The sequence below is a fragment of the Rickettsiales endosymbiont of Stachyamoeba lipophora genome (genome assembly GCF_003932735.1).
In the GTDB taxonomy this organism is placed as follows: domain Bacteria; phylum Pseudomonadota; class Alphaproteobacteria; order Rickettsiales; family 33-17; genus RICK01.
Genome location: NZ_CP033611.1, coordinates 1,486,542 through 1,544,212, shown reverse-complemented (window position 1 = coordinate 1,544,212; position 57,671 = coordinate 1,486,542). Strand labels below are relative to the sequence as shown.

52 protein-coding genes and 1 tRNA gene (2 of these 53 cut by a window edge) are annotated in these 57,671 nt (G+C 32.2%); 22 read left to right on the top strand and 31 right to left on the bottom strand.

Translation table 11 applies throughout. From position 1 onward, the window contains the following. A protein-coding gene (locus tag EF513_RS07065; protein ID WP_125216694.1) for a hypothetical protein crosses the window boundary here: on the top strand, nucleotides 1-9 show its 3' portion. 1,635 nt of this gene lie to the left of the window's left edge; only the last 9 of its 1,644 coding nucleotides appear in the window; its start codon lies off the left edge, out of view; the stop codon is at nucleotides 7-9. Between the two features lie 68 nt (nucleotides 10-77). Here the strand turns inward: EF513_RS07065 and EF513_RS07060 are convergent, their stop codons facing one another. The 3 genes from EF513_RS07060 to EF513_RS07050 all read right to left on the bottom strand — a co-directional run bounded on the left by EF513_RS07060 (nucleotide 78) and on the right by EF513_RS07050 (nucleotide 2,225). Further along, on the bottom strand, nucleotides 78-710 hold the full coding sequence (locus tag EF513_RS07060; RefSeq protein ID WP_125216693.1) for an FMN-dependent NADH-azoreductase: 633 nt from the start codon (nucleotides 708-710) through the stop codon (nucleotides 78-80). A gap of 11 nt (nucleotides 711-721) precedes the next feature. Continuing rightward, entirely contained in the window at nucleotides 722-1,039 is a 318-nt protein-coding gene (locus EF513_RS07055; RefSeq protein ID WP_125216692.1) for an ATPase inhibitor subunit zeta, read from the bottom strand. Between the two features lie 106 nt (nucleotides 1,040-1,145). After that, nucleotides 1,146-2,225, bottom strand: a complete 1,080-nt coding sequence (locus EF513_RS07050) for a quinone-dependent dihydroorotate dehydrogenase (RefSeq protein WP_125216691.1) — start codon at nucleotides 2,223-2,225, stop codon at nucleotides 1,146-1,148. A gap of 85 nt (nucleotides 2,226-2,310) precedes the next feature. Here EF513_RS07050 and EF513_RS07045 point away from each other — a divergent pair, with 85 nt between their 5' ends. The 4 genes from EF513_RS07045 to EF513_RS07030 all read left to right on the top strand — a co-directional run bounded on the left by EF513_RS07045 (nucleotide 2,311) and on the right by EF513_RS07030 (nucleotide 6,175). After that, nucleotides 2,311-3,234 (top strand): tetratricopeptide repeat protein, encoded by a 924-nt coding sequence (locus EF513_RS07045; RefSeq protein ID WP_125216690.1) that lies wholly within the window; start codon nucleotides 2,311-2,313, stop codon nucleotides 3,232-3,234. After that, on the top strand, nucleotides 3,224-4,318 hold the full coding sequence (locus EF513_RS07040; protein WP_125216689.1) for a type IV pilus twitching motility protein PilT: 1,095 nt from the start codon (nucleotides 3,224-3,226) through the stop codon (nucleotides 4,316-4,318). Before EF513_RS07045 ends, EF513_RS07040 begins: the two co-directional genes overlap by 11 nt. Before the next feature lie 206 nt (nucleotides 4,319-4,524). Beyond that, a complete protein-coding gene (locus EF513_RS07035) occupies nucleotides 4,525-4,962 on the top strand; it encodes a nucleoside deaminase (protein ID WP_125216870.1) in 438 nt (145 codons plus the stop codon). 148 nt (nucleotides 4,963-5,110) lie between these two features. Next, a complete protein-coding gene (locus tag EF513_RS07030; protein WP_125216688.1) occupies nucleotides 5,111-6,175 on the top strand; it encodes a M48 family metallopeptidase in 1,065 nt (354 codons plus the stop codon). A 358-nt stretch (nucleotides 6,176-6,533) separates the two neighbouring features. On the opposite strand, the gene EF513_RS07025 is transcribed toward EF513_RS07030, so the two are convergent. Both EF513_RS07025 and EF513_RS07020 read right to left on the bottom strand, forming a co-directional pair. After that, nucleotides 6,534-7,868: a hypothetical protein gene (locus EF513_RS07025; RefSeq protein ID WP_125216687.1), complete on the bottom strand. Its 1,335-nt coding sequence runs from the start codon at nucleotides 7,866-7,868 to the stop codon at nucleotides 6,534-6,536. A gap of 11 nt (nucleotides 7,869-7,879) precedes the next feature. After that, nucleotides 7,880-8,704 carry a hypothetical protein gene (locus tag EF513_RS07020; RefSeq protein WP_125216686.1) on the bottom strand — a complete coding sequence of 275 codons (825 nt, stop codon included), beginning with the start codon at nucleotides 8,702-8,704 and terminating at the stop codon, nucleotides 7,880-7,882. Nucleotides 8,705-9,044: 340 nt separating this feature from the next. On the opposite strand from EF513_RS07020, the gene carA reads away from it, so the two are divergent. The 3 genes from carA to greA are packed head-to-tail and all read left to right on the top strand — an operon-like array spanning nucleotide 9,045 to nucleotide 14,006. Continuing rightward, nucleotides 9,045-10,238, top strand: a complete 1,194-nt coding sequence (gene carA, locus EF513_RS07015; protein WP_125216685.1) for a glutamine-hydrolyzing carbamoyl-phosphate synthase small subunit — start codon at nucleotides 9,045-9,047, stop codon at nucleotides 10,236-10,238. A gap of 3 nt (nucleotides 10,239-10,241) precedes the next feature. Continuing rightward, nucleotides 10,242-13,499, top strand: a complete 3,258-nt coding sequence (gene carB, locus EF513_RS07010; protein ID WP_125216684.1) for a carbamoyl-phosphate synthase large subunit — start codon at nucleotides 10,242-10,244, stop codon at nucleotides 13,497-13,499. 33 nt (nucleotides 13,500-13,532) lie between these two features. After that, the gene (gene greA, locus EF513_RS07005; protein WP_125216683.1) at nucleotides 13,533-14,006 is read left to right on the top strand and encodes a transcription elongation factor GreA; all 474 of its coding nucleotides are present in this window, start codon (nucleotides 13,533-13,535) and stop codon (nucleotides 14,004-14,006) included. A gap of 706 nt (nucleotides 14,007-14,712) precedes the next feature. Here greA and EF513_RS07000 read toward each other — a convergent pair. The 6 genes from EF513_RS07000 to EF513_RS06975 all read right to left on the bottom strand — a co-directional run bounded on the left by EF513_RS07000 (nucleotide 14,713) and on the right by EF513_RS06975 (nucleotide 19,143). Further along, nucleotides 14,713-15,693 (bottom strand): ankyrin repeat domain-containing protein, encoded by a 981-nt coding sequence (locus EF513_RS07000; protein WP_125216682.1) that lies wholly within the window; start codon nucleotides 15,691-15,693, stop codon nucleotides 14,713-14,715. Between the two features lie 134 nt (nucleotides 15,694-15,827). Then, nucleotides 15,828-16,976, bottom strand: coding sequence for a lipid-A-disaccharide synthase (gene lpxB, locus EF513_RS06995; protein ID WP_125216681.1), 1,149 nt, complete (start codon nucleotides 16,974-16,976; stop codon nucleotides 15,828-15,830). Next, nucleotides 16,969-17,532 (bottom strand): 16S rRNA (guanine(966)-N(2))-methyltransferase RsmD, encoded by a 564-nt coding sequence (rsmD, locus tag EF513_RS06990; protein ID WP_125216680.1) that lies wholly within the window; start codon nucleotides 17,530-17,532, stop codon nucleotides 16,969-16,971. The genes lpxB and rsmD overlap by 8 nt, the downstream gene beginning before the upstream one ends. Next, nucleotides 17,501-18,337, bottom strand: a complete 837-nt coding sequence (locus EF513_RS06985; RefSeq protein WP_125216679.1) for a pseudouridine synthase — start codon at nucleotides 18,335-18,337, stop codon at nucleotides 17,501-17,503. The genes rsmD and EF513_RS06985 overlap by 32 nt, the downstream gene beginning before the upstream one ends. Next, complete coding sequence (locus EF513_RS06980; RefSeq protein ID WP_241208582.1) at nucleotides 18,307-19,044, bottom strand: gamma-glutamyl-gamma-aminobutyrate hydrolase family protein; 738 nt, start codon at nucleotides 19,042-19,044, stop codon at nucleotides 18,307-18,309. The genes EF513_RS06985 and EF513_RS06980 overlap by 31 nt, the downstream gene beginning before the upstream one ends. Nucleotides 19,045-19,066: 22 nt before the next feature. Further along, nucleotides 19,067-19,143: transfer RNA gene (locus EF513_RS06975), tRNA-Ile, on the bottom strand. Nucleotides 19,144-19,333: 190 nt separating this feature from the next. On the opposite strand from EF513_RS06975, the gene EF513_RS06970 reads away from it, so the two are divergent. Beyond that, entirely contained in the window at nucleotides 19,334-19,744 is a 411-nt protein-coding gene (locus EF513_RS06970) for a hypothetical protein (RefSeq protein ID WP_125216678.1), read from the top strand. 766 nt (nucleotides 19,745-20,510) lie between these two features. On the opposite strand, the gene EF513_RS06965 is transcribed toward EF513_RS06970, so the two are convergent. Both EF513_RS06965 and EF513_RS06960 read right to left on the bottom strand, forming a co-directional pair. Further along, nucleotides 20,511-21,176, bottom strand: a complete 666-nt coding sequence (locus EF513_RS06965) for a 3-oxoacid CoA-transferase subunit B (protein ID WP_125216677.1) — start codon at nucleotides 21,174-21,176, stop codon at nucleotides 20,511-20,513. Between the two features lie 185 nt (nucleotides 21,177-21,361). Further along, entirely contained in the window at nucleotides 21,362-22,060 is a 699-nt protein-coding gene (locus EF513_RS06960) for a CoA transferase subunit A (RefSeq protein WP_125216676.1), read from the bottom strand. 154 nt (nucleotides 22,061-22,214) lie between these two features. Here EF513_RS06960 and EF513_RS06955 point away from each other — a divergent pair, with 154 nt between their 5' ends. After that, entirely contained in the window at nucleotides 22,215-22,415 is a 201-nt protein-coding gene (locus EF513_RS06955; protein ID WP_125216675.1) for a YdcH family protein, read from the top strand. Nucleotides 22,416-22,486: 71 nt separating this feature from the next. Here the strand turns inward: EF513_RS06955 and EF513_RS06950 are convergent, their stop codons facing one another. From EF513_RS06950 to EF513_RS06930, 5 genes are all read right to left on the bottom strand, one after another. Beyond that, nucleotides 22,487-22,897 carry a hypothetical protein gene (locus EF513_RS06950; RefSeq protein ID WP_125216674.1) on the bottom strand — a complete coding sequence of 137 codons (411 nt, stop codon included), beginning with the start codon at nucleotides 22,895-22,897 and terminating at the stop codon, nucleotides 22,487-22,489. A 174-nt stretch (nucleotides 22,898-23,071) separates the two neighbouring features. Continuing rightward, complete coding sequence (locus tag EF513_RS06945) at nucleotides 23,072-23,506, bottom strand: hypothetical protein (RefSeq protein WP_125216673.1); 435 nt, start codon at nucleotides 23,504-23,506, stop codon at nucleotides 23,072-23,074. Nucleotides 23,507-23,662: 156 nt separating this feature from the next. Then, a complete protein-coding gene (locus tag EF513_RS06940; protein ID WP_125216672.1) occupies nucleotides 23,663-29,782 on the bottom strand; it encodes an autotransporter domain-containing protein in 6,120 nt (2,039 codons plus the stop codon). Nucleotides 29,783-30,084: 302 nt separating this feature from the next. After that, complete coding sequence (locus tag EF513_RS06935; protein ID WP_125216671.1) at nucleotides 30,085-32,253, bottom strand: hypothetical protein; 2,169 nt, start codon at nucleotides 32,251-32,253, stop codon at nucleotides 30,085-30,087. A gap of 186 nt (nucleotides 32,254-32,439) precedes the next feature. After that, a complete protein-coding gene (locus EF513_RS06930; RefSeq protein WP_125216670.1) occupies nucleotides 32,440-32,907 on the bottom strand; it encodes a Dps family protein in 468 nt (155 codons plus the stop codon). Nucleotides 32,908-33,173: 266 nt separating this feature from the next. Between EF513_RS06930 and EF513_RS06925 the strand changes: the two genes are divergently transcribed. Continuing rightward, entirely contained in the window at nucleotides 33,174-33,398 is a 225-nt protein-coding gene (locus EF513_RS06925; protein WP_125216669.1) for a ChaB family protein, read from the top strand. 303 nt (nucleotides 33,399-33,701) lie between these two features. Here the strand turns inward: EF513_RS06925 and EF513_RS06920 are convergent, their stop codons facing one another. From EF513_RS06920 to EF513_RS06910, 3 genes are all read right to left on the bottom strand, one after another. Further along, nucleotides 33,702-34,160 (bottom strand): YbhB/YbcL family Raf kinase inhibitor-like protein, encoded by a 459-nt coding sequence (locus EF513_RS06920; RefSeq protein WP_125216668.1) that lies wholly within the window; start codon nucleotides 34,158-34,160, stop codon nucleotides 33,702-33,704. A gap of 604 nt (nucleotides 34,161-34,764) precedes the next feature. Then, nucleotides 34,765-35,964: a hypothetical protein gene (locus EF513_RS06915; RefSeq protein WP_125216667.1), complete on the bottom strand. Its 1,200-nt coding sequence runs from the start codon at nucleotides 35,962-35,964 to the stop codon at nucleotides 34,765-34,767. A 15-nt stretch (nucleotides 35,965-35,979) separates the two neighbouring features. Continuing rightward, nucleotides 35,980-36,222 carry a hypothetical protein gene (locus EF513_RS06910; protein ID WP_125216666.1) on the bottom strand — a complete coding sequence of 81 codons (243 nt, stop codon included), beginning with the start codon at nucleotides 36,220-36,222 and terminating at the stop codon, nucleotides 35,980-35,982. A gap of 248 nt (nucleotides 36,223-36,470) precedes the next feature. Here EF513_RS06910 and EF513_RS06905 point away from each other — a divergent pair, with 248 nt between their 5' ends. The 5 genes from EF513_RS06905 (at nucleotide 36,471) to EF513_RS06885 (ending at nucleotide 42,953) form a co-directional block, all read left to right on the top strand. Then, nucleotides 36,471-37,049, top strand: a complete 579-nt coding sequence (locus EF513_RS06905; RefSeq protein WP_125216665.1) for an adenylyl-sulfate kinase — start codon at nucleotides 36,471-36,473, stop codon at nucleotides 37,047-37,049. Nucleotides 37,050-37,059: 10 nt separating this feature from the next. Next, on the top strand, nucleotides 37,060-39,390 hold the full coding sequence (locus EF513_RS06900; RefSeq protein WP_206425196.1) for a PEP/pyruvate-binding domain-containing protein: 2,331 nt from the start codon (nucleotides 37,060-37,062) through the stop codon (nucleotides 39,388-39,390). Next, entirely contained in the window at nucleotides 39,378-39,971 is a 594-nt protein-coding gene (locus tag EF513_RS06895; protein ID WP_125216663.1) for a gamma-glutamyl-gamma-aminobutyrate hydrolase family protein, read from the top strand. The genes EF513_RS06900 and EF513_RS06895 overlap by 13 nt, the downstream gene beginning before the upstream one ends. 35 nt (nucleotides 39,972-40,006) lie before the next feature. Then, complete coding sequence (locus tag EF513_RS06890) at nucleotides 40,007-40,753, top strand: phosphocholine cytidylyltransferase family protein (RefSeq protein ID WP_125216662.1); 747 nt, start codon at nucleotides 40,007-40,009, stop codon at nucleotides 40,751-40,753. 148 nt (nucleotides 40,754-40,901) lie between these two features. Next, complete coding sequence (locus tag EF513_RS06885; RefSeq protein WP_125216661.1) at nucleotides 40,902-42,953, top strand: S9 family peptidase; 2,052 nt, start codon at nucleotides 40,902-40,904, stop codon at nucleotides 42,951-42,953. 396 nt (nucleotides 42,954-43,349) lie between these two features. Here the strand turns inward: EF513_RS06885 and EF513_RS06880 are convergent, their stop codons facing one another. The 4 genes from EF513_RS06880 to EF513_RS06865 form a co-directional block, all read right to left on the bottom strand. Then, a complete protein-coding gene (locus EF513_RS06880) occupies nucleotides 43,350-43,553 on the bottom strand; it encodes a hypothetical protein (RefSeq protein ID WP_125216660.1) in 204 nt (67 codons plus the stop codon). Between the two features lie 375 nt (nucleotides 43,554-43,928). Continuing rightward, the gene (locus tag EF513_RS06875; RefSeq protein ID WP_125216659.1) at nucleotides 43,929-44,357 is read right to left on the bottom strand and encodes a ferritin-like domain-containing protein; all 429 of its coding nucleotides are present in this window, start codon (nucleotides 44,355-44,357) and stop codon (nucleotides 43,929-43,931) included. Between the two features lie 40 nt (nucleotides 44,358-44,397). After that, entirely contained in the window at nucleotides 44,398-44,844 is a 447-nt protein-coding gene (locus EF513_RS06870; protein ID WP_125216658.1) for a demethoxyubiquinone hydroxylase family protein, read from the bottom strand. Nucleotides 44,845-44,885: 41 nt separating this feature from the next. Next, on the bottom strand, nucleotides 44,886-45,668 hold the full coding sequence (locus tag EF513_RS06865; RefSeq protein WP_206425195.1) for a con-10 family general stress protein: 783 nt from the start codon (nucleotides 45,666-45,668) through the stop codon (nucleotides 44,886-44,888). 163 nt (nucleotides 45,669-45,831) lie between these two features. On the opposite strand from EF513_RS06865, the gene EF513_RS06860 reads away from it, so the two are divergent. Then, the gene (locus EF513_RS06860) at nucleotides 45,832-46,524 is read left to right on the top strand and encodes a response regulator (protein ID WP_125216657.1); all 693 of its coding nucleotides are present in this window, start codon (nucleotides 45,832-45,834) and stop codon (nucleotides 46,522-46,524) included. Nucleotides 46,525-46,686: 162 nt separating this feature from the next. On the opposite strand, the gene EF513_RS06855 is transcribed toward EF513_RS06860, so the two are convergent. Next, nucleotides 46,687-47,940 carry a PAS domain-containing sensor histidine kinase gene (locus EF513_RS06855; RefSeq protein WP_125216656.1) on the bottom strand — a complete coding sequence of 418 codons (1,254 nt, stop codon included), beginning with the start codon at nucleotides 47,938-47,940 and terminating at the stop codon, nucleotides 46,687-46,689. A 194-nt stretch (nucleotides 47,941-48,134) separates the two neighbouring features. Here EF513_RS06855 and EF513_RS06850 point away from each other — a divergent pair, with 194 nt between their 5' ends. Then, nucleotides 48,135-48,848, top strand: coding sequence for a hypothetical protein (locus tag EF513_RS06850; protein WP_125216655.1), 714 nt, complete (start codon nucleotides 48,135-48,137; stop codon nucleotides 48,846-48,848). 134 nt (nucleotides 48,849-48,982) lie between these two features. On the opposite strand, the gene EF513_RS06845 is transcribed toward EF513_RS06850, so the two are convergent. Next, nucleotides 48,983-49,777, bottom strand: a complete 795-nt coding sequence (locus tag EF513_RS06845; RefSeq protein WP_125216654.1) for a hypothetical protein — start codon at nucleotides 49,775-49,777, stop codon at nucleotides 48,983-48,985. Nucleotides 49,778-49,854: 77 nt separating this feature from the next. Further along, nucleotides 49,855-50,715 (bottom strand): MBL fold metallo-hydrolase, encoded by an 861-nt coding sequence (locus EF513_RS06840; protein ID WP_125216653.1) that lies wholly within the window; start codon nucleotides 50,713-50,715, stop codon nucleotides 49,855-49,857. Between the two features lie 155 nt (nucleotides 50,716-50,870). On the opposite strand from EF513_RS06840, the gene EF513_RS06835 reads away from it, so the two are divergent. Next, nucleotides 50,871-52,358 (top strand): protein adenylyltransferase SelO, encoded by a 1,488-nt coding sequence (locus tag EF513_RS06835; protein WP_125216652.1) that lies wholly within the window; start codon nucleotides 50,871-50,873, stop codon nucleotides 52,356-52,358. Between the two features lie 476 nt (nucleotides 52,359-52,834). On the opposite strand, the gene EF513_RS06830 is transcribed toward EF513_RS06835, so the two are convergent. Then, nucleotides 52,835-53,635: a sulfite exporter TauE/SafE family protein gene (locus EF513_RS06830; RefSeq protein ID WP_125216651.1), complete on the bottom strand. Its 801-nt coding sequence runs from the start codon at nucleotides 53,633-53,635 to the stop codon at nucleotides 52,835-52,837. 5 nt (nucleotides 53,636-53,640) lie between these two features. After that, complete coding sequence (locus EF513_RS06825; RefSeq protein ID WP_125216650.1) at nucleotides 53,641-53,874, bottom strand: DUF1653 domain-containing protein; 234 nt, start codon at nucleotides 53,872-53,874, stop codon at nucleotides 53,641-53,643. A 327-nt stretch (nucleotides 53,875-54,201) separates the two neighbouring features. Between EF513_RS06825 and EF513_RS06820 the strand changes: the two genes are divergently transcribed. Further along, entirely contained in the window at nucleotides 54,202-55,467 is a 1,266-nt protein-coding gene (locus EF513_RS06820) for an ankyrin repeat domain-containing protein (RefSeq protein ID WP_125216649.1), read from the top strand. Nucleotides 55,468-55,738: 271 nt separating this feature from the next. Here the strand turns inward: EF513_RS06820 and EF513_RS06815 are convergent, their stop codons facing one another. Then, entirely contained in the window at nucleotides 55,739-56,182 is a 444-nt protein-coding gene (locus tag EF513_RS06815) for a DUF892 family protein (protein WP_125216648.1), read from the bottom strand. 256 nt (nucleotides 56,183-56,438) lie between these two features. On the opposite strand from EF513_RS06815, the gene EF513_RS06810 reads away from it, so the two are divergent. After that, entirely contained in the window at nucleotides 56,439-57,236 is a 798-nt protein-coding gene (locus EF513_RS06810) for a hypothetical protein (RefSeq protein WP_125216647.1), read from the top strand. Beyond that, a protein-coding gene (locus EF513_RS06805) for a hypothetical protein (protein WP_125216646.1) crosses the window boundary here: on the top strand, nucleotides 57,137-57,671 show its 5' portion. The gene runs 296 nt beyond the window's last position; the window shows 535 of its 831 coding nt (coding positions 1-535); it begins with the start codon at nucleotides 57,137-57,139; its stop codon lies off the right edge, out of view. Before EF513_RS06810 ends, EF513_RS06805 begins: the two co-directional genes overlap by 100 nt.

Sequence of the window (57,671 nt, the reverse complement as noted above, 5' to 3'; positions counted from 1 at the left end):
ATTAGATAAGCTTCATAAAAATAAGGGTAGCAAGCACTACCTTTATTTTTTTATTCAGTATGGCTTATAAGTTACCTTTAATTAAGCTTCCAACTGGCTGCAATTTGCTCTAATTCTTTTTGGGCTTTTTCCATGTTATTATGTAGCGTTTCAGGATTAGCGGTGGCCGCATAAACTGTTTTAAAATCTTCAAATCCCACCATATTATAGGCAATTTTAGAAAGAGTAGCGATATTATTAAGGTAATAAAATTCGCTATCTTCCGGATAAAACCCCCCTGAAGTAAAGATTGTAAGTGCTTTTCTATTGGTTAAAAGACCTACATATTTTTTACCATTATCTTGAGGACCACCCATTCTAAAAGTTTCATTATGTAACATAACTGCATCAAAATAAGTTTTAACAATTCCTGGAAAAGAATAATTATGCATAGGGGTAGCAATAATCAATATATCGCAAGCGACTAGCTGTGCTACCAGCTTATCAAAAGGCTCAATAGCTTGTTGTTGAGCTTCAGTTAGCTTTTGCCCCATATAATTTCTAAGAGCATAGGCTTGAAGAGATAATTCATTAAATATAGGCGGTTGATTTTCTAATAAATCAAGCTCTTCAATTTGATGAGTATTTACAATAGATTTGAAATGATCAAGTAAGATTTTAGTGTTTGACTTTTCACCGTTAGGTAGATATTTAACTACGAGTATCTTCATTCATTTAACCGTTAGTTGTTTGGATAAGATAGGTTAACAGCTATTCTATTGAATTCAATAATTTTTTCTTTTATCTCTTCCCTTGTCGCTTGATAACCAAAAGTATTTAAATCATTAAATATCTTGGTAATTATATCATTATCACTAGGTTCTTCTAGATCTGCTACTATCAGCTGTTCAATATATTTTTCAATCTCTTGCTCAATAGTATACATGATTGAACCAGCCCATTTTCCAAGTAATTTATTACGAGCCGATTGAACTTGATATTCAGCTTTTTGATCATTAGCAAATTTATTTTCTTGCGCTTGTTCACTTTTGTTATGCATGATTTTTTTTTATAATTTAATTATATTATAATAAATAAATTAACTTTTTACAAATATTTTATAAAGTAAGCACAACTTATAGCTAAGTTATAATTTAACATAACTATTACGTAGCTTTCTTGCCCACAGCTTCGCTAATATCTTTAAACCCATCTCTGGTTAAGTTATCGCTAATTTGTTGGTTAATACGGTTAATTAAACCAAATCCTTTATAGATAATTCCGGTATATATTTGAATAAGGGAGGCACCATATAAGATTTTTTGATAAGCATCATCTCCATTCATTATACCACCAACTCCAATTAAAGGGATTATACCTTGAGTTAATTTATAAAACCTTGCTAGGGTAGTATTAGCCCTATTAAATAGCGGTTTGCCGCTAAGCCCACCCATTTGATTTTTATGCGACGATAATAACTTTTCTCTATCGTTAATAGTAGTGTTACTAATAATTACTCCATCAATTTGGTGTTTTAAAACTTTTGCAGCAATCGCTTCTAATTGCTTGAAATCGTTATCTGGAGAAATTTTAATAAATAATGGTACCGACTTATTAAATTTTATCTTAAGCTTATTTTTAAGTTCCATTAATTGACCCAGGAGAATTTCAAGATTCTCATTATGCTGCAAGTCACGTAAGCCTGGGGTATTGGGAGAAGAAATATTAACTGCAATATAGCTTGCATAATTGTAGAATTTATTAAGTAGAAAGAGATAATCACTTAAAAAGTCTTCTTGATCCTTGTTTTTACCGATATTAACTCCGATAATTTGCTTAGAATCACCAAATTTCTTTAAGTTTTCCTCACAATAATCTGCTCCTTTATTATTGAAACCTAAACGATTAATGATTGCCTCATCAGCTGTAAGCCGAAAAATACGAGGGAGAGGATTGCCTAATTGAGCTATCGGGGTAACGCTACCAAATTCAGCAAAACCAAAACCAAATTTATAAATGCTCTTTAAAGTCTCGGCATTTTTATCAAAACCTGCGGCCAGGCCAACAGGATTAAGAAAGGTTAAACCAGCAATGGTCTGAGATAATTTATCATCTGTATAATTAAATTTTGGAATTAGCTTAGCAATAATATTGTTTGATAAAGCTGCAATCGCTAGATTATGAGCCTTTTCAGGTTCTAATTTAAAAGCAATTGGTTTGATTAGGTAATTAAAAAGCTTGCTCATAAAGATTTCTATATTGTAAGTTGCTGTAATTTTTGATAAAATAGTTAATAAATTAATCTAAAACTTTTTACTTGGAGGTTCTGTAATGACCCATAGTACTTTAAGAATATTGTTATTGAGCACATGTTTGTCAATGTCAATCAGTACCTTTATTAATGCTGAAGATAAGGAAAATGATAAAACTAACAATCTTCAAGAAAAAGTTATTAATGACCTGGTAGAACATTATCAAGAAAAAGATCTAAATTTGGATAGAATTGAACTTAAACGCTCGGTAAGAGATAGAGAAATAAAGCCTGGTTCTAAACATGTTAAGCTAACAAAACCTTCAAAAAAGCAACAACAAAATAAGGATAATAGCCTTACAGCATCTTCAGATATTTTAGATATGAGCGTGGATTTATTTCATAATATAGAACACCCAAAAGATTTAATTAGTAAAGCTTTTACAGCTTATACTCAAGGTCATTATGAAGCAGCTTTTGCTCTTTATCAAAAAGCACACAACCAAGATAAAAAAAATATTGATGCTCAATTTGGTATGGCGGTTGTACACCAAATCCTTGGTCATATGGATGATGCCAAGCAAATCTATTTACAAATCTTAAAAAAGCATCCTGAAAACAAATATGTACTTAATAATTTTTTGAATATAATTAGTATTACCGACCCAGATGAAGCCTTAGTTACTTTATCTAAACTTGAGGAGGCTGAGCCTAACTTAGCTATTCTTCCTGCGCAAATGGCTGCAATCTATCATCGCAAAAAGGACTATAAACAGGCAATAATTTATTATAAAAAGGCAGCTAGGCTTGACTCGCAAAGAATTGAATATGTTTATAACATGGCGATAATGTTTGAAAAAATTAATCAACCATCAGATGCTATGATTCTTTATAACCGTATACTACAAGCTATTAATGCTGGTTATAAAACTACTGTGCAAGTTAGTGACGTAACCCATAGACTTAAGAAGCTAACTGATAAGGAGGCATATAATGGAGTTTAATCAACTAATTGAAAATGCTATGCAGCGCAATGCCTCTGATATCCATATAGCAGTAAATCATCCTCCTGCTATGAGAGTTTATGGGGAAATAATATATTTAAGAATCCCTGAGCTTACTAAAGAGCAAGTTACAAGAATGATTCATTCTTGTATGAATGAGGAGCAAAAAGCTATATTTGAACGGGAATGGGAAATAGATTTCTCATTCAAGCATGAAGCTGGTTTTAGAATGAGAGTCAACCTGTTTAATAATATCCATGGTCCTGCAGCAGCTATGCGCATTATTCCGTTAACAATTAAGAGTTTAGAAGAGTTAAGCGCTCCTCCTATTTTACAGAAAATTACTACTAATATTAGCAAGGGTATGATTTTAGTAACTGGTCCTACCGGTTCAGGTAAATCAACCACCATGGCTGCAATGATAGATCATATTAATAAAAATTCTCAAAAACATATATTAATTATTGAAGATCCAATCGAATTTACTCATAAATCACATATGTGTATTATTTCTCAACGTGAAATAGGTATGCATAGTAAGTCATTTGCAAGAGCGCTAAAAAGTGCCCTGCGGGAAGATCCTGATATCATCATGGTGGGAGAAATGAGAGACTTAGAAACCATCCAATTAGCCCTTACCGCAGCAGAAACTGGACATTTAGTTATTGGAACCTTACACACTAATACTGCTGCATCCACAGTTGATAGAATTGTCGATGTATTTCCTGCAGAAGATAAACCTATGGTTAGATCTATGCTTTCTAACTCGCTGGAAGCAGTAATTTCACAGCGGTTAATCAGAAAAGCTGATATGACAGGTATGGTGGCAGCGCATGAAGTGATGTTGTGTAATTCTGCAATTAGAAATTTAATCCGCGAAAGTAAAATACAACAAATTCCTTCTATTATGCAGACTAATGCTGGTATCGGTATGCAACTTATGAAAGATGCTTTGTTAAATTTAAGCAGTAAAGGTATTATCGATAACAGTGAAGCTTTACAACTATTAAATGCTAGTGAAAATAATATGATCAGTAAAGTGGGTATAGCTGGCAGTAAGGCAAGCTTAAATAGTGGGTTCTAGCTTCTGCAAATACATGCGATAAATTTATTTTAATTCTATTTATCTAGAAATTACGAAATATTTCTTGCAATAAAAAGGCTGTTACTGCAAAGTTTGGCTTAATTTTTATATGTAATAATTATCATAACATACTATATCTAGCAATGTTTACACCACCCAAAGTTAATAATTTATCTTCTAAATTATATTTTAAGCAGCATGAGCTAATGCTTGAAGCATTAAGTCTTGCTCAGAAAGCATATAGCTTGGCTGAAGTACCAGTTGGGGCTATTATATTTGATAGAAATGCTCAAAAAGTCATTGCTCGTACTTATAATCAAAATATTACTCTTAATGATCCTACAGCTCATGCAGAAATCTTAGCAATTAGAGAGGCTGCACAAACATTAGGTACAACTTACCTAACTAATTGTGATTTAATTGTAACTTTAGAACCTTGCCCAATGTGCGCTCAAGCTATTGCTATTGCTAGAATTGAGCGACTATTTTTTGGTGCATATGACCTTAAATCAGGTGGAGTAGAACATGGAGCACGAATCTTTTCGGCAAGTTCCGCTCATCATAAACCGGAAATTTATGGTGGTATTTTAGAGCAAGAGAATAGGGAGCTGCTACAGCGTTTTTTTCAAGCACTAAGGTCTTAAATTATTATCATTACATTAACTTTACCTCTCTATGAAGATATCATGTTAAATGTTTACAAATAATTTATTGACAATTGTTAACTAAAGGTTTACAAAATGCAAATCAATTAACAAAATTGCAATATTTGTTTTAAATAATGGAGTTTTTATGTATCAATATAATTTAGCAAAACCCAAGGTGAGAACTTATTTCACCTTGAGTATTGCGATTTTATTATTAGCAGCAAGTACATTTTACTTTGCTATAGCTGCTAGCACTGTATTGTGGGCTTTAACAATATCAGGTATGTTTATTGCAGCGGTTAACTTTTTTGCTATCAAATTTACCTTAAACCCATCTGAGTTCGTTGAAATGGATGCTAATAGTAAGGAGTATAAGTTAATTACGGACTTAATGAAAGAACATGAAGATGAACTTAAGTCATGTAAAAATCTTAAAATCTATACTTCTGATAGTAATATAACCAACGCTTTTGCTTTTAAATTAAACAGAAATCAATCAGCAATACTTATTACTCAGCCTTTAATAGAATTATTCAAAAAAGATGAGAGAGCCTTCAAAGCCATTATCGCTCATGAATTAGGGCATATTACCGGGCGCCATTTATCTATAATACACGCTGCATCTGTGGTAATTACAGCTTTAATTATGCTTAGTAGCAAAATATTAGCAAAATTAAATAAAGGCTCCTCAAAATTACATATACCGTATGTAATTGCTTTTTGCTTAGCTGCTAATTGTGCTATCACATACTTATCTAGGCAATGCGAATTTGATGCTGATAGTAATGCCGCCAAGTGGGGTTATGGACCTGATTTAGTAAGAGGTTTGACTAAATTAGAAGCTAGCATGACCATTCCACCAACATCTTATTACTTATTCGGAAATTATGCTGCAGAGCAAGACTTAAGGAGAGAGGTACAAGCAAAAAAGATTATTGAAGAATTATCACACAAACCAAGTTGGTTTGCTTCTATTAAATCATTTTACAGCGAATTACTTATGAATCATCCTAATTTAAAAAACCGCGCTCTTGCCATTCAAGTGTATGAACAAGAAAAGCAAAATTCTGAACTTGGGTTAATGACAAGTGTAATGAACTCTGTAAAGGAGACTGTTATATCACCGGTTAGAGAAGTTTACTCGCACTTTGCTCCTTATACTGAAACTCTTAATGCAAAGCAATTTAGCCAAAACACAAGAGGATTATAAATAAACTAAGCAGCTATTTATATAGCAATAGCTGCTTAGTTTTTATCAGCTTGCAGATTTAATAATGGTTTTACCTGAATATCTGCAGAAGAATTAACATAGTAGTACTTTTTGAACAGCAACCTTTAGTTAAAATCAGTTGAATTTTGATCTATTCATTCCTAATTTAATTAAAGTAGCAATCATCTCCAAATAACAAAAAATGTTAATAGCTAATAAACCTTTAAGATTGATATGAATAAGAAAGATAATTTGGGCAATACCCCACCTTTGTGGTAACTGCTTACTAAATTAATTTAATTTATATATCCTCATCATACAAGTCGGCTGGTAAATATCTAAATATCCTGGATATAGTTTATCTAGGGCGCCCGTTATCTTTGCCGCCAAAGAATTTGCTTAAACCTTTACCTAGTTTTTTGGCAGCTTCTTGTAACTTATCTTTAAAATTAGCATTAGTATATTTTTTAAATGCCTTACTGATGTTAGCCTTTATTTCATTAGCCTGATCTTTAATTTGCGAATTGTTTTTAATAACATCCTGTGGCTGTTGAATCTTGCTCTGAGCTTTATTGGCTTGGCTCAACTTCATTGATTCTTGCGCTTTAGCCAGCTCAGCTCTTCTTTTTTCATAGCTTTGAGTTCTTGGTGGAGGTGCTGGCTGCGCTCTTTGCTGCGGAGATTGAGCTTGCTGCTGTTGTCTTAGAGGCACTGCTGGTGGCTGTGCTCTCTGCTGCGGAGATTGAGCTTGTTGTTGGCCTTGCATTAAGTTAGGCTGGTTAGAAATTGTTACGCCATATCGTTGTGCAAGATTAATATAATATTCCCCTTCTGTATTTCTTAAATTCTTGCTAATAGCATGATTTAAAAAATTTACTAAAAATGGCGCTAAAGGTTTTTGCATTGCTTTATAGTAATATAGTAAGCTTGCAGTAGGATCAGCTGATTGAGTAACCTTATCTTCTATTTGATTTTGCTTAGTATTAACTTGGCTAACAAGGTCAACCTTTCGGTTGTTTTCTAAAGCCCATTGGAAAGGATTTTTACCGCCAATTTGAATACCATGCTCTACAGCAAAGATTATAGGATCTTTAAGTGGCGATCCGGCAAATGCTTCAATCCAACCTCCATTTCTAAAATGGGGAGATACATTACTAAATTGTACTACCACCTCTACATCTTTAGCTATTCTTTTCATATTTTCAAGATTTCTTGTTAACAAGTTTTTATAATTTGATGAGATATCTTTAAAGCTATTTAGATTTAAACTTAAATATTGGTTAGGTACTGTAGAATCAAATCTAAAAGTGGTTTGAATATTTTTAGGATCAAAACCAGATTTTTTTAGCTCATCTACTTTTTTATCCACTATATTATTTATTGTATCTTTATTAAATTGGCTAAGCATTTGTTGAAGTGCTTCAGAATATTTCATTGCGTTACATTGAAAGTTTCCTCCGTTTATTAATTGTCCTGGTGGCGTCTTTGAATTTATACCAGCCAGGTAGCCCATATGGTTAAATGGGTGGAAGGTTGAATTAACCATAGCACCAAAATCTTTATGAAATTCAATAAATGATCTTCCATGGTCTATTTTGGTAGCGATATATCTTGGCTGCTGACTAGGATCTTGTGAATTATATTGCGCTTGCACCATAATATTTCCCGCATGATAATCCACTTCGCCTAACAAATGGCCTGCTGCTAAAACCTTTTCAAAAATCCTTCTATGCTTTGTAATTTAGGATTTAAAGGGTTAAAGTGAGAATTAGACATTCCACTAAATTCACTTAGTAACTTTGCATCAGTAAAAAATTTTGAGCGAACATATAGGCTATCATCGTTAGCTTTATCAGGTGTAACCAACGCTTCCTTAGGTGCGCGATCAGATAATAAGGTTGCATATAGATCTGCTGCTATTAATTCATTAAGCCCATCTCTTCTATTGGAGTGGTCTTGAGGAGTTTTGCAGTCCTGAGCTTTTTTATAAAATTGCTTAAGCATAAAAGTATGTTCTGATCCTGCTTCCTTAGCTGCATATCCAGCAGAAACGCCATTTTGTTTTATGCCAATCTGAGAAAATTCTGATTGAGAAACTATGTTTCTATCACGGAGCATACTATAAATTACACTTTGATTGGCCTTATCTTGCACGAGGCCGCCTTGCTTAAGCTCTTTAATATCTTGGTTGGTTTGTGCTTGGCGATTTTGTAATATTGCTTTATCAAATTCTATTTCTTTGGCTAGTATGGCGTTAGCTTCCCTAATCTGCTGGTTTTGAGGATAGGTTGTTTCTATCGCCTTAAATAATTCGTTCATTTTCTGGTCAGAAGCCGAAAGATATAATCTAGCAGATAAAACAGCATCCTGATATTCGTTCACCGTTTTATTTGAGTTGTTCAAAGCTAAATTGTGAGCTTTAATTGCAACCTCTTTACAGATTGCTGTTATTGATTTGTCTTTCTTAGTTTTGGTTAAAAATAATTTAGTAATTGGACTAAATAATTCACTCTTATAGTTTTTAATCATCTCAGCACCAATTGGTTAATTTATCATTTACTTTGTCATGCTTCATAACTAAAAGCAATTAGATAGAAAATGATTTATTTTGGTAAAGATTAAAGATAACCAATATACTAAGCTGCCCGCCTATTTTGCCTTTAGCATAATTAATTATTAAAACTGCAATTTATAATTAAATGTATCAAAAATATTTGAAACTTAAGGCTTATACCACATTTAATATTAATTGATGATTAAGCGAATTTAAACATCAAACTATTCAATGATTCAACAGGGGGGTAAGCCTTGACAATTAACAATATTGGTCATAACTTACAAGCCACGAATACATTTAGATATAAAAGTTATGATTTCTTCTTTACCTCAAATTGAATTCCGTGAAATTTCAAATCGTTTTAATTCCGTTCTTATTTTAAAATCTGGTAAAATTTTCTTTGGGCATGGTATCGGAGCAGTTGGTATAACTTTTGGTGAAATATGCTTCAATACCGGCATGACCGGTTATCAGGAAACATTAACCGATCCTTCCTATGCCGGGCAAATTATCAATTTTACTTTTCCGCATATTGGCAATGTGGGTGCTAACACTCAAGATTATGAAACCGAAGTACCATATGTGAATGGGCTTATCATCTGTAACCCCATTAGCAAGCCGTCTAACTTCCGCTCTGAATATCATTTTAATGATTGGCTAAAAAAACATAATATTACCGGCATTAGTGGCATAGATACTAGAGAAATAACTAAATATATCAGGCAAAACGGTTCTCAAAATGTAGCTATTATTCATAGCGAACAACTTTTAGAAGAAGATATCCAAAAAACTTATGATGAGCTAACCAAGTTACCTGAAATGGTTGGTAGCGAACTTTCAAGCCAAGTATCAACTGATAAGATTTACTATTGGAATCAAGGTTTGCTTAATAATGAAAAAATAGCTTTAGATAATCAAGATCATATTAAAATCGTAGTAATAGATTTTGGGATTAAGCAAAATATTTTACGTTGCTTAAAATCTTTTGGAGCCAAAATTGTTGTTGTGCCTGCCACCACTGATATTACTCAGATTTTAACCTTGGAACCACATGGGATCTTTTTATCTAATGGACCTGGTGATCCCGCAGAAACTGCTAAATATGCTCAAAATGTTATCGCAGGCATTATAGCTAGTGATATTCCTCTATTTGCTATATGTATGGGGCATCAACTAGTAGCACATGCTATTGGCGCTAAAACTTATCATTTATCCCAAGGTCATAGAGGGGCAAATCATCCGGTTAAAAATTTAATGACAGGGCAAGTGGAAATAACCAGCCAAAATCATGGGTTTGCAGTATATGAGAGCACTTTGCCAGCTAACGCTATAGTGACTCATCGCTCATTATTTGATAATACCATTGAGGGATTAAAATTAATAGATAAGCCGGTATTTACGGTGCAATATCATCCTGAATCCTCACCAGGCCCGCATGATAGCAGGTATCTTTTTATACAATTTTTCGATTATATTAATGATTTTATTCAAAATAGTGGTCAGTAAGTTATGCCTAAACGTCAGGATATTAAATCTATTTTAGTAATTGGTGCAGGGCCAATTGTGATTGGTCAAGCATGTGAATTTGATTATTCCGGTACCCAAGCATGTAAAGCGCTTAAGGAAGAGGGGTATAAAATTATCCTGATCAATTCAAATCCTGCTACTATTATGACTGATCCTGAAGTTGCAGACGTAACTTATATTGAACCTATTACCCCCGAGTTTATTGAAAAGATTATAGAGAAAGAGCGCCCAGATGCTGTATTGCCAACCGTGGGCGGGCAAACAGCGCTTAATTGCACCATTAGCCTCGCTAAAGCAGGAGTGTTTGAAAAATATAATGTTGAGTTAATTGGCGCTTCAATTACAGCAATTGAAAAGGCGGAAAATCGCCAATTATTCAAAGAAGCAATGAACCGTATTAGTTTAGAATGTCCTAAAAACGTGGTAGTACACTCCTTAGAAGAAGCTTTAAAAGAATTACATTATGTAGGTTTGCCAGCTATTATTCGTCCTTCATTTACCTTAGGTGGTGCAGGAGGTGGGATTGCTTATACTACCGAAGATTATATTAATATAGTTAAATCTGGGCTTGATGCCTCTCCAAATCGTGAGATTTTAATTGATCAGTCCATTATGGGTTGGAAAGAATTTGAAATGGAAGTGGTGCGGGATAAGGCTGATAATTGCATTATTATCTGTTCAATTGAAAATATTGATCCAATGGGGGTGCATACCGGTGACAGTATTACAGTAGCTCCAGCACTTACTTTGACCGATAAAGAATATCAAAATATGCGCAATGCCTCTATCGCTGTACTTAGAGAAATTGGGGTAAATACCGGCGGTTCAAATGTACAATTTGCTATTAATCCAGAAAATGGAAAAATGCTGGTAATAGAAATGAACCCACGTGTATCACGTTCATCAGCTCTTGCATCTAAAGCTACTGGATTTCCTATAGCCAAAATAGCAGCAAAGCTTGCTGTCGGTTATACGCTAGATGAATTAGTTAATGATTGCACCAAAGTAACTCCAGCATCATTTGAACCAACTATTGACTATATTGTTACTAAAATCCCTCGATTTACCTTTGAAAAATTTTCTCAAACTAAACGAGAATTATCAAGCTCTATGAAATCTGTAGGCGAAGTAATGGCTATAGGACGCAATTTTGCGGAATCTCTCCAGAAGGCTTTACGCTCTCTTGAAACCGGGCTTAATGGCTTAAATAGTATAGTTAAAGATCTGAGTGATAGAGATGGCATTATTGAAAAGCTCAAAACCTTTACACCTGATCGGTTATTACTAGTTGCAGATGCTATCAGAGCAGGAATAGCTCTTGAAGTAATACATCAAGTTACCAGCTATGACCCTTGGTTTATTGAGCAGATTGCAAGCATTGTAATCAAGGAACAAGAGTTGCAAATTAAAGGCTTAAGTAAAGATAAATTTACTATGCTTGAACTTAAAAAGTTGGGCTTTGCAGATAGTAGAATAGCCGAACTTACCAAACATAGTGAGAATGAAATTAGAGAGCTACGTAAACACTTTGGAGTATCACCAGTTTACAAAAGAATTGATACCTGTGCTGCTGAATTTGATTCTAATACTGCTTATATGTATAGTTGCTATGAAGGTGATGGCATCAATCAACCTAGCTGTGAAGCCAATATCTCAGCCAAAACTAAAGTAATTATTTTAGGTTCTGGTCCTAATCGTATTGGTCAAGGTATTGAATTTGATTATGCTTGTGTGCATGCAGCCTATGCCCTTAAAGATGCCGGTTTTGAAACTTTAATTATTAACTGTAACCCTGAAACGGTTTCAACTGATTATGACACTTCAGATAGATTATACTTTGAGGCACTTACTACTGAGAATGTATTAGATATTATTGATTTAGAACTGCAGCAAGGTAAGTTGCTAGGGGTAAATCTGCAATTTGGTGGGCAAACTCCCCTTAAGCTTGCTAAAGTGCTTGCAGCTAATAACGTACCCATTATTGGAACAGACCCTAAAAATATTGATTTGGCTGAAGATAGAGAAAGCTTTCAAAAGTTATTGCAAAAATTATCTATTCTTCAACCTAAAAACTTTATATGCCACAATAAAGAAGATTTGATTAGTAAAGCAGGGCAAATTGGTTTTCCTGTAGTTGTTAGGCCTTCTTATGTCTTAGGTGGTAGAGCAATGTCAATTATAGACAATATCATTGATCTAGAAGATTATTTAACTCAAAATGGTGAGTTGTTTGCTACCGGACCCTTACTAATAGATAACTTCTTAAAACATGCAATTGAAGTGGATGTAGATTTAATTGCAGACCAGACAGGAAAAATTTATATTGCAGGAATAATGGAACATATCGAAGAGGCTGGAATCCATTCTGGTGATTCATCTTGTGTACTTCCTCCATATTCAATTAGTAAAGAAAATATTGAAAAAATTATAGAAAATTCTAAAGCTTTAGCAAAAGAATTAGCAGTTGTTGGGCTAATGAATGTTCAATATGCCATTAAAGATGATAAAATTTATGTATTAGAAGTTAACCCAAGAGCTAGCAGAACCATACCTTTTATTGCCAAAGTTACAGGAGTACCTGTGGCAAAAGTTGCAGCTCTTGTAATGGCCGGAGCTAGTTTAAAGGATTTAGGTATAGTAAATGATTGTTATTTAATACCTGGCAATCATGTAGCGGTTAAGCAATCAGTATTTCCATTTAATAGATTTTCCGATGTAGATGTAGTATTGGGGCCCGAGATGAAATCAACCGGCGAAGCTATGGGAATTGACTTAGATTTAGAACGAGCCTTTGCTAAAGGGCATATCGGGGCAGGAGAGACCATTCCTTTTAAAGGTAATGTATTTATATCAGTTATAGATGAAGATAAAGCTAAAGCTGCTGCACTTGCTAAACAGCTTATAACCTTAGGATTTACTATTTATGCTACTAGCGGAACCAGTAAATATTTTGCAGCACAAAATATTGAAAATCTTTATATTGCTAAAGTTTCCGAAAGTGAGCATAATATTGTAGAAATGATTAAGAGTAATAAAATTCATTTGGTAATTAATACTAGCCGTGGTAAAAAAGCGAAGACGGATGGTTTTTTAATCAGAAGAAATGCTCTCTTGCATAAAGTACCTCACTGTGTTACCATCAGTGATTCTGTGGCATTAGTTAACTCTATTGCCAAGCTTAAGGAGCTAAACAATACTTATGAAGTACGCTCCTTGCAAAGCTATATTAAAATCAATTAAAATAACTTATTAAATTAGAATAAAGAGCTTAAAATGGACAAGTTTCCTATTACTATTAATGGTTTTAAAAAATTAAATGAAGAACTGGATAATCTTAAAAAAAATGACAGACCCAAGATAATTCAAGCGATTTCAGAAGCTAGGGAACTTGGTGATTTATCAGAAAATGCCGAATATCATGCTGCCCGTGAAAAGCAAAGCTTTATTGAGGGTAGAATAATTGAGCTTGAAGATAAAATTGCCAGAGCCGAAGTAATTGATGTAACAAAATTAAGCGGCAACCAAATCAAATTTGGGGCAACAGTTAAGATTGTAGATGAAGATACTGATGAAGAGGCTACATATCAAATTGTTGGTGAATACGAAGCAGATTTTAATGAAAGCAAGATTTCAATTGTTTCACCGCTTGCACGGGCTTTAATTGGCAAGCAACCAGGAGATTCTTTTGAGCTTAAAACTCCAAAAGGCATGAGATATTTTGAAATTTTAGAAGTAAAATATATTTAATAATTTTTATCTTGTTTAAAAATAAAGCCTGCTTAAGTTTTAAGCAGGCTTTATTTTAAGCCGCCAATGATTCAAAACATAAGAAATATAGGCTCAACTTGGTAGATGATGCCCAATCCAGCGCACTTTCCTTTAACCTTCCTGCAGTTTGAACAAGCAATAAAAATGAGTAAATAGCCTGGATAATTACAATGGACCTAGAATCAAGTTTAATTCTTATAATAATTTCCAATTGGCCTATTCATAATAAGCTTAAAAGTGCTAATACAGCACTTCAGGATCAAGCCATTCTAAGGATAGTAGAATAAAATTACCTTGGGAATTCATAAAAGGCTATTTAAGTAAAATTAAATTACAGAATAGAGATATAGTAATAAATTATGTCTGAATGTAGTATCTAATGGCCTACAAACCTGGTAACCTACTAAGCTACAAAGGTTAGTATATTTTTTGGAATGGCTATGTTGCTGTTATTTACAGTGTGTGTCATCGGTTCCTTAACAAGTCTGTTAATGCCAAAACTTTAATTGATTTAACTGCAAACAATAGTTTGCTAAATATGGTATCTACTGAAGCTAACAATATGGTAAGCACATTTGTGGATAAGCTAGTGAATTCAATAAACATGGCTGCTATAGCTAGAAAATAAGTTAAAGTTATAAGTTTGAATAATTAATATTATCCAAACTTATAACTTTATTGTTAGTTACATTTCTCTTTTATATTGATTTTCTGATAGCTCTTGCTCTGTTTTTTTCATTAGCTTGCCTACATTACTTTCAGGTAACGTTAACGATTGCCTTCTAACATTGCTAAGTTGAGGAAAGTTGAAAATGGTAAATAGCTCGTGTAATTTTTCATCCCAGGTTAATCTTATAGTATGATAAACAAGATTGGATAATTTGTTATTTTCAAGCTCAGCAGTTTTTCTAGCTATTTCTAAAATATTTTCTCCATTTTCATTATGTATGGCTGTAAACATATCCCTAGTTATATCTTTAGAATTACATATAGTAAAGGCCAATATAGGATCTTGTTTTTCAACTGCTTTTTGTAATAAAGTTTCACCTATATTGTTAGGTAAAAACATCTCTGTACTAGAATAATTTTGAATTATTTTATATATCTGTTCTGGGTGATATTCCTCTGCTTGTAATGCATAATGTATGGGGGTGTTCCTAAATACATCTCTTTGGTCAGGCTTAAATCCATTTATAAGAAAGATATGCATTATTTTACGATCTACCTTTTTGGTATGAAGTGTGTAATAATGCAGTAAAGTTCTTTCATTATTATCAGTTACCCTAGCTAATTTATATAAATCAATATTTTCTAGATTATCAATAGTAAGTAGTCCTTTATCAATTAACTCTTTAATATCTTTAATCTTCTTAGTAGATTCTACTTCTAAAATTGTAGGATCTAAATTTTTTGATCCATTCTCGCCAATAACTTTAAAGTCTGCATCTTCTATATGTGGTGCGCTGTGAATACTCCTTAGAGCAGTGGCCTTGGTTTCAGTTCCGCTGTTGTTAATAATGCTGTTCTGCTTAAAAGCGTTTTGATCGGTAGGAGATAATCCTATATCTTTATAAAGGCGTGAAGAGTATAACAAAGTATAACGGCTGACTGAATTTGTAAGGTTTCGTATAAAATTACTAGATCGAAAAGTTGAGAAGATAGCCATTAATAGCCTCCAATACGTTAAATAATTAGCTTACTAGCATTAATTATCATATTAAGTAATCACTAAAAAGTAAATAATCAAGTAAACTTTTGATTTATAACTAAAATATTATAATTTCATTAGAGGAAAAAGTATTAGTTAATTAAATTCTTAATCTCAAGAGTTAAAAACTTTGAAGGGGAAAGGCGCTGCTCAGTATAAAGCTGGCTTATGATCGGGGTTGTTTCATTAACTTGTGAATTATTTTTTAAAATTTCCAGTAAGTGAGCGGTGATATTTTGAGCATTGCAATTATTTTGCAGCAACTCAGGAATAATTTGTTTATTAGCAATAATATTAACTAACGAAACAAATTTTAAATCAGACATCAATTTAAATAAAATTTCGGAAAACTTACTTATTTTATAAACCACAACACAAGGAACCTTGTTTATTGCCACCTCTAAACTGGAAGTACCAGACTTTACTAGCGCCACTTTTGCATGAGCTAAAACGCAGTTTTTAGAGTTAGCGTCACTACTCAGGAATACATTAGGCAGCTCATATTCATAGGTGCTTTTAATAAATTCAATCAGATGCTTATGAATGGGTACAAAGATTTTTAATTCGGGTAATTGAGTGTGAAGTATTTTAAAAACTTCCAAATATATCGGCCATAGTTTTTTTATTTCGGTTACCCTGCTACCAGGCATAGCGAGCACAATATTATCATTTAAACTAATATTACTATGGTTGCTAAATTCTTCTTTATTACATGTATAATCATACTCGGTAATTGGGTGTCCAATAAATTTAGCATTTAGGCCGTGTTTAGTAAAAAAAGCTGGTTCAAATGGTAAAAAGCATCCTAAAAAATCATAAACTTTACTAATTTTTACAGCTCTTTTTGGTCTATACACCCATACAGAAGGGGCCACAACATGAACAAACTTAGTTTGTGGGCGTAATTTTTGGCATTTATTAACTACTCGAAAATTAAAATCCGGAGCATCAATAGTAATAACTAATTGAGGTTTGGCATCCAAAATATACTGGGCAGTATGTTTGATTAGTTTTAAAATTTCAAAAATTTTAGGAACAACTTCTACAAAACCCATAATAGCAATTTTGTATATAGGAAAAAGGGTTTTCAACCCTTCTGTTATCATTTTTTCACCGCCCACCCCAAAAAAACAAGCATTAGGATATATGGCTTTTAATTCTTTAATTAGCTCAGCCCCAAAATTATCACCAGAAGCTTCACCTGCAATAATTGCAATATGGTTAACCTGGTTGTTATTCATCAATACCAAAATCTTTGATAATGAGTTTAGTATTACTGTAATTTTTTACTTCAAATTTATTAAGTATGGGGGTTAACTCTTCAGTATTATAATGTGGACCTGATTCAATAATTAAAATAGCATCTTCTGCTAACCAATTGCGGCTAATTAATCTTTCTAGGGTTTTTTTAATAAGGTTATTAGATTGATCGTAAGGTGGATCAAAAAATATAATATTAAAACGTTTAATGCTTGCCGGTAAATTCGCTACATCTAAATGCGCTATTTCTGCTTTATTGCCTTCTTTAAAGTTAGTAATATTTTGCCTAATAAATCTTAAAGCATTAGGGTTATTATCGATAAACAATACATACTCCGCGCCTCGTGATAAAGCTTCCAAGCCTAAATTACCGCTACCAGCACAAAGATCTAAAATATTTAAACCTGTAAAGCTGCCAATTTTGCTGCTAATAATGTTAAATATAGCTTCTTTAATTTTACCTGTAGTCGGCCTAATATTTCTTTTCTCATCTGAAAGAATAGGTTTAGCCCTGTGTATTCCTGTGATTATTCTCATCTTTTATGATCTTTAATAAATTTTGTGTAGCAATATCTGCAACTTTTATAATTTTTCCAGGTAATAGATTACCCAAGCTAAACATAGCATATTTTATTCTAATTAGGCGAGAAATTCTTACTTCCAAATATTCCATGATATTTCTAACTTCTCGATTCTTTCCTTCATGTATGGTAATCTCAAGCCAAGTATTATTGGGAGTTTGATTTATAATTTCATATTCAAATGGCTTGTATCTAATTCCATCACATCTTAGGCCTTTTTTAGAAATTTCTTCTAGCTTGACAAGATCAAGTCTACCAAAAACACGTACTTTATAAGTTCTTTCTAATTCATTTTGAGGTGATTCTAAATAATGAGCTATATTACTATCAGTAGTAAGAATAAGTAATCCTTCACTATTGACATCTAATCTTCCTACTGAAATAACTCTCGGTAAGTGAGAAGGAAGACTCTCAAAAACAGTTGTACGACCTTTTTCATCTTTATGTGTGGTAATTAGCCCTTGTGGTTTATAATATAAATAAATTTGCGATGAGGTGAGTGTAATAACTTCATCATTAACTTTAACTATATCTTGTGATCCAACTTGGATTGCAGGGGTTTCTATCACTTGGTTATTTATTTTAACTTTGCCTTCACTAATTAGTTTCTCAGCATCACGCCTGGAACATATTCCACAAGATGCTATAAATTTAGCAATACGCATAGTCTCATTATCAGACAAACTAATGGCTGGTGGATTGTTATTAAATTTTGGGGGTAACTTTTTAACTAAAGTTTGTTTTTTTTGAATTCTGTACATTTAGTAATAAAATATTTTAATATATTGGAGTCTTCTTCGGTTGGAATATGATCAGGATGCCACTGTACTCCTAAGCAGAACGGATGATAGGTATGTTCAATGGCCTCTATTACACCATCAGGGGCAATAGCGCTTACAATGAGGTTTTTGCCTACATCTTTAACTGCTTGATGATGGGTAGAATTGACCATCATTTTGTTAGTATTTACAATTTTATACAATAACGTATTAGGTACAATATTAATAGAGTGAGAAACTTCATGTTTAGGAGTGGTTTGCTCATGATTAAGAGGGGCTTCAACTTCATCTGGAATATGTTGAATAAGATTGCCACCGAGAGCTACGTTAATTAACTGTTCTCCTGCGCATATTCCTAAAATGGGCATATTAGTTTCTAACGCTCTGTTCAAAATACCCCATTCAAACTCAGTCCGTTCTGAATTTACTTTAGTATGCTTATTTAATTGGCTATCCCCATATAAATTAGGAGAAATATCAAAGTCACCTCCGGTAAGCACTATACCATCAATGATGTTTATAAAGCCGTCTATATTAGTGCTATAAGGTAAAATAAGCGGTATACCTCCAGCTTGGATGATGCAGTTTAAATATGTTTGTCTTAGCTGAAAATAAGGATAGGCAGAATAACTGCCATTTAAGGCAAAATCCGGTGTAACGCCAATGATAGGAAACAATTGCTGAGACACTTAAAATTGCCTTGTTATTTAATGGTGGGCCTGGGTGGAGTTGAACCACCGACCTCACGCTTATCAGGCGTGCGCTCTAACCACCTGAGCTACAAGCCCACATCAATAATGAATAGTTTTATATTTTTATTTCACTTAAGTGTCAAGGGAAATTAGAAGCTATTTTAAATTTAATTTAATAGTGTAGTATTATAATAATAACTTCTTATTGATTTTTATAATATTAGCGGGTAATTACACTATTTCTAATTTATTGATAAATTAGAAATAGTAATATATGAGCGTATAAATGAAACAATCTTTATTAGAAATAATAAAATATATTGGAAAAATAATAATAGCAGCGATTACTGGTTCAGCTGTCTCATTTGCATTATATAGATTGTGGCAAAAATTTAAGCGAGGCAAAGAAGTTCTAATTGGCAACGAAGAAGAGAGTAATGAACAAAAGAAATTTGTTATTATTGGTACTATATTAATAACAATTGCTTGGATGGTAGTTGATTTCTTTTTTCTTAATACTAGAGGAACTAACGTTAATATCCATACTAATTTTGCACCTTATAAAAATCATAATAATTTATCCGGATTTGATAAACTAACTCAGGTAGTGGTAAAGGATAAAATCCCTTATTATTTTACTGAATTGTTGAATGCTAAATTGCAAAATAAAGATGTAGGCAATATGATGGGTAGGTAAAACCAATTGTACTCTATAACAATTTTAGCTGCCCAGCTAGAACAAATCCTTAGAAGCAAATAACTTACTTGCATTTTTTCATAATGTTCTCTTAGTAAAAATATATTTATTATGAATTATAAGCAGCTCCTTATGAGTATTTCATCACTAAATTAAAAGCCTTCTACCCAAATTTCTTCAAAGTATCTTTGCATAAGATTAAGTACAATATTGTACTGTTGGTTTTCAAATGAATGAATAGTTTCTTTTCCCTCTGTCTTTTACTCATACATACTAGCAATCCATCTAATCTAGTCGTTAACATGCTTTGATTGTTTATGAGACGCTCAGTAGCTTTATCATCTATATTATTGCCATTTCGGTTGTACACCTAGTTAGTTCATCAAATAAAATATATACGTTTCTTGATTTCTTTACTCTCAAAAGCTATTTTTCTAGCTTAAAGTTTATTCGTATAATGGTATATTAGTTGAGTGATCAGCGTTACTAAGAACAGTTTGCAGTTGATTATTAAGCATTAAATTCATTGATGGCATTTTTTAGCTCTATATAGCGCAACCTATCTTCCCTTTACTATATATTATATTTATTTAATAAAATTAGAGTGCTTAGTAATAATAACTGTAAAGATTTATGTTAACTTATGAGAAAGGAATAATGATCTAATGCTCTTAAACATTATTAAAAAATAGGTTAGATAACCTTAAAAGCCCCTCTAATATTAACAGAGGAGCCTTTGCAGTAATAATAAAATAGTAAATTTAGTTTATAAAACTTTTAAATCATCATTTACTAGAAAATGTCCTTCTGTTTTAGCTTTTATTTCATCTAAAGTGCTGTCTTTTGCTATAGCAATTAGTTCCATAGTTTGAAATTGATCTTTTTTGTGCATATCAAAAATAGCTAAGTCAGTTATCACACGGTCAACGACTCTTTTCCCTGTAAGCGGGAAGGCGCATTCCTTTACTAATTTAGCAGATCCATCTTTGGCAATATGCTCCATTAACACTACAATTCTTTTAGCGCCGGCTACTAAGTCCATTGCTCCGCCCATGCCTTTAACCATTTTTCCTGGGATAGTCCAGTTCGCCAGATCACCGCCTAAAGATACTTGCAAAGCACCAAGAATAGTTAAATCTATGTGGCCACCGCGTATCATGGCAAATGAGGTGGCGCTATCAAAATAACTAGAATAAGGTAGTTCTGAAATTGTTTGTTTGCCGGCATTAATTAAATCGGCATCTATTTCATTCTCAAGTGGAAAAGGACCCATGCCAAGCATACCATTTTCACTGTGCAATATTATATGTTTTGTTTTGGGAATATAATTTGCGACTAAGGTTGGAATGCCAATTCCTAAATTGACATAATATCCATCTTGTATTTCTAAATCTGCTGCCAATTGGCACATTTGCTCTTGTGACCAAGCCATTTATTTTCTCCCAAGTAAAATATAAATTAATCTCTTATATTGGATTCCTTTTAAAATTTAGTATAAAAGGTAATTTTAGTATTCTAATCTGCCTGTGGTAGTTTATTTATATTTAATAAATTTTGCTCCTCGCCTGCATTTTTCCTAAAAATTCCTCTAACCTTTTTGCTTTCTAAAAAAGCTTATTATTCTGTTCTAGTAGTTTTACGCTCAATTCTTTTTTCATAATTTGTACCTACAAATAATTTTTGTACAAAAATTGAAGGCGTATGGATATGATCTGCCTCTAGCTCTCCAATTTCTACCAGCTCTTCAACTTCTACAATTGTGATTCTACCAGCCATAGCCATAATAGGATTGAAATTTCTAGCGGTTTTATGATAAATTATATTGCCAGCTTTATCTGCTTTCCAGGCTTTTACTATACTTACGTCTGCTCTAAGCCAACTTTCCATTACATATTCTTCATCATCAAATACTTTTGTCTCTTTACCTTCAGCGACAATAGTTCCTACCCCAGTCTTGGTATAAAAAGCTGGTATGCCTGCTCCGCCCGCTCTGATCCTTTCTGCCAAGGTTCCCTGGGGGTTCAGCTCTAAGTCTAGTTCTTTAGTTAAATATTGTTGTTCAAAGGTTTTATTTTCTCCTACATAAGAGGAAATCATCTTTGTAATTTGCCTGGTTTGTAGTAAAATCCCTAAACCAAAATCATCTATTCCACAATTATTACTAATTACAGTTAGATTTTTTACACCAGAATTTTTAAGTTCAATAATAGAGTTTTCTGGTATGCCACATAAACCAAATCCACCGGCCATTATTGTCATTCCATCAAACAACACATCGTGCAAAGCTTCTTTTGCATTGGCTACAATTTTAACCATAATCATCCTTTTATTTACGCTCTATTATTAAAAACTTATTAAACTATTAGTTATCAGATGGCAATTAAAATATCTATTTGGTTTGACAAATGATATTAATTACTTTTTATTAAAAGAAATATTTTAGCACTATTAATATTAAAATTTTAAGATTATGGAAGATAAAGAAAATATATTAAAAGAACTTTATGATTTAGAGAAAGAACATAATCAAGTTGATGGAAAATTAGAAGAGCTAATTGCTTTAAATACGCTAGATCAACTGCTTATACAACGACATAAGAAAAGAAAATTATGGCTTAAAGATAGAATTAGATATTTAAGATCAATTCTTTATCCTGATGTAATTGCATAAGAAAAAGCAAGGAAAAAAGAAGAACTATTTCCTTGCTTTTGATTTCTATGATAAAATTTTATTATTTATTATTATAATTGTTTCATGGTAACTACAAAATGAGTAGGGAACTTTTTGTATGCCCCGCTTAATGCATCTACTATGAATCCAGGCCAAAATAAAATATTAATAAAAGTAACAGCATTAAAATTATTACCTGCTCCAATTTGAGCTTGTTTATAGCCTGCTTTTTTGCAATCTATTATTATAGGACTTGCTGATTTGTCGATTGTAACAGTTCCAGGATTGCTTGGAAGAGTCATGGTTCGATTATTTACATCAATAATTAAACAATTTGGTTCGATTATTAATGTACGTGTATTGTCATCTATAACTTGCACATTAATAGCTTGGCTAGTACCTGAGAAAATAGTTGCGCAGGAAGTTAATGAAACTACAGAAAAAGATAGAATGAAAAATTTAGTAAACATTTTTCTTAACATAATTTTATCCAACAATTTATAATTATTTTTACAAAAATTTTTTATTTTTATTAATTTAATAAAAAATAAAACAGTAATAACATCACAAAATGTTATTACTGTTTTATAAAAGCAATCATATAATAATTAAAGTAATTTTGTAATAAAAAGTTAGATTTTAATACATATAATTAATTACCTTCTAATTAAGCTGGTATCTCTTTCCATAGTTACCACAAAATGTGATGGATATTGTTTATATGGTCCACCTAATGATTCTACTATAATATTAGGCCAGAATAAATTATCTACAATTACCACCTTGTTAAAGCTTTCACCAGCCGCTACGTTAAGTTGCCTATAACCAGCCTTATAACATTTAATTTTGATAGGTGCGTTAGCTTTACTAACACTAATAATTCCTGGGTTGGTAAGTAAGGTGGCTGCATTACCCTTATCATCACTAACTACACAGTTTGGATCTCTTATTAGTTCATTCGTGACAACATCTATCACTTTAATATTAATATTTTGGGCAGTATTGACGCCGGTAATAATAGTTGCACAGCTAATTACAACTGAACCTAAAAATGCAGAAAGAATAATATTCCTTAAAATAGTTTTAGTCATCTTAACTCCTTGTTACTTAAAATTCATAATATTAAAGTATCATATAATTAAAAAATAATAAGAGGAAAATATTTAACTATTTCTCGTGTAGATTGAAAATTGCTTACTAAGTACTTTTTACGCATATATGGAAAGAGGATTAGTAAGTTTAAAAGATCAAAAATCTAATTTAAATCTGAGGAGGGCGCCGACATTGAAGAAGTTTTTACGTAATTCGACATCGGTACTGACAGCAAATTTATAGTTATTGCAATTAATTAAGGTAAGGGTAGAGCCTAGAGTTAAAGCGGTTCTTGGTAATTTAGGTCCGCGGCTATTTTCTAAGGCGATAGGTCCCGCTTGAGTTAGGTAAGAATTAACCGAGATATCATTGCGGATAAGATCGAAATTCACTTTAGCATAAACCTCAGGGAGGATGGTAGTCTCCTGCCAGGCGACTTCACGTAAAGCCATGTTGGTACCAAACGATAAGTTGAGGGTATCCTCTTGATCTTTAGAATAAGTTCTGGCAAAGACACTACCAATTTCAGTATAAGAAGGCTTATTCAAATGCTGATAATTAAGTGACACTGAAGGGGTTAGAGTTAGATAACGGCTTGGAGCTAAGCTGTGATGCAGTTCACCTTTTACCCCGTAATGTTTAGCTTTAAATTTAGCAGTAGCTAGTTCATTTAGAGGTTTTACGCTTAGGGTGCGGGCTTTAATGTGGGAGAGCGAAGCTATTAAATTCAGATAAGTTTTAGGGTTAAATTCATGTTTAGAGTAAACACTTGCTTGTTTAATGTTAGCTTTAAGATTGTCACCGAGCTTATCTTCTTTAAACTTAGTAATCACTTTAGTTGAGGTGAGGGCAATACCTAAGGTGGTTGAATCATTAAGCTGGGTATCTAAACCTATGATACTACCATTATTCCTAGCTGTATAGCCGCTGTAATTATCAACGCTTTTCTGGCGTATATAATTGCTAAGACCTTGCATCCAGAAACCATGTGATGTTGGTTCTGCATTTAGATTTAACTCTTTAAGTTCAGAAAAATTATCATCTTCGTGGATAATAGCATGATAGAGATCATTGGTAGCAGTAAAGCCGGTGGTAACAGCAGTAGAGCCCATAAAGCTGCTGCTGCCTATAATGCTATCTAAGCGGCTGGCGATCGTGTTTAGTGTATTGGTAGTTGATTCTTTAATGGATTTATCAAAACTACCCATGGCATCAGGGGTTAATCTATTGATAAACACATCTATCTCATCAGTGGTTAAAGCATTTATCTGATCAAGAGCGGTTTTAAATCCCGGATTTACTGAGGCAAGATAATCAGGATCGGTATATAATTTGTTATATATTGCGTCTAATGTATCAAGGGCTGATTGTTTAGCTGGGTTTTTCTTACTAGGATTGCCTATTCCTGCTAACCCGTTTCCATCACGTTGTAAGGTTATTTGATAAATATTGCCTACTTTATTTACATTGGTAATATTAACGGTTGCAATTTTAGAAATTAGATAATTATCTTTTAAGCTAGCAGTTGAGATAGGGACCATATTTTCATCCAATAAGCTGCCTTGTATTGTCATTAAATCATAAGTACCGTTACTATCGATGGGGTTTAAGCTTTTATAGATTTCAAGCACTCCTGTTCTGCGTAAAATCATGTTTCCTGTTATTTCTAACTGACCTAAAGCAGCACTTGAAGTATTATCTGAAATATCGCTCTTAATCTTAACAAAGGTACTAAGCGGATCTGCTCCTGCATCTAAGTTGCCATATACAATTAATTTATCACCAACAGTACTCCCAAGGTCAAGTGTACCATCTAGCAAAACATTACCATGAATATTACGGGTGCCGGCAATGTTTAAAGTGGCAGTATCATCTATCAATAACGTGTCAGCATAGATATCATTATTTGCAAAGCTAACGGCTCCACTTAGCAGCTGCACTTCTTTTAATGGGTTAAGCGCAGTACCAATATCACCAAGTAGGTTAGTGCTACCGAGATATTTAAGAGTACCGCTGCTAACAGCATTGGTAGTAACAGCACTGTTGATATTTTTACCATTTGCAATTTCAATAACGCCATCACCTGAAAAATTAACAGCAGTAGCGTAGATATCTCCGTTAAAGATATTGGTTTTAGTAACAGCACCTGCATTTATTATTTTTAAGAGATTAGCACCGGTTCCTATATTGCCGTTAATAGTAGAGCTCTCGGTAAGGTTAAGCGTGCCCTCATTAGTAGTAGCAGTGGTTAGGTTACCGGTTAGCATTGATCCTGCCATGTTAACCGTACCATCAGCAGTGAAGTTAAGATTACCGCTTACATTACCATTAAAGTTAGAAATATTAGCGCCGGTATTAATGGTGCTAGCAACTACTCCACCATTATAAGTAGTATTAAAGCCAGTACCACCAGTTACTGTTTTTAACGCTGCCCCACTTGTACCAATATCTCCCGTTACTGTGCTCGCAGTTCCGGTTAAAGTTAAACTGCCGGTATTATTACCTGCAGTCGTAGTGATATTACCTTCCACGGTAGCGCTATTAACGGTGAATTGGCGATCAGCCTTGAAATCAATAGTGGTAGCATAAATATTACCTACTATAGTTGAATTGGCCGTTTCAGAAACTTCAAGTAATTTAATTGCAGCGCCATTTGCACCAATGCTGCCCGTAAATGTATTTTGCTTAAGTTTTACAGTTCCTGTAATACCGTTACCCACTGAAGTTCTAACCCCGCCACCAGTTGCAGTAAAATTGCCAGAAGTAGTATTGACTTCCAATATGCCATCTGCGTTAAAGGTGGCAAGTTTTGTAGCTGTACCATTTTTTGTTAAATCTGCTCCAGAGTGAAATATTAAAGTACCCGTATTATCTATATTAATTGTATCTGTGTTAATACTTTGGTTAAATGCTATATTGCCGGCAGCATGCTGGGTCGTAATGCTTTTAAATGAATGATTTGCATGCATTGCTAAGGTTTGGCTTATAGTAGAAGGGGCAGTAAAAATTAAATTCCCATAACCAACATCCCAATTATAAAATTGTTTAGTAGTAATATTTCCATTAATAGTCGATGTGGCATTAGCATTACGATGTTGATAATTGTTTCCAGTAACAACAATATTCCCCGTAACATTTAAATTACTATCATTCTCTAAAATAATACTATTTGAATAAATATTACCAGTAGCATTTAAAGTGGCGCTAGTTTGTACTACACTTTGGTTAAGTTCTGCTCCTGAGGAACCAATATCACCTGTAATCGAGTTGGTTGAAGCATTATAAAATCGTACAGTACCAGTGTTGTTGGTAGCGGTAGTAATATTGCCAGCTATGTCGCTACCAAAAAATGCAGCAGTACCGTCAGCAGTGAAATTGGGGTTACCGCTCACATTACCTGCAAAGTTGGAAATACCTGCTCCGGTATTAACGGTAGTGGCTGTTACCGCATTGCTAAAATTGGTAGTTTTACCGCTAGCACCACCAGTTACTAATTTAAGTGCATTAGTAGCACCGATATTACCGCTTACGGTATTATCTCCTAACAGGTTAAGTGTGCCGGCATTAGGGACATCACTATCTACTGTGCCATTGAGTAGTACTGTATCTGCTACATTGATAATACCATCGGCAGTAAAGCTTATACTAGCAGTTATATCATCCGCAAAGTTAGCAGTACCTGCACCAATGGTCACATCATCCGCTGTAATGGTACCACTAAAGTTAGCAGTTTTAGCAGCACTTCCTGCTGTTACCAGCTTAAGGGCATTAGTAGCACCAACATTACCAGTAACAGTACCGTTACCGATAATGTTTAGTGTGCCAGTGCTTCCTGTGCCAGTATTAATAGCACTAGTTACTGTTGCATCACCTACATTGATAATACCGTCACCAGTAAAGCTAATATTACCCCCTGTTATGCTAACATCACCATTAAAGCTAGAAGTGCCGGTGTTGCTGGTAATATTAGTTGCAGCTACTGTGCCGTTAAACACATTGGTTTTGCTAGCTGCGCCAGTGGTGATGAGTTTTAACCGATTTGTAGCGCCGATATTCCCGGTAACAGTTGATGATTCTGTTAGATTTAAGGTACCGGTATTTGCAGTATTAGTAGTTACATTACCGGTCAATGTAGATCCTGCCATATTGGCCGTACCGTCAGCTGTGAAGTTAAGGTTGCCGGTAAGATTCCCTGCAAAGTTGGAAATATTAGCGCCGCTATTAATGGTTTGAGCAAAAATTTGGTTATTATAAGTAGTATTAGCAGCTGTGCCACCAGTTATCACTTTCAGAGCAGAACCGCTTGCACCAAGATTCTTTGATACGGTAATTGCCGAGGTGTTTACAAAGTTAAAGGTACCAGTACCGTTAGAGGAGGTGGTAATATCATTACCTAAAGTTGCTAAATTATAGTTAATAGTTCCATCAGCAGTAAAGTTAATAGGATTAAGGGTGTTAAGGGCGACATTAACATTGGAAGTGCCTGCGCCATTCTCTATATTGATTGCATAAATCGGACCATTGAGCGTACTGCTCATTCCAGCGGTTTTGCTTAAGTTAACTACTTTTAATTCATTAGTTAATGAACCTATAGATTTAGTACTCTCTAGGGTAGTATTGCCGGTAATATTAAAGGTACCGTTACCACTTAGGTTATTAGTTACATCTGTAAATAGACTTGATCCTGCCATGTTGACAGTTCCATCTGCGGTAAAAGTAAGATTGGCTCCTTGGATAGCGCCATTAAAGTTAGAAGTATTGGCTCCAGTATAGATATAACATGCGACTGCACGCCCTCCATAAGTTGTATCAAATCCCGTTCCACCGGTAATTGAATACAAGCCAGCGCCGCTAGCTCCAACATTTCCGGTAATAGTAGTTGCAGCCCCGGTAAATTCTATAACACCTCTACAATCAAAACCACTAGTGTTAGCTACACTGCCATCTAAGGTGGAACCATTCATATAGACCGTGCTGTTGGCATCAAAATTAACAGCACTAGTAATATTGCCGTCAATATACGAGGTATTAGCAGCTTTAAAGTTGGTATTAAGAGCATTGATGTTTCCGGCAATTGTTGCGCCGCCTATTTCTCCTATCTCAACTAATTTAATCATGTTAGTTGAGGTTCCTATATCGCCAAGTATGTTATTTCTTTTTAGCCTTACGGTACCTGTACCTGTTGTAGTGTTAGCAACTGAAGTTCTAATCCCACCCCCTGTGGCAGTAAGGTTAGTACCAGTTCCACCATTAACCTCTAATATTCCATCAGCATTAAAAGTAATTAGTTTTGTAGCTGCTGGATTTACGGCCATGTTTACATCTTGTGGTAATTGCAGGGTGCCAGTACTATTTACATTGATGGCATCTACCCGTAGGGTATTATTGAATGATACGTTACCTGCTGCATGCTCAGTTATTATACTACCTAAGCTATTTCCAGCCATGGGGGTGGTAAAAGTGACCGCAGAAGGACCAGTAAAGACTAAGTTACCATAACCATTCCCACCGTTAATAGTAAATTTGGATAAATTTAAATTAGAAGAAATTTTTAAAGTGGCACTTGCAGCGTTGAGCCACAAAGTATCATGCAAATCTATGGAGCCTGTTAAATCTAAAGTACTATTGGTATTAATTCCCATAGTATGAGTTTTTAAACTAGAAGAAGTTGCGCCTGAAAGGGCATGAGGCGACCAAGTTACATTACCAAAAAAATCTAATATCAAGCCATTAGCTAGCTTCCCTTTAATGTCTCTTGCTTTTACTGTAGTAGTAGCACCTGCCTGCCCGATAATCATACGTGCATTACTTGCTAGTGCAGTAGGATCCTTAGACCCATCTGCGGTGATGTCATCTACTATATAAACATCTTTTTTGATATCTATTACAGCAGGGTAAACAGCAGCCAAGTGATTTAAAGGATTAGCTAGAGTGCCAATGCTACCATTAACTGTAGTAACGTCTCTAAGCCATAATCCACCTGTATCAGCAGTAATAGGCTCAAAAGCTACTAACGGAGCCCCTTCACCATTAAAAGTATAACCAGCAGCATCTACAATAAAGCCGGTGTTTGTTCCCCATGAATTATCAAAAATAAGTTTTTGATTAGCTGTTGTGCCGGTAGTATTGCTCATAGCTCCAGCACCTGCAAAGTTGGAAGCACTGGGATGATTGGTTGTATCAATTGTAATGGCGGCAAAGACTGATGGGACACTACCAAGGTAAAATGCAGTTGTTAGGTAAAATAAACTTTTCTTAAATCTCCATCTCTTCATTTATAAGTTACTAGATTGTATTGACATATTAATACAATTGTAGCACAAGTCGCTGAAATAAAAAGGTTAATTATTTAATACTTGGTAAAATTCAAATTTTGCTATCTGCTCTATCTGCTTTTGTAATAATATTGATAAGCTCAGCGATGTTAAGGGCAAAGCAAGCTTTTTTATAAACCTTCAAATTAAAGTGATTATAACTATACCTGGCTCAATTTATTTAACTATAGTAAGGAGCATTATAAAATATAGAAGAATAGGGGGCTTTTGCTACTTTTTGCCCCCAAGAGATAATTAAATTGCTACAGTCCGGTATACCAGATTGGAATGCGCGTTTTAATTGCTTCTGCTAGTGTAATATTGCCGCCTCCTAGGCCAGCAGCCTCGCGTTCTTGTTTAATACGGTCAAGCCAAAAGTTAGCCAATTTCTTTTCAGCATCAATAAATTTAGTAGTATCCACACTAGTAACTGACTCTTGGTTATCACCTGGATATTGATAACTATATGGAGTACATTTCCGATAAAGGGTCATTAAGCCTCGTGATACGGCAACTGCACCCACAATTGACATAGGAAGAAATATAGCTTCCTTATCAGGGTTATTAGGATTTAGTGCTGTTTCCCAATTCAATTTATTACTGATAATTAAATCAAGCATCATTTCATTTGCAATCATTGCGCCAGGATAACGCATCTTTTCAGTTCCACCTAGCAACTGGGCTAATTGAACCATAAATAATTCAAGATCAGATTGCTGTTTAGGTGATAGAGAAATAGGATCATTTTTGTCTATACGCTTAAATATCACCGTTCCAGGTGTACATTGTAATATTCCCCTAACCCAAGAAGCGATATCTGCATCAGTAACCTCAATGTTCTTTTTTAATGAATTGATTGTTTTAGCAATCTCATTATAAGCATTAGCATTTGTGTGCATGGGAATAAGAGCAGTTCTTGCCTTTTTTGTTAATCTGTTACGTTCAATTGGGTGATGTTTATCACTAGCAGGAAAGTGCCAGGCATAATCGGCATTTTCTTCTTTACTATCTCCAAGAATACTCTTTTCATTAGCTTGATTACGGCAAGTACGAATAGTTGAGCGATTAGTAATTCTAAGAGAAGCTATGTAGTCTATACAGGAAGAAACGCTATGGGTAAAATCATTCAACAAGGTTTCTCTTGACCAATTATCTTCTATATGAGACTTAAAGCTATTTTCTAAGTTACGTTTAAAATTATCTTTTAACTCTACTTCTCCTAAAATTTTCCATAACTGTGTTCTAAATTGTTCTGCAGTAAACGGAATAAAACCATACATATCTAAATAATCACACAAATTTGGTACGTTTGAGAAAGTACTTTGTTCAATCTCTCTATTAACAATAACGCGGTTATCTTGGTGTAGTATTGATTGATTACCTTTTGATTTTTCTGCATCAATGATTTCTTTTTGTACTATTTTCTCTAAAAAGTCGTTAATAAAGCTTGTTGTAAACTCTTCTTGGCAGGTTTTTTTTGATTCGCCCATAAGTTTTATATATTCATTTTGCACTTTAGTTAGTGGTTTATCAGTATCTTTAATGATTTTATATAGAAGGTTGCTTGCCGCAGAACCATTATTTTCTTTAGCTTGTTGTTCTACCATAGTATTATTAACTATTATGATGTCCTTATACAGTTTCATAGTCTTTTGGTTATGTGCTATTTTCCCACTATTAGTTAAAAGGTTGCCCATTAAAAACTTATTTTCTCTAACCCATGTTGCTACAACATTAATTTCAAATATATATTGCTTATATTTATGTTCAAATATATTCCTAATTTCCTGATGGCGTAATAGATCAGCTGCTATTAGAGGTTTAGGGGGAGTAAAATCTTCGTCTTTTAAATGCTGCTCTGCTATAACCTCAATAGTTTCAGCTATTGTACTAGTTAGTTTTTTTAAAGCGTCAATGATCTCTATAGGTAGCTCATCATCATATTTTGCATATCTTATCAGTTGCCTTGGATATTTAAGGAAAATTTTAATAAAGCCTTGAATTTTATCTATCAGGTTAATATCGTTTTTACATTGAATAATAATTTTTTCTGAAGCTCTCGGATGTTCTTTTACCATTAATTGATCTATAATTACTTCATTAATAGATTTATAGAGTGCATCAGCTACCCAATTAGAGATTATTTCATCTTTTAGTGATGGCCCTTTACTTTTAAGCAAATTACTCTTTAATTTTTGGTATTTATCTTTTACTGTTTTGCTATTAAATAACATTAATCCATATAGATAGCTTGTAAAAGATATGGAAAGTTCTTCATGTTTATTGTTGTATATAGGATCGATTTGTAGGCTTTTATCAAACTTTTCTTTATATTTATCAAATTGTTGCTCTAAACCATCTTGCATATCTTCTTCATCTGATGAATCATCATAATGGATTGCTAATAAATCTTTATCTTCTTCTGTTGTCATAGCTTCCTTGTTCATTGGTATTTTGGTTGGTTTTATCTTGAAAAAAAATAGCAGTTTAATAAAATATTAATATTTAGCAAGAAATATAAAATTATAGCTCGAGCTATTCCAAGCAAGCTATATTTATTGGTGGCTATGTAATTAGTTGAGCAAGAACCTATTGGTTATAGGTAAAGATACAGGCTATTATGCTAAATGGCTTGCTAGCATCCAACATGTTTTTTCATGAGCTTGTAATCTTTCAATAAGTAGATCTTTTGTACCTTCATCCATATTATTATCAAGCAATGTAATTGAATTTCTTAACTCAATTATCATTAATTCATGATCAGAGGAGAGGGCTTGCAGCATTGCATTGGCGGTAAAGGGTAATTCACACTCTTTTATTGTAGAGAGTTTATTAAATTCTATAGTTGTGGCTGGAGTAATATGTCCTAACATACTTATACGCTCAGCAATATTATCAATAGCATCTGCCAGCTCCTTATATTGCAAGCCAAAGAGCTCATGTAGCATTATAAAATTTGGTCCTTTTACATTCCAATGAAAATTTTGTGTTTTAAGATAAATAATATATGTGCTAGCTAATATTTTAGATAGCACGCTTATAGATGTGCTGATACTATCTGCATCTAATCCAATAAATTTTTTCATTATTATCTCCTTAGATTCTCACGTTTAAATTTAAAAATTATAAAATATTTTTAATATTAGTGGTATGGGCGCTTTTTTTCTGTATCTTTTTCTACAACCTATTTGTTAATATATTAACGCTTATCAGTTTCGATTGCAATCTTCGTATGATACTTTGTAGTGATTATTGTTAAAATGAATGTTTTTTAACTTTGATATTTGAGAGATATTAAGTCGTAATCAAGTAATTAGTGAATAAACTGTATTCTAAGTATGGAAGCTTAATTATGCCTTACTCAACAATTGCTGATTTGCCGGATAACATTAAAAATAATTTACCTCAGCATGCACAAGAAATTTACTTGAAAAGCTTTAATAACGCTTGGGAGGAATATAAAGATCCGAGCAAAAGAAAAACCGATGAATCACGAGAGGAAATAGCCCATAAAGTGGCTTGGAGCGCTGTAAAGAAAAAATATCATAAGGTTGGAGATCATTGGGAAGAAAAATAGATAGGATAAATTTACTTCAATAAAATTTATTTTTGATAACGCACCTATTATAGTTCTTATATAGTTTGTTCTTAAGCCTTTATTGATTATAGTAGCAGGCTCATATATTTGCCATTTACCTTTTTATTTATAAATTTTTAAATGCTTAAGCCATCATTATGAAGCCTGCCATTCTAGTATATTAAACGTGCCACAATTGCCATTCAGCCTTGTTGGTTTTTTTAATAGCATTAATTCATCTGATACTATAATGCTAAGAAATGTCACGTAAAAAAGCACAATAAAAACTTAATTCACTAAGTTTTACTTTTGATATCTCCCTATAAGTGCCGCTTGGGCTATTGTATGCCCATCCATAGCTCTTAATATTTCAGCTTTAGTAGAGTTACTTGATAAATCTAGCATTGTATCTAGAGCATAGATTTTAAAATAATATCTATGTTCCTTACCCTTTGGCGGGCAGGGTGGACCATAACCATGATCATTCCAGCTATTTTTAGCTATTACTGCAGAATTAGCTAAAGTGCTGATTATCTCATTTTCTTCTATTCTATTAATATATTTTGAGATATTAAAAGCAATGAAATGATCCCATACTCCGTTTGGCGCATCCGGATCATCAACAATTAAAACAAAAGAATTAGCTTCTTGCGGATAGGATGACCATTCAAGTTCAGGTGAGATATTAGCGCCATCGCAAGTAAACTTCTGTGGTATTATTCCATTATGCTCAAATGATATACTTTTAATTGTAAATCCCATTATTATGCTCCTTTAAAAATCCATATTATGATTATTAAAATAAATTTCAGCTTATATATATTTTAAATAACCACAGTTAATTTTAGTAAGACAGGTAAATAAATAATAAAATTCATTTCTATTCAACTTATGACAATTGATAAGTTAATGGTAGCTAGGTCGTATAAACAAAATTTTGCTAATTAAAGCTTGGAGGGGATTAATTTTTTGATCTTCCAGAGGTTAACTTTTTATGAATTACTATTTTCAATATTGATTCTATAATCTATATTATGGAAAATAATATAATTTTAATAAGTATTTTATTAAAATTACTTAGAGAAAGATTGTAGGATATTCGTGCTTAGTATTCCTTCTTTCTTTTTCAATATCAAAAAAATGCATTCTAAAATTTTATGGCTAGTTATCCCTTGAGGTGGATTTAATTTTTAGCAGCATGCCTGCTTACTTAAGATTAATGATAATTTTGATGCTCAATAAAAAAATGGAAAAGACCTTTTAACATGCTGAATATTATTTAAAACATATAATAAAAGCAGTATTGGGTTTTAATGTATTTACTTGATTGGCAAGCTAAAGATAATGCAGAAGCTAAAAATTAAGATTAAGCATGAAATTTAGGCTTTTTTATAAAGGATAAATCATACCCTATTTCTAAATAAGCCCTTTTTAAATCATGTTTTTCTACTATATCCTCAAAAAGATATTTTTCCCAATCAGGCCATTTTTCATATTGATCTTTAGGTGTAATATCTTTTGTGGTTTGATTGCTAATTCTGCCTTTATTTAAATTTTGTGGGCTGAAAACTTGATCAAGATACTCATCAGTACATTTCAATTGATTATCACTTAAGTAAGAAACTATCCATGAAAAATAGTCTTTATCACTACGCATTCTTTCAAAATAAATTTTGGGTATATCATAATATTTATTTTCATTACCAAACGCAATTGATGCTTGATATTCCCTTTCCATATAAAACAAACATCTATTTCTTATATCATCAAAATCTACTTTAAATTGCTTAGTTAGCCATTGTATTTCGATTTGATAATCTACCATACACTTTGCCACTTTAGCTTGATAATCATTGCTAGCATTATAAGCTATTACCTGTTGGTTTAAGCATGATTCTCTTTTGGTTACCGGATGTCTAGTTAAATCAGCAAGCTTAAATTCATTAATGTTAGTAATCTTAGGGTAATTTTGATGTAGGAGCATTATAGTAGCTCCATGTATATTACCTATGAGCCGTGCATCTTTTATTTTGGTTAACTCACGTAATTCATCCATAATCCATAAGCAAAAATTAGGATTATCTCTTTCACAAGCAGGAATTCTTTTATAAAGCCTTTGAGCTAATTCATTTTCTAATGAATGAAATCCGAAATCTTTCATTTGATTTCTGACCAATAATTTATATATAGCTAAAGCATCTTTGGGATTATTATAACGCAAGTAAGAGTCAATAGGATGATCCACTCCTACCGTGCAAAGGATGTCTGGATGCATATACAGTGATTGAGCAAGCCATACACTACCTGAATTACCCACAGAGGTAACCAAAAACTTTAACTTATCCTTTGAAGCGCTAGGTTTGAAGTAATCTTTTTGAAAGCTAAATTTACCTGAAAGAGTAAAAGCTATAGCATTTTCGTTAGGTGCTAAACCTAATGTGTTTTTTATAAACTGAGTAGGTTTAGGAAGGCTATATAATTTATTTTTTAAAATACATAATCTTTCAAACTGCTCTTTGTTTAAATTTTGTCTTAAATAATTTTTAAATCTAGTGGTAAATTTCATGAAGACAATTACTTATTAAACTTTTCTTGATATCAATTCTACAGTTGGGAGGTTGGCCCCTCTTTCAGTGCTTAATTGGCGCATTTTATCATTTGGTTCTACGATTTTTATTACTTGCAAGCCTTTTTTTAAGCAAGGTATGATTGTTAAATGGCTTATGCCTGCTATCAAATTACTCTTACTAATCGCCTCTTGAGCATAATACGGAAGATAAATATAAGATCTAGTAAGTGAAGAATAATCACATTCAATCTGCATAAAATTACTTGATAAGTAGAAATTAATAATTGACAAATACAAGGATGATTTGCATCTGTCAATTGCAAGTTTGCTTAGTTGGTCGGATAATAGCTCATAAGATAAATTATAAGTGATAAATAATTCATAAAAAGTAATTTATATAATAATACAATTAAAACTAGAAAAATTTATTTTGATTGCAAATTATAATTTAATCATTTATGTGGATATTAAATTAAGAACTTAATTCAAATGCTATATTACTTATGAATAATACAAGTTTAAAGAGCGGTGCTGTAATCTGGATAACAGGACTTGCAGGAAGTGGTAAAACTACCCTTGCCACTTTAATTTATAATGATCTTATTCAGGTGCAGGAAAATATTTTTCCGCTGGTTAAGCTAGATGGTGATGAACTAAGAGAAATATTTGGTGATGATTTAGGATATGATGCTGAAGCTCGCAAAAAATCTGCATGGCGAAATGCAAAATTATGTAAATTTTTAAGCGAGCAAAGCATTAATGTAATTTGCCCTACTATTTCACTTTTTAATGATGTTCAACAATGGAATAGAGCTAACATTCCAAACTATATTGAAATTTTTTTAGATATTGATTTTGATATAATCATTCAAAGAGATCAAAAAAGCCTTTATTCTAAAGCATTAAAAGGTGAAATTAGCAACGTAGTAGGAATTGATATTCAAGCTGAATATCCTACTAATCCTGATTATACTTACACAGCTAATCAACCGATTGAAGGCTTAATAAAAGATATTACGCGCCAATTAAAATTGATTAATTACCCTTCCTTTGGCCATCCTGAAATTTTAATAAAATCATAGAGTATTTATAATGTTTACCTTCTCAACTAAAGCTAATACTCTAGCAGCTCTCTCAACAAAAGTTACAGCTGCCAGGTTGCTCCCTCAATATGTAATTACAGTACAAAATTGGCAAACAAATGCAGAGAGCATATTACAAAAACTACAAAGCGAATGTGAATGGCATAACCAGCTTTTAGTAGTAAGAAGTAGCGCTTTAGTTGAAGATACTGAAGATAACTCTATGGCAGGAAAATTTTCTTCTTTTCTTAAAATTAAATTTGGTGATGAATTAAAACAAGCTATAGGTGATGTAATTGCTTCTTATGGCAATGAAGTTAATCCTTTAGATCAAATACTGATTCAACCTATGCTTAATGAGGTTAATATCAGTGGCGTAATCTTTAGTATTGATCCTAATAGTATGGGGAATTATTTAGTAATTAACTACGATGATTTTAGTGGATCTACTGAATCAATAACCAGTGGAAACGCCAGTTGTGCTAAAACTTATTATCATTATCGTAATGCAGATTTAGAGTTACTCCCCCCTGCTTTAAAGTTATTAGCTAAATTAGTTGAAGAATTAGAGCATATTACAGGTGTTAATAAGCTTGATATTGAATTTGCTGTAGCTCACAATGAACTATATTTATTACAAGTAAGGCATCTAATTATACAAAATGCAGAGCTGGCTAATAACCAGCATGATTTGAGATTAATTCATGAAGTTATTTCTACTAAAATGCAGCCTCAACCTCATTTGCTAGGTCAGCAATCAATTTTTGGGGTAATGCCTGATTGGAATCCGGCTGAGATTATTGGTCTTAGACCTAAGCCGTTAGCTCTTTCAGTTTATCGCGAAGTGGTAACTGACGCAATATGGGCATATCAACGTCATAACTACGGATATAGAGATTTAAGAAGCTTTCCACTCATGCTCTCTTTTGGTGGTATTCCTTATATTGATGTTAGGGTAAGTTTTAATTCTTTTATTCCTCGGGATCTTGCAGAAAATATAGCAGAAAGGCTAGTTAATTATTACCTAGATAGGTTAAGAAACAACACTGATTTACATGATAAAGTAGAATTTGAAATTATTTTTTCTTGCTATACTTTTGATTTGCCGGAACGAATTAAAATATTAACTGATTACGGCTTTTCAAGTCAAGACCAAGAAAATATTACCAGCAGTTTACTTAAAATTACTAATGATATAATTCATAGTAAAAAGAATTTATGGAAATTAGATTTAGAAAAAGTAAGTAACTTACAAGAAAGAAGAGCTTCCCTGCTTAATAGCGGTCTAGATCCCCTCTCAACTTTATACTGGCTTATTGAGGATACTAAGAGATATGGAACCTTACCATTTGCAGGCCTTGCCAGAGCAGGTTTTATTGCCATTCAATTGCTTAATTCTTTGGTTGATGTAGGAATATTTTCTAAGGTTGATCGTGAAGCTTTTATGGCCTCAATCAACTCAGTTAGCTCACAAATGAACAGGGATCTGTATTTATTACCAAAACAAGCGTTTTTAGAAAAATATGGGCATTTACGTCCCGGTACTTATGATATTATGTCTTATAGATATGATGAAGCTCCTGACCTCTATTTTGATTGGGAAATGAGCAAAAAAGTAGTTCCAAATGATAATCATAAAAAGTTTAATCTAAGCTTAGATCAAATAAGAAAAATTGATAAGATGCTTAAAGCCCATTCAATGAATGTAGATATAATAGAGTTTTTTGATTTTATTACAGCAGGTATTGAAGCTAGAGAATATTCTAAATTTATCTTTTCAAAAAATCTTAGCGATTTTATGTTAATATTTGAGAAATACGCTAATAATTACGGACTAACTAGAGAAGATTGTTCTTATATACCTATTAGTACTATCATTGATCTTTATCATAGCTGTGAAGACCCAGAAGAAAGTTTAAAAACAGCTGCCGAGCAAGGTAAAAAACGATATAATAAAACTAAAAATATTAATTTACCTCCCCTGATTACTAATCCAGATCAAGTATGGTCTTTTGAGCTGCCCGCTACTCAACCGAATTTTATTACTCAAAAAAAATGTACAGGAGAAGTTCAGTTTTCTATAAATCCTGAAACTTTACATGATTCAATAGTTTTAATTCCTAGTGCTGACCCTGGATATGATTGGATTTTCACTAAAGATATTAAAGGTTTTATTACCAAATATGGTGGCGTAAATTCTCATATGGCAATTAGAGCTGGTGAATTATCAATCCCTGCAGTTATTGGCGCAGGTGAAGTATTATATGAGCGCTATCAACAAGCTAAAATTTTAGAAATTGATGCGTGCAATAAAAAGGTAGAAATCTTATGTCTAAAATAATTGCTCTTACTCAAAGAGTAGATTTTATAACAGACTATAATGAAAAGCGTGATGCTATTGATCAAAGAATTAGCAAACTACTTTTTAACTGTGATTATATTCCTTTACTGTTACCTAATGATTTGGCAATTGCTACCGTCTTATTTAATATTTATAAACCTTCAGGTATATTACTTTCTGGAGGAGGTGATTTGGCCAATTATGGAGGAGCATCTCCTGAAAGAGATGAACTGGAAAACTGGCTGATCAAGCAATCTATCGATAATAATTTACCTCTATTAGGCATTTGTCGCGGGATGCAAGCAATAGGCAATCATTTTGGAGAAAAATTAGAGCAACTGAAGAACCATGTAGCTACTACCCATACTATTAATGCTAGCCGAGAAGTAAATAGTTTTCATAATTTTGGGTTTGTTGAGCTTAAAACCCAAAATTTCATTGCTACACACTTAGCAAATGATGGTTCAATTGAAGCTTTTAAACATAATTCATATAATATCTACGGTATAATGTGGCATCCTGAGCGAGAAGCAATTGTAACAAGCGAAGACTTAAATTTAATTAGAGAAATTTTTGATTAGATTGTGTTGGGAAAGAACTTTTTTAGAGAGAAGATATGAAAGAAAATATTAGGTTTGTAATGCTTGCAGCAGGGCGTGGCAGCAGGTTGGAAAATATTACTGATAATCATCCTAAATGCATGACCGAAATTGGTGATAAATCGCTTATAAAATCTCAGTTAGAAGTTATTAAAAATTTTTCCAACCAAGTAGCAGTGGTAACAGGATACCTAGCTCATGTACTTGAGGACCACTTAAGTGGCGATAACATAAATTTCTTTCATAGCAACAATTGGCAGCAAAGCAATATGGTATCTTCGTTATTATGTGCTCAAAGCTGGTTTAAAGATTCGACTGTTATAGTTTGTTATACTGATATTTTATATAGCAAAGACGCGATTGAAAAGCTTATAGCAACTAAAGGTGATATAGTCATTCCTTATTATACTAAATGGAAAGAGTTATGGAGCAATAGATTTACAAACCCATTAGATGATTTAGAATCATTTAAAATCACTGCTGATCAAAATTTGATTGAAATAGGCAAAAAAGCTTCTTCTCTACAGGATATCGAAGGTCAATTTATGGGTATCATGAAATTTACCGCCCAAGGCTGGAACCAATGTATAGACTTACTTAATAAATTAGATAATAAAGAAATTGCAAAACTAGATTCAACTAAATTACTTAATAGGCTTATAATAGAAGAGCAACCTATTAAAACTATAGCTATAAATGATTTTTGGTTAGAAATTGATAGCAAAAATGATTATGCCTTATATAAAGATATAGTTTTAAGCTGATCTATACCCCCTCTTCCACTTTACAGTATAGTACTTTACTTTTTTACAACAACAATATAGCAATTTCATCATACGGTTGACATGCTTGCCTTTAATCGTTTATGACAAAAGAGATATAGTATAAAAAAAAGAGCAAAAGGTTTAAGTAATGTTACCCCCTAAAGCAGCAAAAATTGAGTTTATTCATCAACATCATAATGATAAGCGAGTAGATTATTACAATTGGTTAAAAGATCCTAATATTTTAAGCTCTAAAAATCAAAAAATAATGGAGCATTTGAACAAAGAAAAAAATTATGCCCAAAACTTTTTTGACCAAGATAAAAATTTACAAGAAGCCCTTTTTAACGAGCTAAAGGGTCGAATTAAGCTAGAAGATCACACTGTGCCTATTCAGTATGATAACTATTGTTATTATGCAAAAATTGAAGCTAATCAAAATTATTATGCTCATTTTCGTTATCATCAAAATAATCCTTCTCAGCACAAACTATTATTAGATGAAAACGAGCTGGCAGCAGGGAAAGAGTTTTTTTCTTTAGGTGAGCTATCAATTAGCCATGATCATGAACTAATGGCCTATACAACCGATGTATGTGGTAATGAAAGGTATAGCTTAAGCATTAAAAACCTAGAAGATAATAAGCTTCTTGATGATAGCATAGATAATACAATTGGCAGCGTGGTATGGAGTAATGATAACCAAGGATTCTTTTATATTATATTAGATCAAGCTTGGAGGCCTTATCAGGTTAAATATCATTTATTAGGAAGCAAAAATTCTCAAGATAAAATTATATTTACTGAAAATGATGAAAAATTTTTTGTAAATATTGATCAATCAAGCGATAAAAAATATTTGGTAATATATTCGGAAAGCAAAACAGCCTCGGAAATTTATTTTCTTTCACTTGATAGGTATGACAATAGTCTAGTAAAATTTTATGATCGCAAATGCAATCATTTAATCCACTTGGATCATGGTAATAATGAATTTTATGCTTTAATTAATGATACTGGTCGTAACTTTAGATTAATTAGAACTCAAAATCACCTTATTGATCAAAAAGATTGGGTTGAGATAATTCCTGCAACTAATGAAACTTATCTTAATACATTCATGCTTTATCATGGATTTATTGCCGTTCAAGCAAAAATTAATGGTATTAATCATTTAAAATATAGCCAATATAATGATTTTAATTGGCTTGAGATTAAGCTCAATCAAGCAGTATATTCTGCAAAATTGAGCCAAACCTCATATCATATTGCTAAAATAAGGTTTAATTATTCCGCTCTTAATACTCCTTTATTGGTAATGGAATTTGATCTACATACCCATAAATTAGATACACTAAAACAAGTTGAAATCCCTTCTGGTTTTAATTCAGAACTTTATAGGGTGGAACGAATATTTGCCCCTTCAAGTGATGGGGTAATGGTGCCTATATCATTATTATATAAAAAGGAACTATTTAAAAAAGATGGCAGCAACCCATTATATTTATATGGCTATGGATCATATGGCATAGGTATTGATCCGGGGTTTAATACTAATATCATCTCTTTAGTAGACCGCGGTTTTGTATATGCAATTGCTCACATTAGGGGCGGTGATGATTTGGGTTTTGAATGGTATGAGCAAGCAAAATTCCTAACTAAAAAGAGAACATTTGAAGATTTTATTGCGGCAGCACAATATTTAGTTAACCAAAATTATACTAAAGCGGGCAATATAGCCATAATGGGTGGCAGCGCTGGTGGGATGCTGGTAGGAGCTTGCTTGAATATGCATCCTCAATTATTTAAAGCAGTTATCGCTCATGTACCGTTTGTGGATGTTCTAAACACCATGCTTGATGATACCTTACCTCTTACGACCGCTGAATATCTTGAATGGGGTAATCCTACTAATCAGGAATTTTATGATTATATCAAATCTTATTCGCCTTATGATAATTTAAAGTCTGGTATTTTTCCTAATCTTTATGCCACCACCAGTTTAGGCGATACTAGAGTTGCTTATTGGGAACCAGCTAAATGGATCGCTCAAATTAGAGAAATTAATCAAGGTAACAGTATTATTTTGTTTGATATCAATCTTAATGCCGGCCATGGTGGAGCCTCTGGGCGTTTCGAAACTCTCAAAGAGAAAGCTAAAGAATACTCATTTATTCTAAAAACTTTTAATCTAAATTAGCGCTAAAAAGTTAAAATTTATTTATTTGTATAATAAAATCTTTTTAAACCTATAGAGATAGCGAGATAAAAAGATTTTTAGAAAAAATAAAGTTTAAAGCTTTTCAAGTGAAACTTAAGTCATGCGCATTTATCTGGATGAGAAGTAAAGTTAAGATTTTGATATATTTTTAACTAAAATTAAATGGTCATTTTGCAGAAATAATAATTTCACTTGCAAAAAGCTAATCAGCATTTCAGTTAAAATATTTTATATTGGTTCTATATCACGATAAGTACGCATAACTTAATAATATACTCAAGTTTTATGGCTGCTGTCTCAATAAGTATTTTTATTTGTTATTTAGTCAAATTTTTCTCAAGTGGGCTATTAGATAAGTTATGCTTCTTCTCTATCTCAAAGTGCTTGATCTATTTTTGAGATTCCTTTTTTTAATATTATCCTAGGTGCATTATCTGCTGCTATTAAGGTGGGATTACGATAGCCATGTCTATTATAAAAAGTAGTAGTATCTAAATTTTTTACATCTTCTATAGCATCTTGAAACTTACTACGATAATTTAATTTATCTTGATCGTCCTTACTATTAAGATTGCTCATTGCATTACTCACATGTTAATTATACAACACATTAAATATAAAATTAATATTTAAGTCGATTTAATAAAACTAAGTAATTGTTAAATTTAACAATTAACAATTCAAAACAAGAATTAACCTAAAATTTAAACTAATACATTAAATATCAGGCTGAGAAGCTAGACTTTATAAAGATTAAGTGGAATAGCAAGTATTAAAATTGTGGTGCTAGATATATAGATATATCGGACGACAACCCAACAATATAAGGGTAATATGTTAGGTTTGTAGTAGCAACATTAATATGAAAATTACTAACGCATATTGCTCTACAGTTAATTCTTAAAGTTGTAACGTAATTTAGTATTATAAATTTACATAACATTAATGAAAAGCTCAAGTTATATGAATATCCATATAATTTTTATATCTCTCTTCGTCTTTTAAATGATTTTGTACAATGGCACGAATATCTTTTGAATATATCTTTCTATTATTTGAGGCTTCTTTATATTTTTTTAGCACCATATTTTCTGTAGTCTGGATAGCTTTCAAGGCTCCTTCCTGCCCCTCTGCCATGCTTATAACGCTGGCATATCCCAAGAGGAGCGTACCTTTAATATTTTTCATTTCAATAGGTTTATTACCGGTTTTTGCTGCAAGTTTAAATAACAGCTTACTATGATTTCTATGATCATCAGCAATTTCTTGTAATTTGCTCTTTACTTTGGCATCTTCTATATATTTAAGTACATCTTGATAAATTTCCGCTGCAGCTAGCTCATGTCTATATAGGTCAACAACTATGTCATGCTCTTTAACCATTACTTCTTCCTTCAGGTCATATAATAGGTTTTTAATAAACTTATATTAAACTTTTAATATACTGATTGTATTTCTCTTCTTCTTTTAAATGCGTATTAATTAATTCTAGAGATTCTTTTGAAATATTTTCGGTTGAAGCAGTTCTATAATGTTTAACTATATCCTCTTCTACAGTTTGAAGAGCCGTTAAAGCCCCATGCTGGCCTGCCATGCTTCGCAGAGCAACATAACCTGCTATAATAGTTCCTTTAACATTTTTTATCTTGCTAGGTTTAGAGCCTGTTAATATAACTATTTTATTAGAAAGATTTTCTATATGTTTTTCATGATCTCTTAAAAAGCATGTTAGGTTTTCTCTAATTTCAGGATTGTCAATTTTTGCCATAATATCATGATATACTTTTTGTACCGTAAGTTCATGTTTATATAAATCAGTTATGACCTTTTTTTCAGTTACCATACCAGTCCTTAAGTTAAAGTTAAACATAAACTAAGGGCGTTAACGCCCTTAGTTTAAAATAACAATATTTATTTTTTATTATTATTGTTATTTTCTTCTTCATCTTCCTCCTCTTCTTTATTAGAAACTTTACCACTTTTAGCCATTTGATGGGCGCGAGCTTCGCCACCTTTATGGCCAATATCTTCATAAAAGCCAGGTCCGTAAGCTTCTTTGGTTGCATTACCACCCTTTTGGCCTATATCATGATAAAAATCCTTATCGTGAGTATCTCGGGTTGTTTCACCACCTTTATGGCCAATGTCTTGGTAAAATTCACGGCCATATTTTTTAAATGTAGCTTCGCCACCTTCATGGCCTATTTCTTCATAAAATTCAGTACCATATTTGTCACGAGTAGCAGTACCTCCTTTTTGGCCAATATCTTCATAAAAGCCAGGTCCGTAAGCTTCTTTGGTTGCGTTACCACCCTTTTGGCCTATATCTTGGTAAAATTCTTTACCATATTTCTCGGCAGTTGCACTGCCTCCTTTTTGGCCAATGTCATGATAAAAATTTTCATCATGAGTATCACGGGTTGTTTCGCCACCTTTTTTACCGATACCTTGATAAAATTCTTTACCATATTTCTCGGCAGTTGCAGATCCTCCCATTTTACCCATTTGAGCATATGCTTCATGCATTCTTTTTTTCTCATCAGCAGATAAATCACCTGAAGTAGATCCACTGTAATTATCTTCCTCATCATTTTCTTCTTCACTTTTATGCTTTTTGGCATATGCATTTTGCATTCTTCTTTTTTCATCTTCTGAAGAATACTCACCTTCTGAATGTTTTCTTTTATCTACCATTTTAATTCCTCCCTTGTAGATTATGGCTAGTTTTATCTAACCTATTAGATAGCCTAACTTTTTTTAAAAGAACAAATCTACGTGAAAAAATCTAAAATTTACCATTTTCAAACGACATTATTTATATTAACTTAAATTTTATAACGTAAGAGGTTAAAAATATATGAGTGCCATTAATAATTTAGATCTTTTTGTAGGAAAAAAAATTAAATTTTTTAGAAACAAAATGAATTGGCCGCTTAAAGTTTTAGCTAGCCAAATTGATGTTTCAATCCAGCAGCTTCAGCGTTATGAACAAGGGGTAAATAAAATCTCTGCTACACTTCTTTATCAAGTTGCTAAAATTTTTGAGGTATCTATCAAATGCTTTTTTGAAGGGATTGAAGAAGAGTCTTCTTTACCAGGAGATGTAAATGTATTTAATATTTTATTAGTAGAAGATGATAGTAAAGATGAATTTTTATTAAGGAAAGCATTGAGCGATTTCCCAGAGAAGTTAAATATTTATAGTTTTCATGATGGCCAGGAAGCTTTAAATTTTATTAAAGCAATGGGCACTACTACTCAACAAGCTATTCAATTTCCTATCCCGGATCTTATTATGGTGGATTTGCATTTACCTGCAGTTAATGGCCTAGAGCTTTTAAAAGAGATTAAAAGGAGAAAGGAATTGCAATCTATACCGGTTATTATGCTTACTAATAGTATTAGCAATCAAAACATGCAAAATGCTTATAGTTTACAAGCTAGTGGCTTTATTAGAAAATCATTTTCTTTCCAAGATTTCAAAGAACAATTACATAAAGTTTTAAAATATTGGACTCAAACAGTGTTATTACCAACCAAAGCTAGTTAACTAAGTATATCTTTTAAAATGCAGGCTGAATTTTATATTTTAGCTTGTATTTTATTATATTATTTTTCCAAGAGAGAAGGAATTCATTTTTGGTTAAAAATTGGAGCTAATATCAGGCTTACCACTTTAAAAAACTATAGTTAAAATAGCTAAACTGTAATTTTAGCTAGCTTTTTCAAGTTTAATTTTTTTTTCATCATATTTAGGTAGAGTAAAGGTGACTACAGTGCCACGATTAGTAACAGGTTGAATGTAAATTTTACCTTTATAAGCATCAATAATCTTTTTACAAATCATAAGTCCTATCCCTGCTCCATCTTTTTGACTAGAAACAAAAGGAGCAAATACTTTTTTACTTAATTCTTTATCTATCTCATTACCATGATTATATAACTTAAATTTAATAAATTCTTGCTCATCATTACCTTTTTCAGCCGTAAGAATGATAACTGTATGATTGGCATTAGCATGTTTTACTGCATTAATGAGCAGGTTTTGAAATAATTGAGTTGCCGAGGCAGCATTCATGTATAAAATTACATCTTCTGATATGTTGCTATGAAATTTAATATTATTATTTTCAAAGCAAGAACCATGGATTTGATTTAAAACTTGGTTAAGATATACAGCTTCTTTATTGCTGGTAAGCTTTCCTTCTTTGCTGTAAAGAGTAATCCCTTCAGATATAATCTGCATTTGCCTTAAACTTGAATTAATAGCCTCTAAAGAAAAATCTAAAAACTCATCTTGATAATTTTGTCGTTCAATATGATCTTTCATTAAGCTTGCAAAATTTGCAATTTGCCTCATAGGTTGGATGATATCATGAGAAAAAATCATTGAAAAATTTTCTAGAATCTCGTTAGCTTGCTTAAGCTTTTTATTGGTTATTTGGGTATTATAAGGTTGAGTATTATCTTTTAAAGTAAAAATGACTCCTAAAGGCTTAGAATCTATACCATACCAAGGGACAGAACGCCATTTAACCCATCGTATATCACCTTCATTGATTTCATATTTTAAATTATTATGGGATACCTCTTGTCCTAGTAGATTATCTTTTAAAGCTTTCTTAATTTTATTCGGGCATTGTGTAAAGATTTCAAAAAAACTAGCACTTTCAATCTCAAGTGCTGAGCTGGCTTCAGGGTAATAGTTAGTTATTTGATTAAAAAGCTTTGAGCTTAAAGAGATAAATTTCAAATTGCTGTCCAAGAATCCAGCACTTAATGGAGCATTCTCTACAAAATATTTTAAATATAAATAAGATATTTCCTGATAGGATAAATTTGGATTATTTAACGTAATTTCATAACAAGTTTTGGCAATGAAAGGCTGAATTAATGATAATAAGCTACTACCATGAAAATTTTTAAAGAGTTTTTGTGGTATAATTCCTTGTAATTCATCAATCATATACAACTTTTTAAAATCTTATTAACACAATATATCATTAAATCTTATCTAAAATTAAATTGCAATTTATATATTATGAAATTTAAAGCATTACATTGAAAAATACAAATTTTTTACCTAACAAGTTCAATATAATTAATTTATATTTAATTCAATTGGTTAGTGTGTGTATTAAATGATTATGAGGGTTAAAAATGCAGGAAGTTTTCAGTTTTATTCAGCAAATAATGTGGCCATTAGTTATATTAGCAGTACTGACTATATTTGGAACTCCATTAAAAAAGCTTTTAGTATCATTCACAGCTGCAGTTAATGAAAGAGGAGTAAAACTTAGCGCTTCTGGGATTGAAATTCCCTCAGCTTCCGACGACTCAAATGAAGGTGTTATTCAAGAAATTAATAATCCTAAACATTATTATAATATACTTACCCAAAATCAGCCGGAGTTAGTTACGGAACCAATTCTTACCCAATCAGAGAATATAGACGAGCTTACTTCTCAACATAATAGAAAATTAGTGAATAAAATTTATAATAATATTAATAAATTTATTAAAGATCATGCCAATGAAGATTTAGAGAAATTATTACCTGATCTACTTTGTGATGCTTATATTCTATTACATTTTGAGCGTTGTTTTCAAAGAATTTTAGGTAGCCAATTAACTTTAATTGAAAAACTATATAAAGCGAAAGAGCACACTATTTCTAAAGAAAGCGCTCTATTAGTTTATAATAATTTTTATAGAGATAATAATAACGTATCATTTGAGCTATGGATTAGCTATCTTACTGATTCTGAACTTATCGAAGAAAAAGAAGGAGATGAGTATCGTCTTACCGGCGAAGGAAAAGAGTTCTATGAATATCTTTTAAATAGGCAATATGTATTAAAAAAACAAGGCTAAAGTGCTTTATTTTTTTACTTAGAATTTATGAATATTGCTGAATAATATATGTGCACGCTAACTTTTCCTAAAAATTACCTCATTTCATATTATTGAGAAATAATAAAAGTTTTTAAAATATACACAATAACACTTTATTTTATACCATTGTTATAGTACGCTTCTCTTCTCTCCTCTTTTCTTTCTTTTTCTAATTGAACATAACTTGGCTGATTTCTTTGTATAGGTTGGTAGTCCAATGGATTATCATTTTCTTTATTATTTTTTATTTGAAAACGAAGTTTTAATTCTGCCTCTCTATCAATACAAAATATTTTTAAATTGCGATGTACTATATTTTGTATTGTTTTGGTAGTAGCTTGTATACTATTATTTTCGCTTTGATAAATCTTCTTCTTTACTTTAAAGGGAGATGGGTTTTCTAGCTCTTGTTTAATTAGCTCAGTTAGTTGCTGTACTATTTGTTGTATATCTTTTTTGCCTAGCGAGTTATTATTACTTAAATCACAGATTGAGAGATTTGGTAATTTTAATAATAATAATGCTAACTTTTGCTCTAATATTTCTTGATCATCCTTTTTTGCATATATTTCTGCAAAAGTAAGTATAGTTATTTTTTTTCTTAAAATAGGAAAGTCAGTTAAACGCTCCAGCAGATTATTAAAGAAATTACCATTGGTAATGTATATCTGAATAATATGCTTAGGAAAACGCTTCATTAAGAAAGGGCTAAGTCTTAAATAATCATCAACCTCCTTTAAATTGCTTAATTTTGATTTGAGTTGCCCTGTTGAGATATTACTTAACTCTGAAATTTCATCTCTATACTCTTGCAACTCTTGCATGGTTTTTTTTCGATTTTTAAAAAGCAATGAGCTTCCTTCAAAGCTACCATGTAGAGTTACAGTTTTAGCTTGAGCCATTATCATTATTTGTATCCTATAAAAATTTTTAATTTCGGTATGTTGTAATATTATAAATTTATAATTATTTAATTAGCAATTGTTTAAATGTGATTTATAGGAATTTTAATATATTTAACTCCATTAGTTTCAGAATTACCAAATTCTCCTAGCCGTAAATTAGCTTGAATTGCAGGAAGTAACAATCTAGGAACTGGTAAGCCTTTATCTCTTGCATGGCGTTTATTTATATACTCTTCTTTACTAATATTTTGATTAATTAATATATTTAACTCTTTTTGCTCCGCAATAGTGCTTACAAAGCTAAATTCTCGCGTACTTGGTGGGTAATCATGGCATAAATAAATAATCGTGCTATCAGCTAAAGAAAAAATGCGCTGAATTGAGTTATAAAGAGTACTAGCGCACCCTCCTAGGAAGTCACATCGTGCGGTGCCCAAATCCGGCATAAATAAAGTATCTCCTATAAAAATCATACCTTCAGTATAATAACATGCGCAAGCTGGAGTATGACCTGGGGTATGCATTACTTGAAAATTAATTGATCCAACTGTAAATTTTTCATTATCTGCAAATAAATGATCAAATTGTAAACCATCAGCCTTAGTATCATTAAAAGTGTTGAATATAGGAATCCAACAATCTAATACTTCTTTGATTTTTGTGCTGATTCCTATTTTACCTCCTAAATTTTGTTTAATATAATTACTGGAAGTAATATGATCAGCATGAATATGGGTTTCTAAAATCCATTCAAGCGCTAAACCTTGCTTTTTGATATATTGTATAACCTCATCTGCTCTTATAGTGTTAGTTCTGCCTGATGCTGCATCATATCCTAATACCGGATCAATTATAGCACATTGTTTAGTTAGTTCATCTGATACTATATAAGTTATAGTAGAAGTATCTGGATCAAAAAAATGCTTAACAACTGGCTGCATGGCTTTCCTATATTACTGAAAATTAGTGCTAAAACTAATAGCTTAAATTTGATAAAAAACTAGAGTTTTTATTAAACTCATCGCTTGGTTATGGTTATAATATATGTATTATATAGTTAAGATAATGCTATAAAGCTTAAAAAATAAAATTTAATATGCCAAATTATAATTTAAACAATTTACCTTTTGATAATAAATTTGCCGGGCTTCCTGCATATTTTTTTACAAAAATGAGCGCCGAAAAGTTTAGTAGGCAGCCTTTTTTAATTCATGCAAATTTTGATGCCGCCACAATGCTTAATTTAGATCATTCTTCATTGAACAATAAAGAATGTTTACAGTTCTTTACAGGTCACAGTAAGCTTCCAGGAAGTGATCCTTTGGCTATGGTATATGCAGGGCACCAGTTTGGCCATTATGTACCACAGCTTGGTGATGGCAGAGCTTTATTGCTTGGACAGGTTAGAAATGATTTAGGAAAATTAATAGATATTCAGTTAAAAGGCTCGGGTAAAACTCCTTATTCTCGTTTTGGAGATGGTAGAGCAGTAATGCGTTCTTCTATCCGTGAATATTTATGCAGTGAAGCCATGCATGCATTAGGAGTTCCAACCACACGTGCCTTATTCCTTATTGCAACAAATGAAGAAGTACAGCGGGAAAAATTAGAACCTGGCTGCATTTTAACTAGGCTTTCTGATGCTTCACATATTCGTTTTGGTCATTTTGAATATTTTTACAACAATGGATTAGATGAAGCAGTTAAGGTGCTGGCAGATCATGTTATTAGTGAATATTATCCTCACCTTATTGATAAACCAAATAAATATAGTATGTGGTTCAGTGAAGTAGTAAAGCGTACAGCAATTCTAATTGCTAAGTGGCAAAGTGTGGGCTATGCACACGGCGTAATGAATACTGATAATATGTCTATAACAGGGCTTACTATTGATTATGGACCGTTTGGTTTTATGGAACATTATGATGAAGGACTGATTTGTAATCACTCTGATACTTCTGGTAGATACGCTTTTAATCAGCAGCCCTATATAGGAGCTTGGAATCTTTATATGCTAGCTCATTCCCTTCAAGATTTAATTTCTTTTAAAGAAGCTGAAGAAATTATAAAAAGCTATGCTATAGAATTATTAAATCAATATAATGAAATGATGTTACAAAAATTAGGATTTAATAATAAAAATTTAGAAACTATTTCTACCAGTAAAATTTTATTAACAGAACTTTTAGAAATTATGCAAGAAGCTAGTGCTGATTATACCTTGGCCTTTAGATATTTATCTGAAGTTGATAAAGCTTATGAAAATAGTAACTGGTTAAATTTATTTGGAAATAGTGACAAGGCTAACATCTGGCTTAAAAGTTATTTAGAGCATTTAAAAAGCTTTGAAAGTAATGCAGCCGTTAGAAAAGAACAAATGAATCAAATCAATCCAAAATTTATTTTAAGAAACTGGATTGCTGAAGAAGCCATTCGAGCTGCAGAAGATAAAAAGGATTATACTATAATCAATACAATATTAAAAATAATGCATAATCCTTTTGATGAACATAAAGAATATGAATATTATGCATCAACAGCCCCTAAACATTTACAAAACTTAAGTATTAGTTGTTCCTCTTAAATTGGTCTGACCGATCGATTATATAAATTTATTCTATAATTATATTTCAGATCTTTAAATTTGGCTCAAGAGATTTGTACAAACTAAATAGATCATGCGTTAAGTAATTAGGCTATTCTTTCTATAATTTTCAAAGCAGCTTTGCAGCTTATTTGCTTTAAATTTTTTTAAGATTTCTTAATGCCACCAAGCCTGATAGATATTAGTTATCGCCTGGTTTTATAGTACATCCAAAAGATATGGCTATCTTTTATATATTCTCAATGAGTTCTAAAACTTCCTTTATAAAAAAGCTCTTTAGCCTTTTAGTTAGGTTATTTAAATGGTTTAATTTTTCTTCTAAGTAACACTAACAAAAGCCATATCAAGTACGTTATAGCCGTATTTGATATAATGTAACACTTATGCGATACATCTAATCAATTAAGAGTCATACAAACTCTGCTTAGATTCATTTTATTAAAAAATATTAGTAACTAGATTACTAGTAGGGTTTCGCGAGATATAATGTAAGAGCTAAGTATTATTAGCACTAATGCAAAAGATATTTTAAGTAATTTTTGTGGAATTTTTTGAATGATAAAAGTGGCAATGAGCATTCCAATCAACGCGCAAAAAGTAAACTTAGATAAAAACCAATAATCTAATTTTACAAAGTTTTTTATATCAATTATTAAAGCAATCGATGAGTTAACCATTATTACAAAAAGAGATGTAGCAGCAGCTTGCTTCATGTTTAGTTGAAAATGAGAAATTAACAAAGGTAAAATTAAGAAACCTCCGCCTACCCCTAACATTCCGGTAAAAAATCCAATCAGCAAGCCCATTAAGATTATTTTTACCCATGTTAATCCCTTTGTAAGTTTAACTGTTGTAGCGACCTGGCTTCTAAGCATGCTTAGCGCCGAATTGAGCATTAACATGCTCATGGCGAGCAATATCAATTTGTTTTTAGTAGCGGTAAAGCTACCTATCTTAAATAAAACATTAGGAATAATCGGCAATAAATACTCACGGGTTAAAAATACTGCAATGATTGAGGGAATTAGTAATATGAGAGCCAATTTATATTTAACCAAACTCTGACGATGATAACTGATAATACCTACCAAAGAAATACAGCTAATAACCACCAAAGAGTAAGATGTAGCTTTTATAGCAGGAATAAAAAATAAATAAGTTAAAATGGGTACAGCAAGTATAGCTCCCCCTGCTCCGGTTAATCCTAAAATTAACCCCATAACTAAAGAAGCAACATAACCAATTGAAATAACCATTGTAATTAACTATATAAAGGCGATTGTTCAAAAAGCACTTGGGTAAATTGGAATCTTGGTTGTAATTCACCATGCCATTCAATTTGTTCTTCAAACATTACTTTGGGTCTAACCCAAATACCATAATCCCCATAAAGGGAATGATATACCACCATTTCTTCTAAGGTCTCAGTATGCCTTGCAAGCCCAATCACACGGTATAGATTTCCTTTATAATGCTTATATATCCCTAGCTTCATTAGCTAACCTTCTGAATTAATTATACAGGTCATATTAATAAATAATCCCGGCTAGGCAAGTAATTAATATGCGCTTATTTTTAAGCTTCTCGTGATTGTCGGTAGTATTAATGGTAATTGTAAATATTCGATCTTTATATCTGTAGCACCCTGCGTAATTAATCTGGTGTATTTGTAAAAATGGTTAGTAAGCTGCCTAACCTAAACTAAGCTGGCCATAATAAGCAAATGATTGAAATTACTTGATAATCCTATAAATAAAAATCTAGCTATATTTATTATTTACCGTTAAAAATAAATTTATATTTTAATTATAATGGAAAAGTCATGATTCAGCTGAAATTAGATCAAGAACTTTATAACAATTTAGTAATAAAAAAGGATATAACTAAAGCGATAAATCTAATTAACTCTGGTGCTCAATTAGAGAATAAATATCCACGTTTGGTTAAAGCCATAGGGCGCATTGGTAGCCGTGTTATCATTAATGGTAGCATCATTGATGTGGCTCTTTATAATAACGATGAAGAATTGTTAAAAATTCTATTTACAAAGCTTGAAGTAAATATAGCCGTTGCTGTGGGCCAATATCGAACTACTATGGAATTTACATTAACAAAATTAAACCATAATGAACCAGATTATCTTGATACAGCTCTATTACTGATTAAATTAGGTTATAATATTAGCAAAGCTCCAATATGGGAGATAAGCAACTTATTGAATCATTTGGCACGCCATAACCGTGAAGAATTATTTGATTTATTACAACTTATATTTAAAACTTTAGATCAAACGCAACAAACCACAATTTTAACTCAAGCTCAATTGTTACATACCGCAGTAGAAAGCCAAAATATTAGATTAGTTGAACATCTTTTAAATCTGGGAATGAATATAAATTCATTAAACTCTGTAGGTTTAAGCCCATTACATATAGCTATAATTTTGGGTGATAAAACATTGCTAAATTGCCTTGTTGAGCATCAAGCTGATGTTAACACTCTTGATCAATATGGACATTCTGCTTTAGATTATGCTGATAAGACTTTAAAAAACTCTGCTATTATAAAGATATTAAAAACTAAAAGTGCGTTATCTGTGCCAAATATTAAAAGCATTACTGAAAAAAGTGAAATTGTTCTTGAAGAACAATTTCTACTTAATAAAAACTATCAACATGATAGCCGATTACTAAAAAAAGTGGAACAGCCCCTACAACCCACTTCACATCAACCAACCTTAGCATCTGCTAGCTATAAAAGTAATAATAAAACCCCACATAGAAGCGAATCTTTACTTGATGGTCTATCAAAAGGATGGAAAACTTCTATTTTACAATTTAAGCATTTTAGAAATTATTTAAATACATTACCCAAAATCCAACAAATTGGTTTCAGTGTAATTACTACTAGCATTGGTATGGCATCTTATTCTTTGATTAAACCTAATAGACTCTTACCTCCTTCAGAGCATAGCATTTCTACCCATAACTCTCCCGCTAGCTTAACTACTCATTCAACCGGTAAAAAATGGCAACAACAACTGAAAAATCAGGAAAAACAATCAAAGATCCGGCAAGAAGTAAGCTAGCCTGCATGCAATTATTAAGACTCAAAATTACTTAAAAAGTAGAATGCTTGCTATGCTACTAGTTTTTGTACATCTATCGTGATAGGCAACTATTTGATTTTTTGAGTTACGAATAATTAATTTTTTAAAAATAATTAGGCGTTTTTGTTTTAAAATCTCTTCCATACAGATAAGCGTATAAGAACCTATTTAAGTTATCTGGCAGCTTGGTTTTCAAATTTTTAGCTGCCAGATACATTTTTTTACTAAATTTAACTTTAAACTTTAGAGGTTAAGCAAATTGCTCAAGCCAAGCTTTATGCTTCTTCTCATCTTCTAGACCTCTTTTAAGGATATTAACTGCATCATCAAAAAGATCCTCACGTTCTAACATTCTTGCATAAGCTTTGTTAGTATCAATTTCATTGCTATGCATAGCAGTTAAAATTGTTTTATCACCTACTAAGTTAGCTAGCACTACTTTACCTTTCACTAACCATTGCTTAGTTGAATCTGGTCCTGTTGGAGCATTTTCACCGTGCTTTCTTAGAAGCTCGGTAACATCTTTAATATGACGCTTATGATCATCCATAAACTCAGTCATTTTTTTTCTATACTCAGCATTTTCCAGCCTATTAATAGCAGCTTCATAAGCTTCCACCGCATCATAATCAAGTTCAACTAAATCTTTAAGTGCGCCAATCAACGTAGGCTGCATTCCAACCATTGTTGCCATAGTTACTCTCCCTATTTAATATGTGTGTTATTTGCTAACATGCTATTAGCTTATTTACTATTAAATATGACTGTATGATTAAAATAAACGTAAAAAAATTATGCTTTTAACGTAAATGCTTGCTAAAAATTTAGCTTCTTAGCTTGTATATATTATTAAATCGTTCACTTTTATAACTTTAATTACACTATAATTTTTATTCTGATTATTTGCTTTTTATACTACATTATATAATTACAAAAATTTGGTTAGTATAATGATTATATTTAATGGTAAAAATAATATATTCTATAATTTTAATCTCCCAAAACAGCTTACCCAGGAAGAACTTAAACAAACATATGTTATTGAAGAACTTAGAACTTATATAAAAATATATGCTCATTTATTTAATAAGGCTTCCGCTTTAGTAGATAAATTAAATGAGTTTACCTATAAGCATAATATTCATAAAGTTACTGATATCTATAGTTTAAATACCCAAGAAAAATTAGAATTCATTAAAATTGTTGAGCCTCTTTCAAAATTTTATACATTATATAATCAAAGTTTAGCAATCACCACCCCTTATGATATGCTAAGCTTTACTAAAAATTGTGTTTGTTTAAATTTTGAAGAGTATTGCTTAATCTCCCCTAAAGATATGATAATCTCAAAATTAGATTCTGCTTTAGCTCATCAAGTAATAAGAGGATCTTATGGTTTTGATGAACATGCAGAAGCCTGCGTAATTGCTAAGCAAGATAATACTATTACTATTTATTATACGGACCCTTTGTACTCTTTAGAAATAAATGGTTATGATTCAGTAGGTTATTGGCAACAGGAATATTCTACTAAAGCTAAACAGCATTTTGAAGAATTAGCAGCAGAGCTTAATAGTGAACTGCCCGGATATCAAACAAATATAGTAGAATTTGATATCATACCTATACAGCATAACATAGGCGGATTATGCTTAATTTTTGCCGTAAGCAATGCAAAAATTATAGAGGAACAATTAGAAAATCCAGGGAGAAATTATATAAATTTTATAAATATTCTCAAGATTTAGATAATTTTAAAAACCCTTTAGATTCACAATTTAGCCTTAATACCATAGATCCTAAATATTTTGATAATGTTAACCTTTATTTACATGCCGCAGAAGATCAAGCTCCTTATCTTATGTACTTAAATCATAATTTACTAAAATTTGGCAGTAAGTTTTTTAACAAATTTAATCAAATAGTAACCGATGAAGATCTTTTAAAATTTTATAAAACAGTTAAGAGTTTATTAAAAGATAGTAACGCAAACATTAATGAAGATAGTAATAGCGACACTATTGAAGAACCAATATTGGATGGTAAAGTCTTTAGAGATTTAGTAGATTTAAAAATGTATGAGTTTTGTGATGATGAATTAATAGAGCTTGGGCATAAGTTAATAGAATCTAGTATCAAATATGATGAAATTGATAATGACCCAAATAATCAAGATGATAACC

Bases quoted from the DNA above. Each gene is read 5' to 3' on its own strand.
- EF513_RS06860 (WP_125216657.1), top strand. From the start codon at position 45,832: ATGAGTGCCATTAATAATTTAGATCTTTTTGTAGGAAAAAAAATTAAA.
- EF513_RS06915 (WP_125216667.1), bottom strand. From the start codon at position 35,964: ATGAAATTTACCACTAGATTTAAAAATTATTTAAGACAAAATTTAAAC.
- EF513_RS07000 (WP_125216682.1), bottom strand. From the start codon at position 15,693: ATGGCTATCTTCTCAACTTTTCGATCTAGTAATTTTATACGAAACCTT.
- EF513_RS06910 (WP_125216666.1), bottom strand. From the start codon at position 36,222: ATGCAGATTGAATGTGATTATTCTTCACTTACTAGATCTTATATTTAT.
- EF513_RS06985 (WP_125216679.1), bottom strand. From the start codon at position 18,337: ATGTACAGAATTCAAAAAAAACAAACTTTAGTTAAAAAGTTACCCCCA.
- EF513_RS06960 (WP_125216676.1), bottom strand. From the start codon at position 22,060: ATGGTTAAAATTGTAGCCAATGCAAAAGAAGCTTTGCACGATGTGTTG.
- EF513_RS07060 (WP_125216693.1), bottom strand. From the start codon at position 710: ATGAAGATACTCGTAGTTAAATATCTACCTAACGGTGAAAAGTCAAAC.
- EF513_RS06850 (WP_125216655.1), top strand. From the start codon at position 48,135: ATGCAGGAAGTTTTCAGTTTTATTCAGCAAATAATGTGGCCATTAGTT.
- EF513_RS06875 (WP_125216659.1), bottom strand. From the start codon at position 44,357: ATGGTTAAAGAGCATGACATAGTTGTTGACCTATATAGACATGAGCTA.
- EF513_RS06940 (WP_125216672.1), bottom strand. From the start codon at position 29,782: ATGAAGAGATGGAGATTTAAGAAAAGTTTATTTTACCTAACAACTGCA.
- carA (WP_125216685.1), top strand. From the start codon at position 9,045: ATGATTTCTTCTTTACCTCAAATTGAATTCCGTGAAATTTCAAATCGT.
- greA (WP_125216683.1), top strand. From the start codon at position 13,533: ATGGACAAGTTTCCTATTACTATTAATGGTTTTAAAAAATTAAATGAA.
- EF513_RS06870 (WP_125216658.1), bottom strand. From the start codon at position 44,844: ATGTTTAACTTTAACTTAAGGACTGGTATGGTAACTGAAAAAAAGGTC.
- EF513_RS06845 (WP_125216654.1), bottom strand. From the start codon at position 49,777: ATGATAATGGCTCAAGCTAAAACTGTAACTCTACATGGTAGCTTTGAA.
- EF513_RS06970 (WP_125216678.1), top strand. From the start codon at position 19,334: ATGAAACAATCTTTATTAGAAATAATAAAATATATTGGAAAAATAATA.
- EF513_RS07055 (WP_125216692.1), bottom strand. From the start codon at position 1,039: ATGCATAACAAAAGTGAACAAGCGCAAGAAAATAAATTTGCTAATGAT.
- EF513_RS06950 (WP_125216674.1), bottom strand. From the start codon at position 22,897: ATGTTAAGAAAAATGTTTACTAAATTTTTCATTCTATCTTTTTCTGTA.
- EF513_RS06930 (WP_125216670.1), bottom strand. From the start codon at position 32,907: ATGAAAAAATTTATTGGATTAGATGCAGATAGTATCAGCACATCTATA.
- EF513_RS06820 (WP_125216649.1), top strand. From the start codon at position 54,202: ATGATTCAGCTGAAATTAGATCAAGAACTTTATAACAATTTAGTAATA.
- EF513_RS07020 (WP_125216686.1), bottom strand. From the start codon at position 8,704: ATGATTAAAAACTATAAGAGTGAATTATTTAGTCCAATTACTAAATTA.
- EF513_RS06815 (WP_125216648.1), bottom strand. From the start codon at position 56,182: ATGGCAACAATGGTTGGAATGCAGCCTACGTTGATTGGCGCACTTAAA.
- EF513_RS06945 (WP_125216673.1), bottom strand. From the start codon at position 23,506: ATGACTAAAACTATTTTAAGGAATATTATTCTTTCTGCATTTTTAGGT.
- EF513_RS06840 (WP_125216653.1), bottom strand. From the start codon at position 50,715: ATGCAGCCAGTTGTTAAGCATTTTTTTGATCCAGATACTTCTACTATA.
- EF513_RS06965 (WP_125216677.1), bottom strand. From the start codon at position 21,176: ATGGCTTGGTCACAAGAGCAAATGTGCCAATTGGCAGCAGATTTAGAA.
- EF513_RS06925 (WP_125216669.1), top strand. From the start codon at position 33,174: ATGCCTTACTCAACAATTGCTGATTTGCCGGATAACATTAAAAATAAT.
- EF513_RS07045 (WP_125216690.1), top strand. From the start codon at position 2,311: ATGACCCATAGTACTTTAAGAATATTGTTATTGAGCACATGTTTGTCA.
- rsmD (WP_125216680.1), bottom strand. From the start codon at position 17,532: ATGAGAATAATCACAGGAATACACAGGGCTAAACCTATTCTTTCAGAT.
- EF513_RS06810 (WP_125216647.1), top strand. From the start codon at position 56,439: ATGATTATATTTAATGGTAAAAATAATATATTCTATAATTTTAATCTC.
- EF513_RS06905 (WP_125216665.1), top strand. From the start codon at position 36,471: ATGAATAATACAAGTTTAAAGAGCGGTGCTGTAATCTGGATAACAGGA.
- EF513_RS06830 (WP_125216651.1), bottom strand. From the start codon at position 53,635: ATGGTTATTTCAATTGGTTATGTTGCTTCTTTAGTTATGGGGTTAATT.
- EF513_RS06955 (WP_125216675.1), top strand. From the start codon at position 22,215: ATGGAAGATAAAGAAAATATATTAAAAGAACTTTATGATTTAGAGAAA.
- EF513_RS06855 (WP_125216656.1), bottom strand. From the start codon at position 47,940: ATGATTGATGAATTACAAGGAATTATACCACAAAAACTCTTTAAAAAT.
- EF513_RS07050 (WP_125216691.1), bottom strand. From the start codon at position 2,225: ATGAGCAAGCTTTTTAATTACCTAATCAAACCAATTGCTTTTAAATTA.
- EF513_RS06880 (WP_125216660.1), bottom strand. From the start codon at position 43,553: ATGAGCAATCTTAATAGTAAGGACGATCAAGATAAATTAAATTATCGT.
- EF513_RS06890 (WP_125216662.1), top strand. From the start codon at position 40,007: ATGAAAGAAAATATTAGGTTTGTAATGCTTGCAGCAGGGCGTGGCAGC.
- EF513_RS06895 (WP_125216663.1), top strand. From the start codon at position 39,378: ATGTCTAAAATAATTGCTCTTACTCAAAGAGTAGATTTTATAACAGAC.
- carB (WP_125216684.1), top strand. From the start codon at position 10,242: ATGCCTAAACGTCAGGATATTAAATCTATTTTAGTAATTGGTGCAGGG.
- EF513_RS06865 (WP_206425195.1), bottom strand. From the start codon at position 45,668: ATGGTAGATAAAAGAAAACATTCAGAAGGTGAGTATTCTTCAGAAGAT.
- EF513_RS06935 (WP_125216671.1), bottom strand. From the start codon at position 32,253: ATGACAACAGAAGAAGATAAAGATTTATTAGCAATCCATTATGATGAT.
- EF513_RS06920 (WP_125216668.1), bottom strand. From the start codon at position 34,160: ATGGGATTTACAATTAAAAGTATATCATTTGAGCATAATGGAATAATA.
- EF513_RS07035 (WP_125216870.1), top strand. From the start codon at position 4,525: ATGCTTGAAGCATTAAGTCTTGCTCAGAAAGCATATAGCTTGGCTGAA.
- EF513_RS06900 (WP_206425196.1), top strand. From the start codon at position 37,060: ATGTTTACCTTCTCAACTAAAGCTAATACTCTAGCAGCTCTCTCAACA.
- EF513_RS07040 (WP_125216689.1), top strand. From the start codon at position 3,224: ATGGAGTTTAATCAACTAATTGAAAATGCTATGCAGCGCAATGCCTCT.
- EF513_RS06885 (WP_125216661.1), top strand. From the start codon at position 40,902: ATGTTACCCCCTAAAGCAGCAAAAATTGAGTTTATTCATCAACATCAT.
- EF513_RS06825 (WP_125216650.1), bottom strand. From the start codon at position 53,874: ATGAAGCTAGGGATATATAAGCATTATAAAGGAAATCTATACCGTGTG.
- EF513_RS06835 (WP_125216652.1), top strand. From the start codon at position 50,871: ATGCCAAATTATAATTTAAACAATTTACCTTTTGATAATAAATTTGCC.
- lpxB (WP_125216681.1), bottom strand. From the start codon at position 16,976: ATGAATAACAACCAGGTTAACCATATTGCAATTATTGCAGGTGAAGCT.
- EF513_RS07030 (WP_125216688.1), top strand. From the start codon at position 5,111: ATGTATCAATATAATTTAGCAAAACCCAAGGTGAGAACTTATTTCACC.